This window comes from Variovorax paradoxus (assembly GCF_000834655.1).
In the GTDB taxonomy this organism is placed as follows: Bacteria; Pseudomonadota; Gammaproteobacteria; order Burkholderiales; family Burkholderiaceae_C; genus Variovorax; species Variovorax paradoxus_F.
The window spans coordinates 284247-339690 of record NZ_JXQQ01000028.1 but is presented as its reverse complement, the minus strand read 5'-3'; the positions used below and the strand labels follow the sequence as shown (position 1 = coordinate 339690).

The 55444-nt window shown below is 66.7% G+C and carries 53 protein-coding genes and 1 riboswitch (2 of these 54 only partly in view); of the genes, 26 read left to right on the top strand and 27 right to left on the bottom strand.

Annotation, left to right across the window (positions count from 1 at the left end):
• Together RT97_RS14070 and RT97_RS14065 are read left to right on the top strand one after the other, a co-directional pair.
• Positions 1–168 carry the end of an HpcH/HpaI aldolase/citrate lyase family protein gene (locus RT97_RS14070; protein ID WP_042579374.1) on the top strand. 690 nt of this gene lie to the left of the window's left edge, so the window shows 168 of its 858 coding nt (coding positions 691–858); the start codon falls outside the window, past its left edge; the stop codon is at positions 166–168.
• A gap of 108 nt (positions 169–276) precedes the next feature.
• Positions 277–1218: a tripartite tricarboxylate transporter substrate-binding protein gene (locus RT97_RS14065; RefSeq protein WP_437184097.1), complete on the top strand. Its 942-nt coding sequence runs from the start codon at positions 277–279 to the stop codon at positions 1216–1218.
• 12 nt (positions 1219–1230) lie between these two features.
• On the opposite strand, the gene RT97_RS14060 is transcribed toward RT97_RS14065, so the two are convergent.
• Positions 1231–2106 carry a LysR family transcriptional regulator gene (locus RT97_RS14060; protein ID WP_042579373.1) on the bottom strand — a complete coding sequence of 292 codons (876 nt, stop codon included), beginning with the start codon at positions 2104–2106 and terminating at the stop codon, positions 1231–1233.
• A gap of 93 nt (positions 2107–2199) precedes the next feature.
• Here RT97_RS14060 and RT97_RS14055 point away from each other — a divergent pair, with 93 nt between their 5' ends.
• Complete coding sequence (locus RT97_RS14055; RefSeq protein WP_253278232.1) at positions 2200–3081, top strand: DMT family transporter; 882 nt, start codon at positions 2200–2202, stop codon at positions 3079–3081.
• A 19-nt stretch (positions 3082–3100) separates the two neighbouring features.
• Here the strand turns inward: RT97_RS14055 and RT97_RS14050 are convergent, their stop codons facing one another.
• Both RT97_RS14050 and RT97_RS14045 read right to left on the bottom strand, forming a co-directional pair.
• A complete protein-coding gene (locus tag RT97_RS14050) occupies positions 3101–3622 on the bottom strand; it encodes a CinA family protein (protein WP_042579372.1) in 522 nt (173 codons plus the stop codon).
• The gene (locus RT97_RS14045) at positions 3619–4269 is read right to left on the bottom strand and encodes a DJ-1/PfpI family protein (RefSeq protein ID WP_042579371.1); all 651 of its coding nucleotides are present in this window, start codon (positions 4267–4269) and stop codon (positions 3619–3621) included. Before RT97_RS14045 ends, RT97_RS14050 begins: the two co-directional genes overlap by 4 nt.
• 194 nt (positions 4270–4463) lie before the next feature.
• Here RT97_RS14045 and phbB point away from each other — a divergent pair, with 194 nt between their 5' ends.
• The 3 genes from phbB to ybaL all read left to right on the top strand — a co-directional run bounded on the left by phbB (position 4464) and on the right by ybaL (position 8460).
• Entirely contained in the window at positions 4464–5201 is a 738-nt protein-coding gene (gene phbB / locus RT97_RS14040; RefSeq protein ID WP_042579370.1) for an acetoacetyl-CoA reductase, read from the top strand.
• Positions 5202–5329: 128 nt separating this feature from the next.
• Complete coding sequence (locus RT97_RS14035; RefSeq protein ID WP_042579369.1) at positions 5330–6673, top strand: dicarboxylate/amino acid:cation symporter; 1344 nt, start codon at positions 5330–5332, stop codon at positions 6671–6673.
• 77 nt (positions 6674–6750) lie between these two features.
• Complete coding sequence (ybaL, locus tag RT97_RS14030; protein WP_042579368.1) at positions 6751–8460, top strand: YbaL family putative K(+) efflux transporter; 1710 nt, start codon at positions 6751–6753, stop codon at positions 8458–8460.
• Positions 8461–8474: 14 nt separating this feature from the next.
• Here ybaL and RT97_RS14025 read toward each other — a convergent pair whose 3' ends face one another.
• The gene (locus RT97_RS14025; protein ID WP_042579367.1) at positions 8475–8879 is read right to left on the bottom strand and encodes a hypothetical protein; all 405 of its coding nucleotides are present in this window, start codon (positions 8877–8879) and stop codon (positions 8475–8477) included.
• A gap of 161 nt (positions 8880–9040) precedes the next feature.
• Between RT97_RS14025 and RT97_RS14020 the strand changes: the two genes are divergently transcribed.
• The 9 genes from RT97_RS14020 to RT97_RS13980 all read left to right on the top strand — a co-directional run bounded on the left by RT97_RS14020 (position 9041) and on the right by RT97_RS13980 (position 21431).
• A complete protein-coding gene (locus RT97_RS14020; protein ID WP_042579366.1) occupies positions 9041–9310 on the top strand; it encodes a hypothetical protein in 270 nt (89 codons plus the stop codon).
• Between the two features lie 39 nt (positions 9311–9349).
• A riboswitch (cobalamin riboswitch) is annotated at positions 9350–9624 on the top strand.
• A gap of 129 nt (positions 9625–9753) precedes the next feature.
• On the top strand, positions 9754–11946 hold the full coding sequence (locus tag RT97_RS14015) for a TonB-dependent receptor (protein ID WP_042579365.1): 2193 nt from the start codon (positions 9754–9756) through the stop codon (positions 11944–11946).
• Positions 11947–11957: 11 nt separating this feature from the next.
• Entirely contained in the window at positions 11958–13496 is a 1539-nt protein-coding gene (locus RT97_RS14010; protein WP_042579364.1) for a PepSY domain-containing protein, read from the top strand.
• A gap of 72 nt (positions 13497–13568) precedes the next feature.
• Positions 13569–14246: an energy-coupling factor ABC transporter permease gene (locus RT97_RS14005; protein ID WP_042579363.1), complete on the top strand. Its 678-nt coding sequence runs from the start codon at positions 13569–13571 to the stop codon at positions 14244–14246.
• A 111-nt stretch (positions 14247–14357) separates the two neighbouring features.
• A complete protein-coding gene (gene cobW, locus RT97_RS14000) occupies positions 14358–15422 on the top strand; it encodes a cobalamin biosynthesis protein CobW (RefSeq protein ID WP_042579362.1) in 1065 nt (354 codons plus the stop codon).
• 12 nt (positions 15423–15434) lie between these two features.
• Positions 15435–19247, top strand: a complete 3813-nt coding sequence (gene cobN / locus RT97_RS13995; RefSeq protein WP_042579361.1) for a cobaltochelatase subunit CobN — start codon at positions 15435–15437, stop codon at positions 19245–19247.
• Positions 19244–20326, top strand: a complete 1083-nt coding sequence (locus RT97_RS13990) for an ATP-binding protein (protein WP_042579360.1) — start codon at positions 19244–19246, stop codon at positions 20324–20326. The genes cobN and RT97_RS13990 overlap by 4 nt, the downstream gene beginning before the upstream one ends.
• Positions 20327–20442: 116 nt before the next feature.
• Positions 20443–20976: a VWA domain-containing protein gene (locus RT97_RS13985; RefSeq protein ID WP_080898291.1), complete on the top strand. Its 534-nt coding sequence runs from the start codon at positions 20443–20445 to the stop codon at positions 20974–20976.
• Positions 20977–21092: 116 nt separating this feature from the next.
• Positions 21093–21431, top strand: a complete 339-nt coding sequence (locus tag RT97_RS13980) for a DUF1090 family protein (protein WP_042579358.1) — start codon at positions 21093–21095, stop codon at positions 21429–21431.
• Between the two features lie 15 nt (positions 21432–21446).
• Here RT97_RS13980 and RT97_RS13975 read toward each other — a convergent pair whose 3' ends face one another.
• From RT97_RS13975 to RT97_RS13950, 6 genes are read right to left on the bottom strand one after another with little or no spacing between them, the layout of a single operon-like run.
• Positions 21447–21998 carry an SET domain-containing protein gene (locus RT97_RS13975; RefSeq protein ID WP_042579357.1) on the bottom strand — a complete coding sequence of 184 codons (552 nt, stop codon included), beginning with the start codon at positions 21996–21998 and terminating at the stop codon, positions 21447–21449.
• Positions 21995–22837, bottom strand: a complete 843-nt coding sequence (locus tag RT97_RS13970) for a GNAT family N-acetyltransferase (RefSeq protein ID WP_042579356.1) — start codon at positions 22835–22837, stop codon at positions 21995–21997. Before RT97_RS13970 ends, RT97_RS13975 begins: the two co-directional genes overlap by 4 nt.
• Before the next feature lie 40 nt (positions 22838–22877).
• Entirely contained in the window at positions 22878–24101 is a 1224-nt protein-coding gene (locus RT97_RS13965; protein WP_042579355.1) for a GAF domain-containing sensor histidine kinase, read from the bottom strand.
• Positions 24102–24157: 56 nt separating this feature from the next.
• Positions 24158–25102: an ABC transporter substrate-binding protein gene (locus RT97_RS13960; protein WP_080898290.1), complete on the bottom strand. Its 945-nt coding sequence runs from the start codon at positions 25100–25102 to the stop codon at positions 24158–24160.
• A 22-nt stretch (positions 25103–25124) separates the two neighbouring features.
• The gene (locus RT97_RS13955; RefSeq protein WP_042579354.1) at positions 25125–25976 is read right to left on the bottom strand and encodes a PA4780 family RIO1-like protein kinase; all 852 of its coding nucleotides are present in this window, start codon (positions 25974–25976) and stop codon (positions 25125–25127) included.
• Complete coding sequence (locus RT97_RS13950) at positions 25973–27070, bottom strand: GNAT family N-acetyltransferase (RefSeq protein WP_042579353.1); 1098 nt, start codon at positions 27068–27070, stop codon at positions 25973–25975. Before RT97_RS13950 ends, RT97_RS13955 begins: the two co-directional genes overlap by 4 nt.
• Before the next feature lie 369 nt (positions 27071–27439).
• Between RT97_RS13950 and RT97_RS32500 the strand changes: the two genes are divergently transcribed.
• The 3 genes from RT97_RS32500 to RT97_RS13930 all read left to right on the top strand — a co-directional run bounded on the left by RT97_RS32500 (position 27440) and on the right by RT97_RS13930 (position 31345).
• The gene (locus RT97_RS32500; protein ID WP_080898289.1) at positions 27440–29398 is read left to right on the top strand and encodes a DUF6891 domain-containing protein; all 1959 of its coding nucleotides are present in this window, start codon (positions 27440–27442) and stop codon (positions 29396–29398) included.
• Positions 29399–29664: 266 nt separating this feature from the next.
• Positions 29665–29880, top strand: coding sequence for a hypothetical protein (locus tag RT97_RS33440; RefSeq protein WP_042579352.1), 216 nt, complete (start codon positions 29665–29667; stop codon positions 29878–29880).
• Between the two features lie 253 nt (positions 29881–30133).
• A complete protein-coding gene (locus RT97_RS13930) occupies positions 30134–31345 on the top strand; it encodes an acyltransferase family protein (protein ID WP_301280752.1) in 1212 nt (403 codons plus the stop codon).
• Here the strand turns inward: RT97_RS13930 and RT97_RS32120 are convergent.
• The 8 genes from RT97_RS32120 to RT97_RS13890 form a co-directional block, all read right to left on the bottom strand.
• Positions 31342–34896: a glycosyltransferase gene (locus RT97_RS32120; RefSeq protein WP_052810655.1), complete on the bottom strand. Its 3555-nt coding sequence runs from the start codon at positions 34894–34896 to the stop codon at positions 31342–31344. The genes RT97_RS13930 and RT97_RS32120 overlap by 4 nt on opposite strands.
• 2 nt (positions 34897–34898) lie before the next feature.
• Positions 34899–35618, bottom strand: coding sequence for a methyltransferase domain-containing protein (locus tag RT97_RS13920; protein WP_042579350.1), 720 nt, complete (start codon positions 35616–35618; stop codon positions 34899–34901).
• A complete protein-coding gene (locus tag RT97_RS33435) occupies positions 35615–36682 on the bottom strand; it encodes a hypothetical protein (protein ID WP_172672202.1) in 1068 nt (355 codons plus the stop codon). The genes RT97_RS13920 and RT97_RS33435 overlap by 4 nt, the downstream gene beginning before the upstream one ends.
• A 1-nt stretch (position 36683) precedes the next feature.
• Complete coding sequence (locus tag RT97_RS32115) at positions 36684–37421, bottom strand: WbqC family protein (protein WP_155403807.1); 738 nt, start codon at positions 37419–37421, stop codon at positions 36684–36686.
• Positions 37418–38605 carry a DegT/DnrJ/EryC1/StrS aminotransferase family protein gene (locus tag RT97_RS13905; RefSeq protein ID WP_080898287.1) on the bottom strand — a complete coding sequence of 396 codons (1188 nt, stop codon included), beginning with the start codon at positions 38603–38605 and terminating at the stop codon, positions 37418–37420. The genes RT97_RS32115 and RT97_RS13905 overlap by 4 nt, the downstream gene beginning before the upstream one ends.
• The gene (locus RT97_RS13900; protein ID WP_052810652.1) at positions 38595–39698 is read right to left on the bottom strand and encodes a methyltransferase; all 1104 of its coding nucleotides are present in this window, start codon (positions 39696–39698) and stop codon (positions 38595–38597) included. Before RT97_RS13900 ends, RT97_RS13905 begins: the two co-directional genes overlap by 11 nt.
• Positions 39699–39797: 99 nt before the next feature.
• Positions 39798–40754: an NAD-dependent epimerase/dehydratase family protein gene (locus RT97_RS13895; protein WP_042579348.1), complete on the bottom strand. Its 957-nt coding sequence runs from the start codon at positions 40752–40754 to the stop codon at positions 39798–39800.
• A 462-nt stretch (positions 40755–41216) separates the two neighbouring features.
• Complete coding sequence (locus RT97_RS13890; RefSeq protein ID WP_042579347.1) at positions 41217–42659, bottom strand: PLP-dependent aminotransferase family protein; 1443 nt, start codon at positions 42657–42659, stop codon at positions 41217–41219.
• A 91-nt stretch (positions 42660–42750) separates the two neighbouring features.
• Between RT97_RS13890 and RT97_RS13885 the strand changes: the two genes are divergently transcribed.
• Together RT97_RS13885 and RT97_RS13880 are read left to right on the top strand one after the other, a co-directional pair.
• Positions 42751–43494: an NAD-dependent epimerase/dehydratase family protein gene (locus RT97_RS13885; RefSeq protein WP_042579346.1), complete on the top strand. Its 744-nt coding sequence runs from the start codon at positions 42751–42753 to the stop codon at positions 43492–43494.
• Positions 43491–44024: a cupin domain-containing protein gene (locus RT97_RS13880; RefSeq protein ID WP_042579345.1), complete on the top strand. Its 534-nt coding sequence runs from the start codon at positions 43491–43493 to the stop codon at positions 44022–44024. Before RT97_RS13885 ends, RT97_RS13880 begins: the two co-directional genes overlap by 4 nt.
• A gap of 6 nt (positions 44025–44030) precedes the next feature.
• On the opposite strand, the gene RT97_RS13875 is transcribed toward RT97_RS13880, so the two are convergent.
• Positions 44031–44981, bottom strand: a complete 951-nt coding sequence (locus RT97_RS13875; RefSeq protein WP_042579344.1) for a LysR family transcriptional regulator — start codon at positions 44979–44981, stop codon at positions 44031–44033.
• A gap of 104 nt (positions 44982–45085) precedes the next feature.
• Between RT97_RS13875 and pcaD the strand changes: the two genes are divergently transcribed.
• The 4 genes from pcaD to RT97_RS13855 all read left to right on the top strand — a co-directional run bounded on the left by pcaD (position 45086) and on the right by RT97_RS13855 (position 47670).
• Positions 45086–45880, top strand: coding sequence for a 3-oxoadipate enol-lactonase (pcaD, locus tag RT97_RS13870; RefSeq protein ID WP_042579343.1), 795 nt, complete (start codon positions 45086–45088; stop codon positions 45878–45880).
• Between the two features lie 30 nt (positions 45881–45910).
• On the top strand, positions 45911–46246 hold the full coding sequence (locus RT97_RS13865) for an SMR family transporter (protein WP_042579342.1): 336 nt from the start codon (positions 45911–45913) through the stop codon (positions 46244–46246).
• Positions 46247–47053, top strand: coding sequence for an APH(3'') family aminoglycoside O-phosphotransferase (locus RT97_RS13860; protein ID WP_080898286.1), 807 nt, complete (start codon positions 46247–46249; stop codon positions 47051–47053).
• Positions 47054–47289: 236 nt separating this feature from the next.
• A complete protein-coding gene (locus tag RT97_RS13855; protein ID WP_042579341.1) occupies positions 47290–47670 on the top strand; it encodes a hypothetical protein in 381 nt (126 codons plus the stop codon).
• A gap of 96 nt (positions 47671–47766) precedes the next feature.
• Here RT97_RS13855 and RT97_RS13850 read toward each other — a convergent pair whose 3' ends face one another.
• From RT97_RS13850 to RT97_RS13840, 3 genes are all read right to left on the bottom strand, one after another.
• Entirely contained in the window at positions 47767–48156 is a 390-nt protein-coding gene (locus RT97_RS13850; protein WP_042579340.1) for a DUF427 domain-containing protein, read from the bottom strand.
• Positions 48157–48289: 133 nt separating this feature from the next.
• Entirely contained in the window at positions 48290–48928 is a 639-nt protein-coding gene (locus RT97_RS13845; protein ID WP_042579339.1) for an FMN-dependent NADH-azoreductase, read from the bottom strand.
• A 17-nt stretch (positions 48929–48945) separates the two neighbouring features.
• Complete coding sequence (locus tag RT97_RS13840) at positions 48946–49263, bottom strand: DMT family transporter (protein WP_042579338.1); 318 nt, start codon at positions 49261–49263, stop codon at positions 48946–48948.
• An 87-nt stretch (positions 49264–49350) separates the two neighbouring features.
• Here RT97_RS13840 and RT97_RS13835 point away from each other — a divergent pair, with 87 nt between their 5' ends.
• Positions 49351–49764 carry a winged helix-turn-helix transcriptional regulator gene (locus tag RT97_RS13835; RefSeq protein WP_052810651.1) on the top strand — a complete coding sequence of 138 codons (414 nt, stop codon included), beginning with the start codon at positions 49351–49353 and terminating at the stop codon, positions 49762–49764.
• Here RT97_RS13835 and RT97_RS13830 read toward each other — a convergent pair.
• From RT97_RS13830 to RT97_RS13815, 4 genes are all read right to left on the bottom strand, one after another.
• On the bottom strand, positions 49761–50498 hold the full coding sequence (locus RT97_RS13830) for an HD domain-containing protein (protein WP_042579337.1): 738 nt from the start codon (positions 50496–50498) through the stop codon (positions 49761–49763). The two genes, RT97_RS13835 and RT97_RS13830, sit on opposite strands and share 4 nt — an antisense overlap.
• A 154-nt stretch (positions 50499–50652) precedes the next feature.
• Positions 50653–51612 (bottom strand): ABC transporter substrate-binding protein, encoded by a 960-nt coding sequence (locus RT97_RS13825; RefSeq protein WP_042579336.1) that lies wholly within the window; start codon positions 51610–51612, stop codon positions 50653–50655.
• Between the two features lie 43 nt (positions 51613–51655).
• Entirely contained in the window at positions 51656–52732 is a 1077-nt protein-coding gene (locus RT97_RS13820) for a sugar phosphate isomerase/epimerase family protein (RefSeq protein WP_042579335.1), read from the bottom strand.
• A gap of 53 nt (positions 52733–52785) precedes the next feature.
• Complete coding sequence (locus tag RT97_RS13815; protein WP_042579334.1) at positions 52786–53853, bottom strand: LacI family DNA-binding transcriptional regulator; 1068 nt, start codon at positions 53851–53853, stop codon at positions 52786–52788.
• A gap of 253 nt (positions 53854–54106) precedes the next feature.
• On the opposite strand from RT97_RS13815, the gene RT97_RS13810 reads away from it, so the two are divergent.
• A complete protein-coding gene (locus RT97_RS13810; protein WP_042579333.1) occupies positions 54107–54772 on the top strand; it encodes an FABP family protein in 666 nt (221 codons plus the stop codon).
• Positions 54773–54858: 86 nt separating this feature from the next.
• Here RT97_RS13810 and RT97_RS13805 read toward each other — a convergent pair whose 3' ends face one another.
• A protein-coding gene (locus RT97_RS13805) for a LysR family transcriptional regulator (RefSeq protein WP_042579332.1) crosses the window boundary here: on the bottom strand, positions 54859–55444 show its 3' portion. It continues 326 nt past the right edge of the window; the window shows 586 of its 912 coding nt (coding positions 327–912); its start codon lies beyond the right edge, outside the window — the gene reads right to left on this strand; the stop codon is at positions 54859–54861.

The following is a 55444-nucleotide window of genomic DNA, read 5'->3' as shown; positions in this document are numbered from 1 at the left end:
GCCGCACTCGGCCCGAGCGCCGAAGAGCTCGCCTGGGCACGTCGCGTGGTCGATGCGGTCCGGTCCGCGGGCGGCGGCGTGGTCAGCCTCGACGGTCGCATGGTCGATGCGCCGGTGCTGCGGCTGGCCGAGCGCCTGCTCGCGCTCGATGCGCAGCCGCCTTCCTGATTCCGAACGAAGAAGACAGATCCAACAACCCTAGGAGACAAAGAAGTGAACCTGAAGCAGAACTGGAAAGCACGCACCCTGATCGCCGCCTCGCTGGGCGCATGCCTCATGGCCGCGCAATCGCCGGCCGCCGCGCAGGCGCAGTGGCCCGACAAGCCCGTCACGATGGTCGTGCCGTACTCGGCCGGCGGCCCCACCGACGTGGTGGCGCGCATGCTCGCCATTCCCATGGGCAAGTCGCTCGGCCAGACGGTGATCGTGGAGAACACCGTGGGCGCGGGCGGCACCATCGCGCCGGCGCGCGTGGCCAAGGCTGCGCCCAACGGCTACACCATCCTCATCCACCACATGGGCATGGCCACGGCGCCCGCGCTCTACAAGAAGCTCAACTACGACCCGCTCAAGGACTTCGAGTACATCGGCCAGGTGCTCGACGTGCCGATGACGCTGCTCTCGCGCAAGGACTTTCCCGCCAGCACGTACCCCGAACTGCTGGCCTACGTGAAGGCCAACAAGGACAAGGTCACGCTGGCGAATGCGGGCGTGGGCGCGGTGTCGCAGCTGTGCGGGCTGCTGTTCATGAACCAGATCGGCGTGCAGCTGACGACGGTGCCCTACAAGGGCGCGGGCCCGGCGCTCAACGACCTGATGGGCGGGCAGGTCGACCTCCTGTGCGACCAGACCACGCAGACCGCGCCGGTCATCAAGGACGGCAACCGCGTGAAGGTGTTCGGCGTCACCACGCCCAAGCGGCTCTCGAGCATGCCCAGCATCCCGACGCTCGACGAGCAGGGCCTCAAGGGCTTCGACGTGCGGGTGTGGCACGGCGTGTACGCGCCCAAGGGCACGCCGCCGGCCGTGGTCGAGAAGTTGAACGTGGCGCTGCGCGCCGCGCTGCAGGACGACATGGTCAAGCACCGCCTGGCCGAACTCAGTTCGGAGATCGTGCCGCTGGACAAGCAGACCCCCGAGAGCCTGCGCACGCACCTGGCGGCGGAGGTGGAGAAGTGGGGCAAGGTGATCCGCGCTGCGGGCGTGCAGGCGGACTGAGGACCCGACGCGTCAGCGCGCGCCCGGTGAGCCGGCGTCGCCGCGGATCGCGGCGACCAGGTGCGCCGCGAGCAGTGTGCCGGCTTCGGTGAGCGCCGGTGCGCGGTGCAGGCGGATGTCCGCCTTGGGAAGCCGGGGCATGCCGTCTTCCTTCGAAAGCACGCGAAGCCCCTTCGGAAAGGTCCCTGCCTTGAACACGCTCACGGCCAGCCCCTGCGCCACCACGGCCTCGACGGCCGCGCTGCTGTGGCTGATGAACGCGAGCCGCCACGGCCGGTGCGCCTTGTCCAGCGTCGCCATCGCCCATTCGCGGAAGAGGCACCCCGAGGGGTAGAGCGCCACGGGCAGCGGGCCCGGCCCATCGACGACAAGATCGGGCGAAGCCGCCCACACCGCCTGCTCGTGCCGCAGGAAATCGCCGTCGCCCTGGCCCTTGGGATGCATGGCGATCACGAGGTCGAAATCTTCGCCGAGGCGCTCGGTCATCTTCGAGGTGAGGCCGGTTTCCATGCTCACATGGATGCGCGGATAGCGCTGGCCGAAGCTGGCGAGCAGCGCGGGGACGACGCTGGTGCCGTAGTCGTCCATGATCCCGAGCCGCACTTGGCCTTCGTCCTGGTGCTGGCGGATACGGCCGAGCGCCTCGTCGTTGAGCGCAAGGATGCGATGCGCATAGCCCAGCAGCGCTTCGCCGCTGGGCGTCAGCGCCACCTGCGAGGTGGTCCGTGCGAACAACGCGGTGCCGAGCAACGCCTCGAGCCGCTTGACCTGCATGCTCACGGCAGACTGCGTGCGGTTCAGTTGCGCGGCCGTGCGGGTGAACGAACGCTGCCCGGCAACGGTGACGAAGGTCTTCAGCAGGTCGGGATCGAGCATCAGGTTGTTCATCGCGAAAGATGATGAAGTTGATCATCTTTATTCGATTGTGTAATCAATAACCGGTATTTAGCATCGTCCTTCAACAAGACACAAGGGACGCCGGTGAGTGCACTTCTTTCGGGCCTGCTCGCCGCCGTGCTGTCGAGCGCCATGGGCGGCGCTGCCGTCGGTGCGACGCGTTTCGTCGCGGGCGCGATCGATCCGGTGGCGCTGGGGTCGCTGCGTTTCGGCATCGGCTTCGCGCTGCTGTTGCCGCTTGCGCTGTTCCGGCGGCAAGACCTGCCGCGGCGGCAGATGCTGCCGAGGGTCGTCGGGCTCGGGCTGCTGTTCTTCGGTGTGTTTCCGGCGCTGTTCAACCTGTCGCTTCATTTCACGACGGCCGCGCGCGGTGCGCTCGCGCTGTCGACCTTGCCGCTGCTCACCATGGCGATCGCGGCGCTGCTCGGGGTGGAGCGGCTCACGGCGCGCAAGTCGGTGGGCGTTTTCATGGCGATGGGCGGCGTGGGCATGGCGTTGATCTCGGGCCTCTCGGCAGCGCCGCCCGGCGCATGGCGCGGCGACCTCGTCATGCTCGGCGCCGCACTGTGCATGGCGTTCTACAGCGTGTGGTCGCGGCCCGTGATCCGGGAGACCGGGCCCATGCCGTTCACGGTGGTGGCAATGGGCAGCGGCGCCTTGTGCCTCGTTGCGATCAGCGCCTGGCGCGGCGGCTACGCGCCGATGGCGCAGTTCGGCAATGTCCAGTGGATGTCGATCGCCTACCTCGGGGTGTTCGGCGGTGCGGTCTGCTTCTTCCTGTGGTCTTATGCGCTCGCGAAGACCACGCCGACGCTCGTGGCGCTGTCCGTCACCGTCAACCCGATCGCTGCGGCTTTCTCCGGATGGGCGCTCATGGACGAGCCGGTGCGCTGGAGCCTGGTCGTCGGGCTGCTGATGGTGTTTGCCGGTATTGCGATTTCAAGCACGTCGCGACGGGCGTCATAGCTGCGGCGCGCCGACGGGATCAGGCAGCAGCGTCTTGCGCCCGCAGCGTCTCGTCGAAAAGCAGGAGCAGTTGCCGCGCGAACACTTCCATGTTGGCCGGGCGGTCTGTGTTGCCGGTCTCGATGGTCCGGCTCGCGGTGGCGGCGCCTGCGACCGCCACGCACAGGTGGCCCGGCGCATCGCCGTACGGACTGCCCGAAGGCCCGGCCGCGCCGCTCTCGCAGATGCCCCACGTTGCGCGATGGCTCTCGCGGATGCGGGCTGCGATGAACCGGGCGTAGGGCTCGGTTTCCCCGCGCATGTCGCCCATGTCTTCGCGCGTGAGCCCCAGCAATGCTTTTCCGGCACGCCGCGAATAGACGACCGCGCCGCCGAGGAAGAAAGCCGAGGCGCCGGGAATGGCGAGCAGGGCCGCCGAGACGAGGCCGCCGGCCGACGATTCGGCGACCGCCACCGTCTGGCGCCGCTCGCGCAGCGTCGCGCCGACGCGGGCGGCGAGCACCGCGAGGGGTTCCAGTCCGGATGAAGGGACAGCGCTCACGGCGTCTTGCGCAGCGTGCCGCCCGGCTTGCGCACGTAAGCCGGTGCGCGCTCGTGGCTCGCCGTGTTGCCGTAGACCGTGTCCGCCGGGTAGTACTCGGCCTGCAGCTGCACCTTGGCCGCCGCTTCCTCGCCGGCCGTGTGGGCGATGAAGGCAAGCATCAGGTCGGTTCCCGCCGAGACGCCGGCTGAGGTCCACACATCTCCGTCCTGCACGAAGCGCTGCTCGACCACGTTCACGTCGCCGAGCGCGCGCAGGCGATCGAGCGAGCCCCAGTGCGTGGTCGCGGTCTTGCCCGAGAGCAGTCCGGCCGCGTGCAGCACGAAGGCGCCGGTACACACCGAGAGCAGCGCCTTGCATCGTGGTGCCTGCGCGGCCAGGAACTGCACCATCGCGGGGTTGTCGACCTCGCGCCGCGTGCCCATGCCGCCGGGCACGAGCAGGTAGTCGAGCGGCGGGCAGTCGGCAAAGGAAACGTGCGGATTGATCGAAAGACCCTTCGCGCAGATCACCGGCTCGCGCTTCTCGGCGACGATGAGGCACTGCTGCGGCCCCGCTGCGAGCTTGCTCCACATGGTGAGCATTTCCCAGGGCCCGACGAAATCGAGTTCCTCGACGTCGGGGAATACGATGATCCCGAAATTCATACTTTCGAACTCCTTGGCTGCCTTGCCGCTGCAAGAGCGTACAGGGCGCAGCATATAGGTTGCACCCGCGCACCGCGCCGTGACAGCTGGTTGCAAGCTTGGCTCAGTGTTTTCCTCAGAGGTCGATGGCGTGAAAATGGCTAGAGTGAAGGCGGCCGTTCAGGCTTTTGCTAAGCACACATCAAGGAAATTTCATGAGCAAGAAAGTTGCATATGTCACCGGAGGCATGGGTGGCATCGGAACAGCCATCTGCCAACGTCTGCACAAGGACGGATTCACCGTGGTCGCCGGTTGCGGCCCTACGCGCGACCATGCCAAGTGGCTCGCCGAACAGAAAGCCGAAGGCTTCGAGTTCCACGCCTCCGTCGGCAATGTCGGCGACTGGCAATCCACCGTCGAGGCCTTCTCCGCCGCCAAGGCAGCCCATGGCCCCATCGACGTGCTGGTCAACAACGCAGGCATCACGCGCGACCGCATGTTCCTCAAGATGACGCCCGAGGACTGGAGCGCGGTCATCGAGACCAACCTCAACAGCATGTTCAACGTCACCAAGCAGGTGGTGGGCGACATGGTCGAGAAGGGCTGGGGCCGCATCATCAACATCAGCTCGGTCAACGGCGCCAAGGGCCAGGCGGGGCAGACCAACTATTCGGCGGCCAAGGCCGGCATGCACGGCTTCACGATGGCGCTGGCGCAGGAGCTGGCCAACAAGGGCGTGACGGTCAATACCGTGAGCCCGGGCTACATCGGCACCGACATGGTCAAGGCCATCCGCCAGGAAGTGCTCGACAAGATCGTGGCCACCATTCCGGTCAAGCGCCTGGGCGAGCCCAGCGAGATCGCCTCGATCATCTCGTGGCTGGCAACGGACGAAGGCGGCTACTCCACGGGGGCCGACTTCTCGGTCAACGGCGGCCTGCACATGCACTGAGATGCTGACCACCACCTGATCCACAAAACCCGCTACGGCGGGTTTTTTCATTTGCAGGATGTGGCTTCTACGAATGGAAAACCCCTGATCCGGAACCTACAGTTCTCAACCCTTCCCGGAGGCAAGTCATGGAACACACAACAAACACACCCGCCAAGAAGCTCCCGCTCTACCGCTCCCTCTACGTGCAGGTGATCACCGCGGTGATCATCGGCGTGCTGCTGGGGTACTTCTATCCCAGCGTGGGCGAAAGCATGAAGCCCCTGGGCGACGGCTTCATCAAGCTCATCAAGATGATCATCGCGCCGATCATCTTCTGCACGGTGGTGGTCGGTATCGCCGGCATGGAAGACATGAAGAAGGTCGGCAAGACCGGGGGCCTCGCGCTCCTGTACTTCGAGGTCGTGAGCTCCATCGCGCTGGTGGTCGGCCTCGTGCTGGTCAACGTGCTCAAGCCCGGCGTGGGCATGAACATCGATCCGACCACGCTGGACACCAAGTCCATCGCCGCGTACACCGGCCCGGGCAAGATGACCGGCACGGTCGACTTCATCCTCAACATCATTCCCAACACCATCGTGGATGCCTTCGCCAAGGGCGAGATCCTGCAGGTGCTCTTGATCGCGGTGCTGTTCGGCTTTGCGCTGCACCGTTTCGGCGGCCGCGGCACGCTGGTGTTCGACGTGATCGAGAAGGGCTCGCACGTGCTCTTCGGCATCGTCAACTACATCATGAAGCTCGCGCCCATCGGCGCCTTCGGCGCGATGGCGTTCACCATCGGCAAGTACGGCGTGGGCAGCCTGTTCTCGCTGGGCAAGCTGATGGGGACGTTCTATCTCACGTGCCTCCTGTTCATCTTCGTGGTGCTCGGGCTCATTGCGCGCTTCCACGGGTTCAGCATCTGGAAGTTCATCAAGTACATCAAGGAAGAGCTCCTGATCGTGCTGGGCACGTCCTCCAGCGAATCGGTGCTGCCGCGCATGATGGAGAAGATGGAGAACCTGGGCGCCAACAAGACCTGCGTGGGCCTGGTGATCCCCACCGGCTACTCGTTCAACCTGGACGGCACCTCGATCTACCTCACGATGGCGGCGGTGTTCATCGCGCAGGCCACCAACACGCCGATGACGCTGGTGCAGGAGATCACCTTGCTCGCGGTGCTGCTGCTCACCTCCAAGGGCGCGGCGGGTGTTACCGGCAGCGGCTTCATCGTGCTGGCGGCGACGCTCTCTGCGGTGGGCCACGTGCCGGTGGCGGGGCTTGCGCTCATCCTGGGCATCGACCGTTTCATGTCGGAAGCGCGCGCGCTGACCAACCTGATCGGCAACGGCGTGGCGACCATCGTCGTTGCCAAGTGGACCAACGAACTCGACACCGAGCGCCTGCAGGCGGGCCTGAACAACGAGAGCTGGGTCGAGGCGCAAGAGCCCGAAGTGCTTGAGGGCGCCCGCGACAGCAAGATGGCGGGGTGAATTCCCCCCGTTGAACGGCGTTCCCCGGAAGGCCGTGTGAAATAAAAGGGTAGGCATCGTTCCTGCAAAATGCAGCGATGCCGCACAGCGTTTCCCTCATCAACACCATCGCCGCCGGCCTTGGCCTGGCGCTGGTGTTCGGCTTCCTGGCGGCCAAGCTGCGGCTGCCGGCGCTCGTGGGCTACCTCCTGGCGGGCGTGATCATCGGCCCGTTCACCCCCGGCTTCGTGGCTGATGCAGGCATCGCCGCGCAGCTCGCCGAAATCGGCGTCATGTTGCTGATGTTCGGCGTCGGCCTCCACTTTTCCCTCGACGACCTCCTGGCCGTGCGCAAGATCGCGTTGCCCGGCGCGCTGGCGCAGATCGCCGTGGCCACGCTGCTCGGGGGCGGCCTTGCGATGTGGTGGGGCTGGAGCCCTGGCGCCGCGCTCGTGTTCGGCTTGGCGCTCTCGGTGGCCAGCACGGTCGTGCTGCTGCGTGCGCTCGAGAGCCTGGGCATCCTCGATTCATTCACCGGCCGCATCGCCATCGGCTGGCTCGTCGTCGAAGACCTGGCCATGGTGCTCGTGCTGGTGCTCATGCCGCCGCTGGCCGGCGCGCTCGGCGGCACCCCCGACAACGGGGGCGGCCCCCCGGACCCGCTCTGGCAGACCCTCGGCCTCACGCTGCTGCAGGTCGGCGGCTTCGTCGCGCTGATGCTGGTGGTGGGCCGTCGCGTGTTCCCCTGGATCCTCTGGCAGGTCACGCGCACCGGCTCGCGCGAGCTGTTCACGCTGTGCGTGGTGGCGGCCGCCGTGAGCATCGCCTTCGCCTCGGCGGCGCTCTTCGGCGTGTCGTTCGCGCTCGGCGCCTTCTTCGCGGGCATGGTCATGCGCGAGTCGCAGTTCAGCCACCGGGCGGCGCAGGAATCGCTGCCGCTGCGCGATGCCTTCGCCGTGCTGTTCTTCGTGTCGGTGGGCATGCTGTTCGACCCCTCGGTGCTGATCGACCGCCCGCTGCAGGTGCTCGCGGTGGTGCTGGTGATCGTGCTGGGCAAGTCACTCGCGGCCTGCGCGCTGGTGCTGGTGTTCCGCTACCCGCTGGGCACGGCGCTTACGGTGAGCGCGAGCCTGGCGCAGATCGGCGAGTTCTCGTTCATCCTGGCCGGCCTCGGCGTATCGCTCGGGCTGCTGCCGGTCGAGGGGCAGAGCCTAGTGCTCGCGGGCGCGCTGATTTCCATTGCCACCAACCCGCTGTGGTTCAGCCTCATCGCGCCGATGCAGAAGTGGCTGCATGCCCATTCGTCCTTCGCCCGCGGACTCGAATCGCGCGACGACCCGCTGGCCGAATTGCCGATGACGACCGAGGCGAAGTACCTCTCCAAGCAGGTGGTGCTGGTCGGCTACGGGCGCGTGGGGCGCCGCATCGCCGCCGAGCTGGAGGCGAACGACATTCCCTACGTGGTGGCCGAGCAGAACCGCGAACTGGTCGAGAAGCTGCGCGAGGGCGGCATCGCGGCCGTGTGGGGCGATGCCGCGGACCCCGCGGTGCTGATCCAGGCGCACGTTGCGCGCGCCCGCGTGCTGGTGGTGGCCACGCCCGACACCCTGAACGTGCGCCAGATGATCGAGACCGCCCGCACGCTCAATCCCGCGATACAGACCGTGATCCGCAGCCACAACGAACAGGAGGCGCGCCTGCTCACGCAGGAGACGGCCGTAACCGTCTTCCTCGGCGAGCACGAACTGGCCCAGGCCATGGCGCGCGACGTGGTGCAGCGCGCGGTGTCGATGGCCGTGCCGGCTTGAGCGCCGGCGCCGCTTCAGAGGTCTTCGATGACCAGCGTGCGATAGCGCTGCGCGATGGAATACGGAACGGTGCGCACCACTTCCATCAGGCGGTCGGCGGCCTCTTCGTTCTTCGTCTTGACCAGGAGGGCCGCGTGGCCTTCGCGCGCGAGCTTGGTATAGGCGCGTACCGTGGCGCCCTCGGTGCCGGCCGAGGGCAGTGGGTTGTCGGCGTCGCTCGCCGTGGGCGTGATCTCCGCCAGCACCGTCGCGGCGGGAAGCAGGTAGACCTCGTCGCCGCTCACGCCGCTCTCGATCAGTTGGCGCCCGACCCGGTCGGCGTCGTCGGCGTTCGGGAACATCACCATCGAATAACCGGTCGGATAGAACGCACCGCCGATATTCGCTCGCATGTTCGATTCAAGGGTGAAGTGCTTCATGGGGCCTCCGGGTTCTGGTTGGTCTGGTTGAAGGTTTCTTACAACCACATTAGTTCTCGCTTTGCCAACCCTCTGTAGGAGAAGCCCGGAAGCTGTCAACCGCCCGAGCCGCCAATTCATTCAAAGGAAACCGCCTGTCCTCCGCACATTTCTCTCATCCCATGCCATCGCCCAGAAACATCGCGCTCACCGTCCACGAGCTGGAGGTGGGCGAGTTCTATTGGGTGTTGATGGAAGAGGCGGCAGACGCCGGCCGGGCCGATGGCGAACGCCACGTCTACGAGCCGCTGGAAGCCGCCCATGAGCCGTATGCCACCTATTCGAACGCGCTGGTCGCGGGTGTCGCGGTGATGCGGCGGCTGTTCGGCGCCGACGGCAAGCCGGTGCACGACGGCCGCTTCACCGCGCTGTCCACAGGCCGCTCCCTATAATTCCGGCCGTTGGGTTTTGTAAGCTTTTCTTAACAACAAGACCCACACGGTTCGAAGGTGCCCCGCATGCCATTCAGTGGCCTGGGGGTTAAACGGGAAGCAGGTGCGCTGCGTCTTCATGGACGCGTCCATTCCTGCGCTGCCCCCGCAACGGTCAGCGGATCTGGAAAACCTCACGCCAATGCCCTCTTGTCGGCATTGGCAGCCACTGCGCTTCGACGTGGGAAGGCGAGGATTTCGGCTCCGGTGCGCACGCACAGTGCCCATCGGAGCGCTCCGCAAGCCCGGATACCGGCCTTCGCAACCGCCTTCGGACGCTGCGGGAGTGCGGGTCCGGGCCAGCCGCCCCGCCCTCGCGCGACCGGCCCGCCCGCTTGCCGCCTCCCTCGACGTCCTCATTCGGTCAGGAGCCTGCGGGGACGCAGGTCGCGAGGAGAAGTCACATGGGTCAAGCATCGCCGGCGCGCGATCGCACGGGCGCGCCGCTGCAGTGGGCACGCCTTTCAGGTCTTTCGCTGGGGTTGAGCCTGGCCTTCGGGCCCGGCGGCGCCTTGGCGCAATCGGGTGAAGCAGCGGGCAATGCGAGCAGCGGCAGCACCGGCCTCGCGCCGGTCCAGGTCGAGGCCGGCCGCCGCTCGCCGCTGGCCATCGACGAGCCCTCGCACACCGGCAGCCGCCTGGGCCTCACGCCGCTGGAAACCCCCGCGAGCATCGAGGTGCTGACCGGCGACGCCATCCGCGCGCGCGGCGATGTTTCCGTGGTCGATGCGGTCACCCGCGCCACAGGCATCACCGGCTCGCCCGGCCCCGGCAACGGCGGCACGGCGCTGGCGGCGCGCGGCTTCACCGGCCACGGCTCGGTGATGCAGCTTTTCGACGGCACGCGCCTCTACGCGGGCGCGGGCACGGTCACCTTTCCTTTCGATACCTGGTCGGTCGACCGCATCGAGGTGCTGCGCGGCGCCGCGTCGGTGATGTTCGGCGAAGGCGCCATCGGCGGCGCGATCAACGTGGTGCCCAAGAAGCCCACGCGCGGCCCGATCCAGAACGAGGCGCTCGTGACGGCCGGCTCCGACGCCACCCGGCAGGTCGCCTTCGGCAGCGGCGGCGCGATCAACGACATGCTTTCCTACCGCTTCGACATCAGCCACCGCAAGACCGACGGCTTCATGGTGCGCGGCGATGCCGAGAGCCTGGCCGTGGGCGGCGCGGTGCGGCTCGACGTGTCGCCGCAGCTGCAGTTCACGCTCTCGCACGACGAGGGCCGCCAGTCGCCGCAGCGCTACTACGGCGTGCCGCTCATCAACGGGCGGGTGAGCAGCCTCTCCCGCGAGCAGAACTACAACCCCGACGACGCCGAGATCAAGTACCGCGACCGCTGGACCCGCCTCGATGCGCAGTGGACGCCCAGCGACGCCGTCACCGTGCGCAACCAGCTCTACCGCCTGGACAGCAAGCGCCACTGGCGCAACAGCGAGACCTACACCTACAACGCCGCCACGCGCCGCGTGACGCGCGGCGACTACCTGGAAATCGGCCACGACCAGGAGCAGGTCGGCAACCGCACCGACGCCACCTTCAGGCACTCGCTGTTCGGCATGAAGAACCAGGTGCTGGTGGGCTTCGACGCGAACCGCATCGACTTCCTGCACACCAACGACTCGCCCTACGGCGGCCGCTCGGTGGTCGATCCCTTCGTCTTCAACCCCGGCGTCTACACCTCGCCCGTGGCCTACACGCCGCGCTACAAGACCAGGACCAGCGCCTTCGCCTTCTTCGCCGAAGACAAGCTGGCCTTCAACGGGCAATGGTCGGTGGTGGGCAGCCTGCGCTGGGACCACGCGAAGATCGCGCGCACCGACCTGCAGAACGCGGCCAGCAGCTTCCAGAAGACCTTCGTGTACGGCACAGGCCGGCTGGGCGTGGTGTACGCGCCCGATGCCTCGCAGTCGTTCTACGCCCAAGTGGCGCGTGCGGCCGACCCGCTGGGCTCGCTGGTCACCACCTCGGTCTCGCAGGCGAGCTTCGACCTGAGCACCGGCAAGCAGGTCGAGATCGGCTATAAGCGCCAGTTGGCCGACGGCCGCGGCGCGTGGACCGTCGCCGCCTACCGCATCGAGAAGAACAAGCTGCTCTCGCGCGACGCAAACGACCCCACCGTCACGCAGCAGGTCGGCAAGCAGTCGTCCGAAGGCATCGAGGCCACGCTCGACCTGGCGCTGACCTCCACGCTCCGGCTCGAAGCCAACGTCGCGAAGCTGCGCGCGCGCTACGACGACTTCAACGAAGTCGTGGGCGGCCGGCTGATCTCGCGTGCCGGCAACACGCCGTTCGGCGTGCCGGAGGAGGCCGCCAATCTGGGGCTCGCCTGGCGCTTCCTGCCCCAGTGGGAGGCCGACTTCGGCGTGCGCTACGTCGGCCCGCGCCAGGTCGATGCGGCCAACTCGCGCAAGATCGGCTCCTACACCGTGGCCGACGCGGGCGTGAGCTGGCAGGCCAACCCGTCGCTCAAGCTCGCGTTCAGGGCCTACAACCTGGCCAACCGCACCTATCCCGTGTCGTTCTCGAACAGCGGCAACCAGTGGCTGCTGGGCCGGCCGCGCTCGTTCGAGCTGTCGGCGCTGGTGAACTTCTGACCGGCATCACCATGACCACCGCATGGCGCCGCGCCTGGCCCCGCATCCGCCACTGGCTCTACTGGACGCACCGGTGGCTGGGCATCGGCGGGTGCCTGCTGTTCGTGATGTGGTTCGCCTCTGGCGTGGTGATGATGTACGTGGGGTATCCCAACCTCACGGACGAAGAGCGGCTGGCGGCCCTTCGCCCGGTGCGCTTCGACGAGGCGCTGGTCGCGCCCTCGGCCGCGCTCGGCACCTTGCCCGAGGCGCTGCGCGCGCAGCCTCCGCGGCGCATGGCGCTGGAGACGCAGGGCGGTTCCGATCCGCAGCCCGTGTGGCGCATCGTCGATTTGCGCGGCGGCCGGCACGCTGTATCGGCGCGCGACGGCCGCGTGCTCGGGCCGGTCGATGCGGCGCAGGCCGAAGCCATCGCCCGCGACTTCTCGGGCCAGCCCGGCGCGCGCTGGGCCGAGATGCTGGAGCGCGACCAGTGGACCGTGCCGCAGGGCCTCGACCCGCTGCGCCCGTTGCACCGCATCCAAGTCGGCGACGCGGCGGGCACCGAGCTCTACGTGTCCTCGCGCACCGGCGAGGTGGCGCGCGACACCCACCGCGCCGAGCGCTTCTGGAACTGGCTGGGCTCGGTACCGCACTGGATCTACTTCACGCCGCTGCGCGCCGACCCGCCGCTGTGGCACGACGTGGTGGTGTGGCTCTCGGCCGCCTGCATCGTCTCGGCGGTGACGGGCATCGTCATCGGCATCCTGCGGATCCGGCTGCGCCGGCGGTTTCGCAACGGCGCGGTCACGCCGTACACCGGCTGGATGGCCTGGCACCACATTGCCGGCCTCGTCGGCGGCTTCTTCGTGCTGACCTGGATCGTGAGCGGCTGGCTGTCGATGAACCCGAACAAATGGTTCGAGCGCAACCGTAGCGATGCCGCTGCGATGGCCAGCTACACCGGCGCCGGGTCGTCGCCATTCCCCTGGCCGCCGGCCCAGCCACCGGCAGGCGAGGGCGCAGCCGCGCCGCGCGAGGCATTGCCGATGTGGTTCGACGGCAAGCCGCTGCTGCAGCTGCGCGATGCAGGGGGCCGCGTGCGCGTTGTCGATGCCGCCACCGGCGCACCCGCATCGATAAGCCGCGACGAGATCGTGCGCGCCGCCGCGCGCCTGCGCCCCAATGCCCGCGTGACGCAGGCCACGCTGCAGACGCGCGAGGACTTCCACTGGTACGGCCACCACCGCGAGCGCACGGTGCCGATCTGGCGCCTCGAATTCGACGATGCCGCGCGCAGCTGGATCTACATCGATCCGTCCAGCGGGCAGGTCGCCGGCAGCAACGACAGCAATTCGCGCCTGCGCCGCTGGCTCTTCAACGCCGCGCACAGCCTCGATTTTCCGTGGCTCATCCAGTACCGACCCGCTTGGGACATCGTCGTGTGGCTGCTGTCGATCGTCGGCACGGTCGCCTCGGCCAGCGGCGTGGTGATCGGCTGGCGGCGATTGCGGCGAAAACCCAAGGCATCGGCCGCGCCGGCAGCGCCGCGCGCGCTCCAGCGTTCATGACTGCGCTTGCGTGATCCATCCCATCCACCAACAATCAACTTTCGCACTGCGGTGCACTACAGGAGGTGCTCGATGCACATCGAACCAGGTCTCGTCGACGGATCCAAGATATTCCTCAGCTACGCAACGGCAGCCGCCGCGCTGGCCTACACAGGCAAGGTGGCCTTCGATACCCTCGTGAAGGACGGCCCCGCGGCCCTGGCGCTGCGCTCGGCCATCGCCGTGGCGCTGGTGTTCTGCTTCTTCGAAGTGCTGCCGCACCATCCCGTGGGCGTGTCGGAGGTGCACCTGATCCTGGGCACGACGCTCCTGCTGGTGTTCGGGCTGGCGCCCGCGGCCATCGGCCTGGCGGGCGGGTTGCTCATCCAGAGCCTGTTCTTCGAACCGCAGGACTTGCCTCAGTTCGGCATGAACGTCACCACCTTGCTGGTGCCCCTGTTCGCGACGGCCGCGCTGGCGCGGCGGATCATTCCCGACAACGTGGCCTACGTGGACCTGAGCTACCAGCAGGCCTTCAAGCTGTCGGTCGCCTATCAGGGCGGCATCGTGGTCTGGGTCGGCTTCTGGGCGCTCTACGGGCGCGGCACGGGCCTCGAAAACCTGAGCCAGATCGCCAGCTTCGGCGCCGCCTACATGACCGTCGTGCTGGTCGAGCCGCTGGTCGACCTGGGCGTGCTGGCCGCCGCCAAGGGCTGGCGCCGCCTGCAGGGCACGGTCTTCGTCGCGCGCCGCCTGTACGTCGGCACTTGAGCGGCGGCATCCGAACCGAAACCATCGCAACGCGCGCCGCAGTGCCCCCGCGGCGCGCTGCGGCATGCCGCCATCCATCCTCGCGCCCTGGCGCTTGAAAGCATCCATTCCATGACACAGAGCAACGCCAAGATCCCCGTCACCATCGTCACCGGCTTCCTCGGCAGCGGCAAGACCACGCTGCTGCGCCACATCCTGGGCAACGCCGAAGGCCGCCGCATCGCGGTGATCGTCAACGAGTTCGGCGAGCTCGGCATCGATGGCGAGATCCTGCGCGGTTGCGGCATCGGCTGCGACGATGAAGGCAACGAGCGCGAAGGCGCGCTCTACGAGCTGGCCAACGGCTGCGTCTGCTGCACCGTGCAGGAAGAGTTTCTGCCCGTGATGCTGCAGCTGGCCGAGCGCCGCGGCGACATCGACGCGGTGATCATTGAAACCTCGGGCCTGGCGCTCCCCAAGCCGCTGGTGCAGGCCTTCCAGTGGCCGGACATCGCGAACATCTTCACCGTCGATTCGGTCGTCACCGTGGTCGACGGCCCGGCCGCCGCATCGGGCCAGTTCGCCGAGAACCCCGAGGCGGTCGACGAAGCGCGCCGCGCCGACCCCAACCTCGACCACGAATCGCCGCTGCACGAGCTGTTCGAAGACCAGCTCTCTGCCGCCGACCTCGTGGTGCTCAACAAGACCGACCTGATGGACGACGCCATGCGCGCGCAGGTCGAGGCGCTGGTGCGAGAAGAGCTGCCGCCCGAAGTGAAGATTGTCGCCGCCACCGAAGGCAAGCTGCCGCTCGCGCTGCTGCTCGGCCAGGGCCGCGCGGCCGAGTCCACGATCCACCTGCGCGAGAGCCACCACGACCACGAGGAAGACCACGACCACGACGAGTTCGACTCGCTCGTGATCGACCTGCCGCCGGTGGAGCGCGACGGCCTCCTGGCCGCGCTCGCCACGCTGGTCGAGCAGCACACCATCTACCGCGTGAAGGGCTTCGTCGCGATCCCGGGCAAGCCGATGCGTTTGCTGGTGCAGGGCGTGGGCCGCCGCTTCGACCACCACTTCGACCGCCGCTGGCGCGACGACGAGGCGCAGCGCACGCGCCTCGTGTTCATCGGCGAAGACCTGGACGAAGCCGCGCTGCGCAAGGCGCTCGAAGGCCTGGCCGCCGTGCCCGCCTGATGGCCTGACCGCATGCACCTGCTGAGCACCCAGCCCGGACGCTTCGTCGAGGACGACAGCGTCGTCACCCGGCTCGACCAGACGCCGGGCGACATCGTGGTGCTCAGTTCGGCCGACACCACGCTCGCGCTGCTCGCCGCCGCGCGCACCGCGCTGGCGGCCACCGACCCCGGCTACCCGTCGCTGCGGCTGGCCAACCTCATGTACCTGCGCCAGCCAGCCTCGCTCGACCTGTATGTGGACGAGGTGCTGCAGCATGCGCGCGTGGTGGTGGTCGATCACCTGGGCGCCGAATCGGCCTGGGCCTACGGGCTGCAGCAACTGGAGAAGCTCGCCAGGCGCAAGGGCCAGCAGCTCGCGATGTTCTCGGGCGACCTGCAGGAAGACGAAGACCTGCTCGCGCGCAGCACCGTGCCGCGCGCGGTGAGCCGCCGGCTCTGGCAATACACGCGCGCGGGCGGGGCGGGCAACGCGATGCAGTTCCTGCGCGCGGTGGCCTTCCATGGCCTGGGCCATGGCGAGGCGCCGTTGCCGCCGCGCAGCCTGCCGCAGGTCGCGCTGCATGTGCCGCGCGGCATGAACGCCGCGCACACCGTGGCCGGCATCGACGACCTGCGCGCCGGATGGCATGCGGATGCGCCGGTGGTGGCGCTGGTGTTCTATCGCTCGCACCTGCTGTCGGGCAACACGGTGGCTTTCGATGCGCTCGCAGCCGCGCTGCATGCCGAGGGACTGAACCCGCTGCCGGTCGCGCTCGATTCGCTGAAAGATCCGCTGTGCCTGTCGGCGTTCCGCGGCCTGTGCAGCGAACATGACGTGCAGCTCGTGCTCAACACCACCGCCTTCGCCGCGCTGGGGCAGGGCGCGCAGGACGACGCCGGCGAGGCCCTCGCGCTGGCTGGCGATGCGCCGGTGCTGCAGGTGATCGTTAGCGGCGGCAACCGGGAAGACTGGCTCGCCGACAGCCAGGGCCTGCGCCCGCGCGACATCGCGATGCAGATCGCGCTGCCCGAAATGGACGGCCGCATCATCACGCGCGCCGTGAGCTTCAAGGGCCTGTCGCACCGCTGCGAACTCACGCAGACCGAGGTGGTGAGCTACCAGCCCGAGCCCGACCGCATCGCCTTCGTGGCCGAGCTCGCGCGGCGCTGGTGTCGCCTGCGCAGCCTGCCGGTGGCCGACAAGCGCGTGGCGCTGATCCTCGCGAACTACCCCGGCAGCGAAGGCCGCATCGGCAGCGGCGTGGGGCTCGACACGCCGGCCTCGGTCATTGCCATCCTGCGCACGATGCAGTCCGAGGGCTATGCGCTCGGCGACGCGATTCCGGCCGATGGCGATGCGCTCATGCAGACGCTGCAGGAAGGCATCGCGAACGATCCGGTCCAATGGTCCGCGCGCCCCGCCTGGCAGAGCTACGCGCTCGCCGACTACCGCGCACGGCTCGCGGCCCTGCCCGAAGGCATGGCTGCCGCCATCGACGCGCGCTGGGGCACGCCCGAGCAAGACCCGATGCTGCGCCAGGGCCGCTTCATGATCGCGGGCCTCCGATTGGGGCATGTGTTCGTCGGCATCCAGCCCGCACGCGCGCTCGGCACGCTGGGCGCGGCCGACTATGCGAGCTACCACGACGCCGAACTGGTGCCGCCGCACAGCTACCTCGCGTTCTATTTCTGGCTGCGCGATGCGTTCGCCATCGACGCGGTCGTGCATGTGGGCAAGCACGGCAACCTCGAGTGGCTGCCGGGCAAGAGCATCGCGCTCTCGCAGACCTGCTGGCCCGATGCGATCCTCGGGCCGCTGCCGAACGTCTATCCCTTCATCGTCAACGACCCGGGCGAGGGCGCGCAGGCCAAGCGCCGCACGCAGGCGGTGATCGTCGATCACCTCATGCCGCCGCTCACGCGCGCCGAGAACCACGGCCCGCTGCAGGACCTGGAGCGCCAGGTGGACGAGTACTACGACGCGCTGCTGGTCGATGCGCGGCGCGCGAAGGTGCTGCGCGCGCAGATTCTCACGGCCGTGCGCGCGCAGCACCTGGTCGAGGAACTGGACATGCCGGGGGCGGAAGACGACGCGGTGCTCGCGCGCGTCGATGCCTACCTGTGCGAGCTCAAGGAAACGCAGATCCGCGACGGGCTGCACGTGTTCGGCGCCTCGCCGGAGGCGCGGCTGCGGCGCGACACGCTGCTCGCGCTCGCGCGCTATCCGGCTGCGGACGGCGTGGGTGCGAATGCCGGGCTGCTCGGTGCGCTGGCGCAGGACCTGCTGCCCGGCGACGCCTTCGAACCGCTCGACATCGACGCGGCCAGGCCGTGGCAGGGCGCACGGCCGGCGCTGCTGCAATCGGTGAGCGCCGATGCGTGGCGGCACCACGGAGACACGCGCGAGCGGCTGGAACTGCTCGCACAACGCCTGCTGGAGGACGAAGCCTGTCCGCCCGGCATGCCGCAGACCGCCGCCGTGATGGGCCGCATCGAACGAAGCCTCGCACCCGCGCTCGATGCCTGCGGTCCGCACGAGCTGCATCAGCTTTCGCGCGCGCTGCAGGGCCGCTTCGTGCCGCCCGGCCCGAGCGGCTCGCCCTCGCGCGGGCGGCCCGACGTGCTGCCGACGGGGCGCAACTTCTACGCAGTCGACACCCGCGCCATCCCCACGCCCACCGCGTGGATGCTCGGCCTCAAGTCCGCCGCGCAGCTGGTGGAACGCCACCTGCAGGAGCACGGCGACTACCCCGTGGCGCTGGGCCTGTCGGTGTGGGGCACGGCCACGATGCGCACCGGCGGCGACGATCTGGCACAGGCCTTCGCCCTCATCGGCGTGCGGCCCAAGTGGGCGCCGGGCAGCCAGCGCGTGGTCGATTTCGAGGTGCTGCCCACGGTCGGGCTCGGGCGTCCGCGCATCGACGTGACGCTGCGCATCTCGGGGTTCTTTCGCGATGCGTTTCCCAATGCCGTGCAGATGTTCGACGCCGCGGTGCAGGCCGTCGCGTCGCAGGAAGACGAAGACGCCGAGCGCAACCCGATCCGCGCGCGCATCCTGCGCGAGGCGGCCGCGCTCGAGGCAGAAGGCGTGACCGCCGACGCCGCCCGCACCCAGGCCGGCTGGCGCGTGTTCGGCTCCGCACCCGGCAGCTACGGCTCGGGCCTGCAGCCGCTGTTCGACCATGGCGACTGGCAGACCGACGGCGACCTTTCCAGCGCCTACGTCGGCGGCAGCGCGCACGCCTACGGGCAGGGCAGCGACGGCGTGCCGGCGGCCGATGCGCTGGTGCGGCGCCTGCGCACGATGAACGTCGTCATGCAGAACCAGGACAGCCGCGAGCACGACCTGCTCGACTCCAACGACTACTACCAGTTCCAGGGCGGCATGGCCGCCGCCGTGCGCCACCTGAGCGGCCGGCAGCCGGCGATGTACCACGGCGACCACGGCAACCCGCAGGCGCCGCGCGTACGCACGCTGAAGGAAGAAATCAGCCGCGTGATCCGCGCGCGCGTGGTCAACCCCAAGTGGATCGACGGCGTGAAGCGCCACGGGTACAAGGGCGCCTTCGAGATGGCCGCGACGGTGGACTACCTCTTCGGATTCGATGCCACCGCGCGCGTGGTGGGCGACCACCAGTACGCGATGGTGGCCGACGCCTACGTGCTCGATGCTGACACCCGCAACTTCGTCAACGAACACAATCCGCGTGCGCTGCACGACATGCTGAGCCGCCTGCTCGAAGCCATGCAGCGCGGCCTGTGGCAGTCGCCCGGCGACTACCAGGCCCAGCTGGAAAACCTGCTGCTCGACCAGGAGCAGCAGATGGAAGGAACCCGCTCATGACCACAGCCGCACCCATGCCGGTGCCTTTCCCTTTTGCCGCGATCGCGGGCCAGCCGAAGCTGCGCCAGGCGCTGCTGCTGGCCGCAGTCGACCCGGGCCTGGGCGGTGTGTTGATCGAAGGCCCGCGCGGCACGGCCAAGACCACGGCGGCGCGTGCGCTGGCCGAACTGCTCCCGGGTGCGCCCTTCGTCACGCTGCCGCTGGGCGCGAGCCTCGAAAGCCTCGTGGGCACGCTCGATCTCGGGCAGGCCCTTGCGGGGCACGAGCTCAAGTTCGCGCCCGGCCTGCTCGCACGCGCGAACGGGGGCGTGCTGTATGTAGACGAAATCAACCTGCTGCCCGATGCGCTGATCGATTCGCTGCTCGACGCGGCCGCCAGCGGCGTCAACGTGGTCGAGCGCGACGGCATCTCGCACCGGCATGCGGCGCGCTTCGTGCTGGTCGGCACGATGAATCCGGAGGAGGGCACGCTGCGCCCGCAGCTGCTCGACCGCTTCGGCCTGTGCGTGCAGCTGCGCAACATCGAGGACGCGGCCGAGCGGCAGGCCATCGTGCGCGCACGGCTGGCCTTCGATGCCGATCCGCAGGGTTTTCGCGCGAAGCACGCAGGGGCAGAGGCCGAGCTGGCGGCCGCGTTGGTCTCGGCCCGCGCTGTCGTGGCGGATTCGTCGGCGTTGCCGTATGGCGATGAAGTGCACGAAGCGGTGAGTGCGCTGTGCATCGCATCGCAAGTCGATGGATTGCGTGCCGACCTCGTGATGCTGCGCTCGGCGCGCGCGCTCGCGGCTTGGGAGGGCGCGGCGGACATCACGCCCGACCACGTGCAGCGCGTGGCCGAAGCCGTGCTGCTGCATCGGCGTAAACCGGAGCTCGAAGGTGCCGCACCGGCATCGCTACCGCCACGGATGGCGCGGAGTGCGCCGCGCCCGGCCGAGGCAAACGGCGCAGGCCAGAGCAACGCGGGCGATCAGGACTGGGGCGCCATGCCGCCCGAGCCCGTCGGCATCGAGCGCGTGAAACCGCTGCGACCGCTGATCCCTTCGCAGTCCGCCCGGCAGGCCACCCCAAAAAAAGCCTGAGCCTCCGGGACGCCGCACCCGCTGGCGCGCGCCAGGGCGACTGGAGGCAAGGCAAGCAGCGGGACGCTTGGCACGGCGCCGCATCGCCGGGTGCCGCGTTCGACTGGCCGCGCACGCTGGCGGCCCGCGGCGCCGGCACGCTGCGTGCGGAGCACCTGCGCCGCCGTCCGCTGCAGGCTCGCAGCGGTGCGCTGCATTGCTTCCTGCTCGACTGCTCGGCCTCGATGCGAAACGACGGCAACCTCGCGCGCGCCAAGGGGCTGCTGCTGTCCTTGATGGAAGAGGCCTACCAGCGGCGCGACCACGTGGCGCTGCTGTGCTTTGCCGGCGATGTGGTCGAGTTGCGCCTGCCGCCGCGCCGTGCCAGTGCGTGGAACGACGATTGGGTCGCCCCCATTGCAGCGGGCGGCGGCACGCCGTTGGCGCTCGGCGTGCAGCGTGCCGACCAGCTGCTCGCGCACAGCGTGGCACGCCAGCGCTGGCTGTGGCTGCTGACCGATGGCCGCAGCAGCGAGAGCCCCGCACGGCCCGAGGCGGCGGACTTCGCCTGCGTGGTCGATTTCGAAGCAGCGCGCGTGCCGCTGCATCGGGCGCACCGGCTCGCCGAACAGTGGCAGGCGCGTTACCTGGTTGCCGAGCGGTCCGCGTAGCCCGAAGGATTCGACGGCATGCCGAGCGGCGCGTCGATCGATCGGGATCGCGCGCAAGGCCCGCACGGCATAGGGCCGGGCGCCCCGGCGCGGGGTGTTTCGGGTACCTTCGCGGCATGCGCATCAAACCCTGCTTCCTGCCCCTTGCCTGGGCCCTGGCCATGCGTGCGTTCGCACAGACGGCGCCGCCCGTGCCGGTGGACGCGGCCGATTGCAAGGCGCAGGAAGCGGTGCTCGAGCGCGACATGGCGCTCGCCCGCTCCCGCGGCCAGATGCTTCGCCGGCGCGAACTTGGCGAGGAACTGGCCGCGCTCCAGGCGCGCTGTGCGGCGCTCGTGCCCGTGCAGGGCCGCGCGGCGCGCATCGAGAAGCTGGAGCAGGAAATCCGCACGCTCCGCGCGGAGCTCGATCGCGCCGAGGAGCAGCTTCGCAGCCTGAAGAGCGAGTCGCCCTGAGCGCGCTTTTTCAGCTCACCACGGCAGGTCGTTGAGCGTCGGGGCCGCTCCCTTGGCGGCCACCGGGCCGTCCGCCTCGGTGGTGGTTTCCTCCGGCTCCGCAGGCGCCAGCATCGTCCCGCGGCAGTTCGGCGAGCCGCAATGGCAGGGGTACTTCGACGGCGGCGAGCCGTCGTCTGCCGTCAGCGAATAGTCGATGAACAGCTCGTCGCCCGCATCCACGGCCACCAGCGTCTGGAACTTCAGTACCAGTTCGCCGCCTTCGTCGTATTCCTCGACCGCCTCGCAGTTCGGCTCGCAGGCGTGGTTCAGGTGGCGGGTGCCGTTGCCGCCCTTGGCGCCGTCGATGGTCTCGTGGTTCGACAGCGTGAACAGGTAGGTGAGCTGGTCGTTCCAGACCTTGGTGGCGATTTCCTGCTTCGAATAGCGCCGCCCTTCGTAGAGACCGAGGAAAGCCTGCGCCGGAAGGTCGCGGGTCGCGAAGGCGCCCAGGCCGTGCACGCCGCTGGGGCCGACGCGGATGAACGGAGTTGACGAGGTGGCGGGCTGCTTGTGGCGGGATTTCATGGGGAGGGATGGACGTCGACCGGCTGGATTGTCAACGCCATGTCGATCTGGCGGATGACAGCCGCCGCACCGCGCGCGGTGGCTGCGTCGAAGAGCGGGCTGCCGGTCGGCTCGTCGACCAGTCGCCAGCGGGTGCCGGGGCGGACGGCCGCGAGGGCGTCGAGCAGGTCGTGGGCGGCGGCTTCGTCGATGGCTCCCGCGTCGGGCAGCACGTTGCCGGCAGGCGGAGCGACGGCATACGCGACGATCGCCGTGCCGCGCGTCACGCCGAGCGCGACGGCACCTTCTCTGTCGATGGCGTCCAGCACGGTCGGCAGTTCGCGGCGCCACGTGGGGCGGGAGACCGCCGCGCAGGCCGTGTGCACGGCCGCGAGGTCGGCGTGGTCCAGCGGTTGTGCGGCGACGGCGCTGCGTGCCTCGAAGCTGCCTTCCAGCACGTCGAGCGTGCGCAGTTCCTCGAAACCCGCCTGGCCGTAGAGCGCGCGGGCCGGGTTCTGCGCGATTACTTCGAGAAAGACCCGATGCAGTCCCGCCTTCGACCAGGCCTGGGCCTGCGCCTCGACGAGCTGCCGGGCCAGCCCCCGGCGACGGTGCGTCTGCGCGATGCCGAAGCCGGCAAGGTAGCCGCGCAGCCCGCGCCGGCCGGCGAGCGAGATGCCGCAAGCGAGGCCGTCGACCGCGATCACCCGCGACAGCGCGAGGTCGACCACCGCCCGCCGCAGGTGCCGCGCGAAAAGCTGCTCGTCGAAGTGGATGGGTACGAAGTAGCCCTCGTAGGCCCGGTTCCAGAGGGCAGTGAGCTCGCCGTGCGTGAAGTCCGTGGCGGGGACGACCGCCATGCCGATCCTGTGCATTGCCTGTTGTTCGCGAAAGATGGAGTCAGCCGATGGGAAGGGTCGCCACGAACCGGGTGCCCTCCGCCGCGGACGAGGTCACTTCGAGCGTGCCGCCGTGGGCGGCGACGATTTCCGAGCAGATGTACAGCCCCAGCCCCAGTCCGCCGCCGGGCTTGCTGTTGGCGGGCCGCCAGTAGGGCTGGAAGATCCGCGGAAGGTCGTCCGGGGGAATGGGTTCGCCGCCGTTGCTCACCGACAGCACCAGCCGGTCGTCTTCGAGCGTGGCGCGAACCACGACGGGGTCGTTCGGACCGCCGTGCGTGACCGCGTTGCCGATCAGGTTCGACAGCAGCTGCTGGATGCGCGGCTGGTCGCAGCGCACCACACGGTTGATCGAGAGTTCGTCGCGGATGTCCAGCTGCGGATTGGAGGCGCGCGCTTCGTCGACCACCTCCTTCAGCGCCGAGGTGAGGAAATCGGCTTCGCGGATCGCCAGGCCCATGCCCGAGCCGAGCCGCGCACGTGCGAAATCGAGCACGTCGTCGATGAGGCCGGACATGCGGCGCGTGCTTGATTTCAGCCGCGTGCCGAGCTTCACCAGGTCCGGCTCGGCCTGGCGGCGGATCAGCAGCTCGGCCGTCGCACCGACCGCCGACAGGGGATTGCGCAGGTCGTGGCCCAGCACGGCGATGAACTGCTCGCGCAGCTCGGCCGTGGCGCGCTCGGACTGCAGCGCGACCTCCGCGCGCTCCTGGCGGTCTTCGTTCTCCAGCTGGCGCGCGATCAGGTCGGCGAAGGCGGTGAACATCGCCACGGTCCGCGGGTCGGACACGTTCGCCGGCCGGGGGTCGATGGCGCACAGGTTGCCGAAGTAGTCGCCGTTGGTATAGATGATCGGCACCGAGATGTAGCTCTGGATGTTGTAGAGCTGGGGCGTGTGGTGGTCGCGGTAGACCGGGTCGGTGCCTGCGTGGTCGATGACCACCGGCAGCCGTGCGGCACGCGATTCCTTGCACAGCGTGGTCTCCACCTTGAGCTGGCCCCCGGGCTGCAGGCCGAACTGGATGGTGTCCTCGACCGCGCAGGCGGTCCAGGTGCCGTCGGTCACACGGGCAATGGCCGCAAAGCCCATGCCGGTGTTCTGGCAGATGATTTTCAGCAGCGAGGGCACCGCGCTGATGCGGCCGACGGCGGACACGTCCCGCGCGATGGCCTCTGCGCTGTCTGCGGGGGAGGCGGGGGTGGCAGGGTTCGGGGCGGGGGTCACGGTGTCCGGATGTTACGTCAGCGCTTCTAGGGCGCACAGCGGCGCCGGCGGGGTTTTCAGCGTCGCGGGTCGCCCAGCGAGGCAAGGCAGCCCACGATGGCATCGGCCGCCTCGTCCAGCCGGGGGCCGGGGCGCATCATCAGGTCGAAGCGCGCCGAGGCGAAGCTGCAGACGCGCCCGCGCTGGATCGCCGACATGGCCGACCAGCCCGGCCGCGCGGCCATGGCGGAGATTTCGCCCAGCGCCGAGACCATCAAAACGTCCGGGTCGGCGCGTACCACGAATTCGGGGCTCATCTTGGGAAAAGGCCCAAGCGTGCCCGGCACCGCATTGCCCAGGCCCAGCCGTCCAAGCGTCTCGCCGATGAAGGAGCTTTCGCTGGCCGCCGCCACGCCGCCATGCACCTCGAAATACACGCGCCGCCCCTGCCAGCCCGCCGGCACGCGGGCGCGCGCGGCATCGAGCCCGGCATCCAGCCGGCGCCAGAAGGCCTCGCCCGCGCCGGGCTTGCCGGTGGCGCGGGCCACCGTTTCCATCACCCGCCGCATGTCGGCATGGGTCTTGGCATCGAGCGCCAGCACCTTGATGCCCAGCCGCTCCAGCGGCTCGGCGACGCGGCTGCGCGGGCGCAGCAGCACCAGGTCGGGCTTGAGCGCGACGATGCGCTCGATGTTCGCGTCGTCCATGCCTCCGACCTGCGGCAGGCCTTTGACCTGCGCGGGCCAGTTGGCGTGGCGGTCGACGCCCACCAGCCGGTCGCAGGCGTCCAGCGCGCAGACCGTCTCGGTGAGCGAGGGCATCAGCGAGACGATGCGTTTGGCGGGGGCCTGCAGCTCCAGCGTGGTGCCGCGGTCGTCTTCCAGGCGGATGCCGGCGGCATGGGCCGCGGAGCCGAAGCCCAGCGCCACGAAGGCCGCGGCCCTGGCGATGTGGCGGACGGCGGTGGCGGCGGTCGCGGCGGTCGAAGAGGGCTGGCGCTGGGGCAGGGCGTGGGAAGTCATCGGAGCGGGCGTTGTCGGCCCGCTATTGTCGCGGCGTCTGCATGCGCAGCAGCCGCGCCGCCTCTTCGGCACGCGCGTCGTCCACCTCGCGCAGCACGTTGCTCAGGTCCACCGGGCCGGTCTCGCGCACGAAGGTGCCCGCGAGCTCCGTCTCGGGCCTGAGCAGTCCGCGCTCGTAGAGCTGCCAGATCTCTTCGCCGTAGTGCGTCTTCAGCAGCGCGGGCTCGAACTGGCCGAAGAAGTTGCGCAGGTTCTCCACGTCGCGCAGCAGCATGCGCTTGGCGTGGTTGTTGCCCGCGGCATCCACCGCCTGGGGGAGGTCGATGATGACCGGGCCGTCTTCTGCCAGCAGCACGTTGAATTCCGAGAGGTCGCCGTGCACCACGCCCGCGCAGAGCATGCGCATCACTTCGCGCAGCAGGCTCGCATGGTGCCGCAGCGCGTCTTCGGGCGAGAAGGCCACGTCGTTCAGGCGCGGGGCGGCGTCGCCGTTGGCGTCGGTCACCAGGTCCATCAGCAGCACGCCTTCGAGGAAGTTGTGCGGCGTGGGCACCCGCACGCCGGCCGCGGCCAGGCGGTAGAGCGCATCGACCTCGGCGCTCTGCCAGATCGCCTCGGTCACCTTGCGGCCGAACTTGGTGCCCTTGGCCATGGCGCGGGCCTCCCGCGTGTTCTTCACGCGCCGGTTCTCGGTGTAGTCCACGGCCTGGCGGAAGCTGCGCTTGTCGGCTTCCTTGTAGACCTTGGCGCAGCGCGTTTCCTCGCCGCAGCGCACGACGTACACCATGGCCTCCTTGCCGCTCATCAACTGGCGCACGACCGAGTCGACGAGGCCCTCGTCCACCAGGGTCTGCAGTCTCTGGGGTGTCTTCATGCGCGTGCCTCCTGCGAAGCCAGGGGGCGGGTCGAGAGGAAGGCCCTCAGGCTTTCCGTGCCGATCTGGTAGGCCCCATCATGCCTGTGCGCGGCAAAGCCGAGCCGGCGGTTGATGGCGAGCATGGGCGCGTTGACCTCCGCGTTCTGCGTGATGGCCATCTGCACCCCGGGCTGGCGCTCGCGCACCAGCTGCAGCATCACCGCCTTCACGCCCTTGGCCAGGCCCTTGCCGCGCCAGCGCTGGGCCACGGCGGTCAGGCGCTGGAACATGCGGTCGGGGTAGAGCCGGTTCCAGCTCGCATCGCACACGGCGGCCACTTCGTCGCCGTCGAGCAGGAGCACCAGGAAGTGCTCGCCGCCGCGGCGGTCCATCACGGCATACCAGGCGTGGAAGCCTTCGAGCTCGAAGCGCATGGGTGCGCGTGCGAGGCCGGTCGTGGGCGCGTCTTCGAGCAGCGCCGAGAGCGGTGCCATCAGCGTGGCGAGCCGCTCGAAGGGCACGCGGCCCGCGTGGACCTCCAGGCGCAGCCCGTGCGCCGGCGCGAGCGCTTCGGCGCGCCAGCGGGCGAGCGCGCCGTCGTCCAGGCCCGCGAAGGCCATGCGGTTCTCCATGCTGCGGTGCTTTTCGGTGGCGCCGATGGCGGCAAGGAAGGCGTGGCTCTCGGGCAGGTGGACGCTGAAGGTGGCCGTGGTCTTGCCTTGCGTGTCCATCAACGCCAGCAGTTCCCGCAACAGGAGGCTGCCGACGCCTTGCCGCCGATGCGATTGCCGCACGCCGCCCCAGACATTGACGAATGGCGCGAAGGCTTCGCAGTCGGGCGTTCCTTCGCGGCGAACGCTCATGTTGAGCGAACCCGCGAGCGTGCCCTGCGCATCCCGGGCGAACACGCGGTGCGCGACGTGCAGCGGCGTGTGCTGGCGCACGTTGAACTCGGTGTGGGCGTCGTCCGGAAGCGGTTCGCCCGGAAGATCTTCCTCATTGCGCAGGCGCCAGTAGGCGAGGGCCTGCGCCCATTCTTCAGCGGACGCCCGCTGCGGATCGAAATGGAACATCGCGAACGGCCGCGCATCGGCGGCACGGGATTCAAGCATGGGCAAGCCTTGATTTGAAAAAGGGAACGGATCGCGCGGCACGCGAGCGCGCCGGCGGTGGCGTTTGAATCGGGGCGATGTGTCGCGGCGGAGGGCCGCGATGATCGAACTGGCTATGCCTTCAGGGGCATGTGCCGCGCCAGGGGCGCGTCAGCGGCAGTTCTTGCACGACCCGACAACAAACAGTCGAGGGGTGGGGGAATGAATAGCAGGCTCTTTCATCGCACACCTCCAGTCTGTGTTGTGGATCGAGGCGTCGAATGTAGCGAGCTTCGCGTGGGCTGTGAAGTGCCATCGCGCGCCGATGCCGTGCCGATGTCGCGCCGTGTGCCTGCGGCAGAATCCAAAAACCAACAGACGGGGAGTGCCATGGATCCGAAGAAGATTTTCGAAGCGGCGCGCGAAGCCGATGTCGAAACGGTGCGCGCGTGCATCGCCGCCGAGGCCGACATGGCCGCGGTGAACAAGCAGGGCTTCACCGCACTGCAGTGCGCCGCGATGGGCTCGAACCAGACCGAGGTCGCGCCGAACATCGCCGTGCTTCGCCTCCTGCTCGATGCGGGAAGCCCGCTCGAATACGCCGGCACCGATGGCCGCACCGCGCTCTACCTCGCTGCCGAGTTCGCGCCCACGACCGATGCGGTGCAACTGCTCCTGGATGCCGGCGCCAAGGCCGACATCAGCGACGGGCACGGCAACCACATCACGGTGAACGCGATGATGGAAGAGGTGGTCGCGCTCCTCGCGCGCGTCACGGGCAAACCCATTCCGGAACCACCACCGCCCGAGCCCGATCCGGTGAAGATGACGACCGCGCAATGGCGTGCCGCCAAGACGAAGATCGATGCCGTCTTCGAGGCGTTGACGAAGGCTGGCCTCGTCGCGCTGCAAGACGCGGGGCAAACGCAGTCCGATGGTTTCTCCGACTGCTCCGAGGCATTCCACGAGCGAGGCGGCGAGTCGGCCGGCGTGCATGGCTTCTGTTTCTACACACGGCAGGACCTGAACCGCGCGAAGAGCACCAGCCAGCTGTCGCTCGCGTACTGGGGCGCGCCGGAGGGCGCCGATGCCGACATGCTGCGCGTCGGCGAACTCATCGTCGAACACTTCCGAAAGGCGGGCCTCGAGGTGCGGTGGAACGGAGCCGCGTCGATGCGGCCGGAGGTCGATTTGCGTGAAGCGAGCCCGCCTGCGAAGCCTCCGGGCAACCCGACGCCTTCGGCCGTGCCCGTCGCGCAAGCGGCTGGCGGACAGGGATCGCAATCGAGTTTTCTCTATTTCACGGGCCAGGGCTCCGACAAGGTCTACCAGGTCCACCTGCGCCCCAAGGACGATGGCTGGGTGGTCGACTACGGCAATGGGCGCCGCGGCGGCACGCTCGCCACCGGCACCAAGACCAGCAGCCCGATCGCCTTCGAGGCCGCGCTGAAGATCTACGAGAAGGTCGTGAAGGAGAAGACCTCCAAGGGCTACACGCCCGACCAGTCGGGCGCGCTCTACACCTCGACCGACCTCGCCGGCCGCATCAGCGGCGAGCTGCCGCAACTGCCCACGCTGATTCTCGAAGCGCAGGTGGCGCGCTACTTCGACGACGCGGGCTGGGGCCTGCAGGAAAAGGCCGATGGCGAGAACCGCATCCTGCTGATCGAGGGAGAAACGGTACGCGGCACGAACCGCCGCGGGCTCTTCGTCGACATTCCGCAGGCCTGGACCGGCGGTTCTGTTGCATCGGCGGGCCGCACCGTCATCGCGGGCGAGCATGTCGGCGATGGCTTCAAGGCCTTCGACTTGCTGGAGCTCGATGGCCAGGATCTGCGTGGCGCGCCTTTCATCGAACGCTTCGGCCATCTGCACAAGACCGTTGCGCACCTGCCGTGGATGGTGGTGCTCGACCTGGAGACCACCGCCGAAGGCAAGCGCCGCCGCGCGGCTGAACTACTGGCCGCGCATGGCGAAGGCTATGTGCTCAAGGCGCTCGCCGCGCCGTTCGCTGCGGGTCGCAGCACCGCGAGCCTGAAGTTCAAGTTCAACCAGAGCGCGACGTGCGAGGTGATCCGCGTGAACGCGCAGCGCTCGGTGGCCGTGGGGCTGCGCGACGAGACGGGCGCGATGGTCGACATGGGCAACGTGACCGTGCCGCCCAACGAGGCGCTGCCCGCGGCGGGCACGCTGGTGGAGGTGCGCTATCTCTATCGCTACGCGGGCGGCAAGTTCGAGCAACCGGTCTACAAGGGGCCGCGGCCGGACATGACGTCGGAGGATGCGGTGCTGTCGCAGGTCACGCGGATCAAGGACCGTGGCGCGGCGGTGGACCAAGAGGCTGATTGAACCGTTGGCTGTGCAATCGGTTTACTGGCACGGCAAGAGAGTATGTGGGCTAACAGTCCGCGCAAAGTTGGAATGATGAAGCCAGTAGCACCGATGCCAGAAGCTCACATGGGCCTGACATTAACCAGCTGTTGGTGGTTGCCATCTCGTGAGGTCAAACGCGATCTGAGCTCCCCGTCTCATCCCCGAAAAAAAGTTGGAGGCGTACGAGGTGTACTGGCAAGATCGGCACCACCAATCGCAAGTTCTCACCGGGGCCATCTGCATTGACCACTTTCCTCCTGCATCTGGGGTTTGATATAGAGCTTGCAGAACTGACGGATCTTTTGGAACGCATTGGCGCCACTGAGAGCGATTGCGTGGCGTTCAGGTTGTGCTGGCCCGATGGTGCATTCTGGGACGGGTGCGTGGGAGGAACCAAGGACGAGATGCGCGCTGCGCTTGCCGCACTCAAAGTTGAAAAGCCGCTCAACATGCACTGAGAAGGTGCGTGCTCGGTGCAATTGGAGGTCGCGTACGCCCCCGTATTTTCCCTGATGGGCTGAAGAACACGGTGCTGACGGCGCCGCGATGTTGCTTAGGGAGTGCGCCAGCTTCGCTGGTAGGATCGAAACGCAGGTTTCATGGCGAATGGGACCGGCCCCGGATGGCTTGCGCGAAAGGTTGGAGAGGGCGAACTGCAAAAAGCAGGGCGGACTGCGCGTCAAGGCGATCGGTTTGCGATCCCGTTGAAGGGTGGCTCGCTCTATCTTCAGTGACGTTTCTCGGATCTCGAAAGCAGAAAGCGCTTTGAACCCACACCCAAAGTCCCAAAATCTCCCGGCACTCACCACGCTGAGATTCATCGCGGCAATGATGATCGTCACTCAGCATTCGTCCCAGATGTTCAAGTGGCCCTGGTCGCTGGGAAATCTTCCGCTGGTGCACGGTGTCAGCTTCTTTTTCGTGCTTTCGGGTTTCATCCTCGCTCACGTTTATAGCGGCCGTCCTCAGCTGTCATACGGAGTTTTCATGCGAGCGCGCTTTGCGCGGCTGTGGCCTGTCCACGTGTTCTCGATCCTGGTGCTTTGTTTGGCGATTCCCCCTGCATGGGTCACCTTCGAAGGCACAGGGCTTTTCAACAAGTGGATCGCGCTCGCATTCAATCTGAGCCTTGTGCACTCGGCGCTCCCGTTCGCCGCATATGTTTATTCGTGGAATTCGGTGTCCTGGAGCATCTCGACCGAGATGTTTTTCTATCTGGCCTTTCCCTTGCTGCTCGTGAAGATCGAGCGCACTTGGCATTGGAAGCTTCTAGGCTCGGCCTTGCTGGCTGTTTTGGTGATCGCCGCCCTGGTGCTCTTGAAGGTCCCCGCCAATGGCGGCATCCAGGATCTGACCTCGGTTTATGCGACGTACCCAAACCCTCTTGTGCGAGGCTTCGAGTTCTGCCTCGGAATGGCGACCTGGTGCCTGTGGAAAAAATACATTGCCGATCTGAAGCTCTCGGTGAATGCGTGGACTTTGATCGAGTTGCTGGCGGCCTCGCTCTGCGCGACTTGGCTGTTCCATGTTTTTTCTCTTATCTATGGACTGAGCACCGATCCTGTCCGCATGTTCTTGATGCCAGCTGGCTCATGTTGGGTGTTCGCGATCCTGATCGCCGTATTCGCCATGGGCCGGGGGCGCGTGGGCCGAGTGCTGGCACTGCGCCCGCTGGTCTACCTGGGGGAGATCAGCTTCTCGATCTACATGCTTCATCAGATCCTGATGAAGTTTTTCATCGCAACTCTCGAGTGGCCGCAGGTGCCAGAGGCGGTCTATTTCAGCCTGCTCTTCGTCCTTGCTTCCTTCAGCTACCTGCTGGTCGAGAAGCCCGCGCAAAGCCTCCTCACTCGAAGCTGGACACGTTCTGCCTTGCCGCCCCAGGATGCCCTGAGCTCGCGTGCGCGTACCTCGGGACCCTAGGCGGACACCATCGTACGTTCATCGATCTGCCGGCGTTGAATGCCGCTTGGCGAGTGCGCACTGCCAATGCGATCGAGCCGCTGCACATACCGCTCCATGTTGAAAGCTGCCTCGGCCAGGCGGCGTGTCGCTTCGCTCAGTCGAGCACGGGCAGGATCATCTGTCGCCAGCTGCAAGATGACCTCCGCGGCCGCGCGAGTATCCATGTAAGGTACAACGCCAATGGACGTGTCGGGGTCAGCAAGCAATAGATCGGCCATCCCGCTGGCCTCCTTGAAACAGATGGTCGGTATTCCGCGCTGTGCCGCGTCGATCGATACGTTTGGCAGGGGATCGAGGCGCGATGCCAGCATGAAGAAATCGCTCATCGCGTAGATAGGCTCAAGGTCCTGGACTTCGTCGATGAAGGTGATGAAGTCCTCGACATCGGAACGCGCCATCTGTTCTTTCAGGTAGACCGAGTAGCCCATATCGTCGTTCGGACGGTAGCCACCGCCCACCCACAGAAAGTGGATCGGCTGGGCTCCGCCGATGCGCTTGACGTCGGCGGCCACGCCGATGAATGCATCCACTCCCTTGCGGATGTTCACAGAGCCGGCGCCGGTAACGATCATCGCCCCGCCCGCTCGAATCTGCATCAGAGCACGAATGCGTTCGTCCTGATTCTGTCGGACAGTCTCATTGCGGCTGGAGGGCAGCAGAGACATGCCCTGCGCCTCTATATGCATGCTGCGACTGCGCAGCGGCGGGTGCGTTTGCATCGATGACCTTGCGACGGATGCGGCTGGAAAGACCACCTCCGTGGCCATGTCGAGTGCCTTGCCCAGCGCCGACGCCGGCCAGACATAGGAGCCGTATTCATGCACGAGCAGCACTGTCGGGACGGAATGCTTGGCACAGACCTCGACCGTTACGCGCGATTCAACGCTGTTGACTATCGCGTACTTGAACGCACGGCCAGCAAACAACGGCGCGAGCCCAAATTCGGCTTCTAGCGGCGCTGTGTGCACGCCGTCCAGCGGTCCGACGGTCTCGCAGCTGATGGCCTCGAAGTCGGGCGTCAGCGCACCGTCTCCCAGAAGCACGCTGAAAACGTTGTACTTCTTTGCGAGGATCACGGCGATGTTCCAGCCGAGGATGGGGGCTCCGGTCCGTGAGGTCTCGTGAACCACCAGAACCACATTTTCCTTTTGCGGATCGATCGGTGTGGCGCCCGTCCTGTGCGCAATCAGCGGCATGGTAGCGCGGCGACCTTCGCGCTGCCCGCCGATGATGTAGTGAAAGAGGCAGTTCATGCCGGCTTCCGTCACATCCGGATATTTCTTGCCGTAGTAGCTCGGATCGAATGCCTGAGAGGGATAAATACCGAGCGGCTCGCCCACGAGAAGATAGTGCCAGACGGCGTCGGTGTCGCTCATCTCGAGGAGGAGTTGGGCGCGGTAGAAATCGGGATCGAAGAGCGGGCTGTCCCGCAGATAAGCTGCAAAGTCGCCCACTCGCGAGTACGACTTGAAGCTCGCAGCCAACGATGCGAACTCTTCCGATTTTTCGGGCAATTGCGTTGCCGGCGCTTCGAGCAAATCTATCCACGCGTTCGCAGTCGTCGTGGAGAGTTCGAGGCAATTGAAGTAGCGAAGCAGGAGCGCATGCGACAGCGCGGGGCGGTCGCTGCTTGCAAGACAGGTCTTCGCCGCCTGCAGCCATTCCGAGAGCTGGGCCTTCTCGAACGACAGCGCATCTGCGCAGTGCTCGGGCACTTGACTCACGTCGTCCACGAAGACTGGTGCCGTCACCGGCGTATCTGGGACCGGTTGCACGACCTCGACTGTGGCGGGCAGGCGCGCTGCTTGCCGCCGCGCTCGCCATTCACGCGACTTTTGCAAGAGTTGGAACCTGGCGGTCCACCAGACCAGCTTTGCCGCGCGACGGATTGTTTGCGCGGTGCGCGGCTTGTCGACCAGCAAGCGTCGCAGGGGAGCTGTAGCGCGCCAGCTTGAGCTGGACTCCAACGCAGCAAGGCGCACCGCAATGGCCTCCCGCTGATTCTCGATGTTCAGCGCTCGCTCCCGCTGTTGAGTTGCTTCACGCTCGGCGGCGTCGGCCCTCGCGCTGTGCGCTTGAGCCTTCGCCAACGACGCGTGGGCCCTGGCGCCTTCTGCTTCGGCTGCCGCTCTTGCCGAATCGGCTCTGGCGCTCTGCGCTTGCGCCTCCGAGCGCGCCGCATCGGCCCTGGCGCTCTGCGCTTCCGCCTCTTGACGCGCAGCATCGGCTCTCTTGCGCTCCGTTTCGACAAGGTCTTCGGCCTCGGCAGCCTTCTGGTCTGTCTTCAACTTCGCAAGGCGCAGGTCTTCAAGCTCTCTCTCTGAATCCGCCAGGGCTTGGGCGTGCCGCGCCTGAACGATCTTCGCTGCCTCGATGTATTCATCTTGCAGGCGTTGCATGTTGCGCGCGTACTCGCTCGTCGCATCCTTCAGCATGATGTCGCGTTGGGAGAGCACACCCTGCAAGGTCGCGTATTCGGACAGCACGCCGCTGACTTTGGCCTCGTAATCGGCAACCGTCTGGTCGAGCTGCTTGCTGGATTCCAGCAGGTAGCTATCGAGCGAAGCGGACAGCTTTACAAAGCTCAGATCGGTGAATGCATAGAGCTCGGCGAGCTGATCTCTTTGCGCCTTGTCATTCAGCAGCTCGAACATCCAGTCAAGCCCAAGGGGCCAGGCGCTGCGATTCGGCGATCGCACGCATGCCATGGCCAGCAGGAATTTGACGTTGAAACCGGCCTCACGGCGAAAGGGTTCGAGATCGGGAAACACGCGGACGATCTCGTCGAAGTCGCGCAATGCGAGAAGGTTCTCGCGCAAGAAATTCCATTCGTGTGCGCTGCGCACCGCCACCTCGGGACGGTCTCCACTGACATTCGACTTGTCGGTGAAGATCCTGTGCATCGTCAGCTTTTCCTGGAGCACGTGAATCGGATGCCGCACCAGGATCCGGCTCCAGAAGTCGGCGTCGTCTGTTTGCGCAAGTCCGTAGCGATAGCCTCCGACTTCGTCGTAGCAGCGCTTTCGAATAAGAGCGCTGGGGTGGTTGAGCGTGTTCTTCTGATTGAACAGCTCATTCAGCCATGCCCAACGCGGTTGGTTGTGCCGATCGAACCAGTCGTTGTCGACTCGGGCGCCTGTCTCGTCGATGACTTGTACCCAAGTAAAGACCGCGCCGATCTCCGGGTGCGCGTCGAGGTAAGCCACCTGGCGTTGAAGCTTTTCCGGCTTCCACACATCATCCGAATGCTGGAGTGCGATGTATTCGCTGTTCGTGCGCGAGAAAGCATCGTTCGTTCGGTGCACGACCTCGCCGGGAGCCCGGCTCGAGAACGCTCGAAGACGCGGGTCGGTGTATTCGGAGATCAACTTCCAGGAATGGTCTCGAGACGCGTCGTCCAGGACGACCAGTTCGAAGTCCGAGAAAGTCTGGCCCAGCACACTGTCGATGGATTCGCCCAGATGCGCCGCGTGGTTGAAGGATGTGAGGACAACCAGAACTCTAGGCATGGTCACGCTCCGGAATCGGGCTGAGAGGCGGGGCGAGCCCTCTCGATGACGCAGTCGAAGCGGTAGTACGCGCTCGCGAGCTCCCGGTGTTGCGCGTAGAAAGAGACTTGCAATCCGGCTGCTTCGATCAGTTTCCTAATCTCCTCTTCGGTCCACCATGTGCCGATATGCGGCTTGCCCATGGCCTCTCTTTGGCGATAGAAAGCCATCTTTTCGTCGTCGTCGTAGTAGACGGCGAGCTTGTCGGCATCGGGCACACCGGCGATGTAGAGCTTTTCGAAATGCGCCGCGCCACCGATCAGTCGAAAGAGCCTGGAGAGCCCTTCGGAGTTCAGGCATGAGACGGAGTCGCGCATGTAGACCTTGTTGGCTTCGCCGAAGAAGTCGCTGGGAAGCTTGGATACATCCGAGACCACGTACTCGATATTCGGCGCGCTATTGGACTGCCGCGCGAACTCCACCAGCTTTTCGGAAAAATCGACGCCGACTATTTTCTCGACCTGGCGAGCGATGGCCTCGGTGATGAGGCCGTTGCCGCAGCACAGGTCCACAAGACGATCACCACGCTGCAGATCCAACGCCTGAACTACGGCGTCGATGGTCAGGTCGAGCTGCGCCTGGCTCATTTCCTCCCCATTGATGGTTCTGTCGACCTGCTTCAGGGGCGAGTCCGCAAACTTCTCGGCATTGGCGTCGTAGTGATTTTTCCAGTAGTCGCTCATTGCGTTGCAATCGGTGAAATGGTGGAAGAGCTTCTGCGGCTGGGACCGGCGTTCAAGACGCGGCGCACACAGGCAATCAGGCGATCGATGACCGCCGGTGTATATCGTTGATCGCAGGGGAGCGCCAGGCATTTGTCCAGCATGGTGTGCTCGACGCCGCCGTCCTCGATCCGGCGCCGGGCCTCTTCCCAATAGGCGGCAATGTAGATGTCGCTGTCATCTGCCAGTGCCTTGCGAATGCCCCGGACGTCTTCGCCGATCACCAGCGGGTAGCACATCGGCACAGATGAGGTCCCGAGTATCCATCGGCGCGTGTTGGTGGTGTCGAAGGCTGCGGCGAGGCGTTCGAAATTGCTGCGTCGCTGGCTTTTCATGGCGTGCATGTCAATGCTTCGCAGCAGCCGGTCCGTCAGGCGCGACATTCGCAGCGGTCGTGTGTTGTCCAGCGAATGCCCGGAGGCCAGGAAGCTCGCATAGCCCTCGCGTGCGGTTGCTGCCATGCGCACGAGCAAATGCTCCATCCGCGCCAGCGAAGCGTTGTCCTGTTCTGCCGGCATGACGATCGCAGTGTTCTCGCTAACGAGCAACCCTCCGTCCGGGAGTCCAGAGAACTTGCGGGGCGAGTAGATCGTCGCCCATGCTCCAGCGGGTGCGGAGAACAACGCCTGCGTGTTGTCGACGATCAACTGAGCCGGGGAGACCCTGTCCCGCATTTGTGCGATGACGTCATCGCACAGGCCGAAATAGTTGACGCAGAGCATCGCGGTATCAACCGAAATGGCCGCGGGGACAAGCGGTGCGAGACGGTTGTCGAGTCGATAGAACTCGGGCACCAGGCCGGCATCCGATACGGCCTGGACCACGGAGTCGCAAATGTAGGCTGGCAGCAGGACTCGCCTGAAGCGACTGTTTTCCAATGCGCTTCGCAAGGCCGACCGCGCCGACTGGAACTTGAGAAAGTGGCTCGGAAATGGCTCGCCGAAATCGGGCAATGCCAGCTCGAAGAAGCCCCCGATCTCCATTTCTCCGGGGCTGCAAGGCGGGTCGCTCGACCGGTCGGTCATGTCAGTGCTGCGCCGACTCGACACGGCAGACGATCCGTCGCTTGGCTAGCAGTTCTTTCGTGCCGGCAATGCCGTTGTGCATCAGCACGTCGATGATGGACAGCGATGGTTCGAATGGCGCCGCGGACTGCGAATAGGTGGTGGCAGGCGTCTCGAGGGACGACAGGCCGATGCCGCGTGCCTTGAATTTCTCCGCATCCAGCAGATCGAACCCACCGATGGGGTTGATGAGTTCGGTTGCGCCGAGTTGGGCTGCATGGGCGAGTGCCCAATCGCCGGTTTCCTTCACTTCCGAGTAATCGAATCCGTGGTCGGAGGAAACCACAAGTTCGGTGTCGATCGACAAGAGCGCGCAGATCTCCCGGATGAGGCGGGAGTTGAGGGTGCCGATGCTTTGCGCGCTGGCTCGAACAAGGGCTGCTTCGATCGCACCGAACGTGTCTTCGTAAAACGGCGCCCTGCTGCCGTATTGCGCGAGCTGGTTCAGGATCCGCGATTGCCATTTGGCGTTGGCCGCGATCTGTACCTCCCGAATCGACGCGGACATCGGATGCTTCGCAACGGGGACCTGGATATACTGCCAGCCGCCGCCCACCTTCAGGATGCGGTTGCGATTGACCCAGCCCTGCTTGATGTACTGGGCTTCGTCGAACAGGACAAAGCAGTCGACCGCGTCGATCAACTGCCAATAGCCGATGTACGGGAAGAAGTAGGGCTGCATGCCCGCTATCTTTTTCACGGTGCGCCAGCCTCCTGAAGGATGGCGATGATGCGGTCGACGTCCTCGTTGGAGAGTGCTGGATAGATCGGAAGGCAGATCACCTGCTCGGCCGCCCGGTGTGCCACTGGCAGCCCCTCGGGGTCGGAGGATGGCAGGTCGCGATACATCTCGAAGCTGCTGACGAGCGGGTAGAAGTAGCGCCGCGTGTGAATGTCGTGCGCGTGCAGCAGTTTATAGAGTTGATCGCGCGAGAGTGGGTACTCAGGCCGCACGAGGATAGGGAAGTAGGCGTGGTTGGCAACGCGCTCGCCAGCATCGCCGACGCAGTGGATTCCTCTGGTCGCGCGAAGCCCCTGGCGGTATCTCTTGTCGATCTCGCGTCGCCTGGCGATCGCCTGGTCCACGCCGCCCAACTGAAGCAAGCCGAGCGCGGCATTGAACTCGCTCATCTTGCCGTTGATGCCCGGCGTGACCACCGTCACGTCATCGACAAAGCCGAAGTTCTTCAGCTGGTCGATGTAGTTCTTGGTCTGCGCATCGGGCGAAACGATGGCCCCGCCCTCGAAGGTGTTGAAAACCTTCGTCGCGTGAAAGCTCAGCACCGAAAGGTCGCCGTGCTTCAGGAGGCTGCTGCCGTGCAGTTGCACGCCGAAGGCGTGAGCCGCGTCGTAGATGACTTTCAGCCCATGCGAGCGGGCGATCTTCTCGATGGCCGCGACATCGCACGGATGTCCATAGCAGTGCACCGGCATGATGGCCGTCGTAGCCGGGGTGATTGCCGCTTCGATTCGCGCAGGATCTAGATTGAGCGTATGAGGATCGATGTCGACGAACACCGGCTTGATGCGGTTCCATAAGAGGGAATGCGCTGTAGCGGTGAAGGAATAGGGCGTGGTGATCACCTCGCCCGACACGCGCAGCGCCTGCAAGGCGGTGACCAGGCCGATCGTGCAATTGGTGAACAGCGAGATGTGTTCGACCCCGAGGTATTCGCACAACGCTGCTTCGAGCCGGTCGTGAAAGGGCCCACCGTTTGTGAGCACCTTGCTCTCCCAGATTTCGCGCAATGAAGGCAGGAAATCCTCAAGAGGTGGCAGCACTGGCTGGGTAACATAGACGGGGGGGCGTCGAGTCAAGGTCCCGTCCTCGTCGCTGCGTTCGGAAGGGGCGAGGTCGCGAAGATCGAACGGACTATCTTGCATGGCATTCGAGCAAGGCCCAGTTGCCCTTGCGCCTGTCGTCGCACGTCTCAATGGCAAACGGTGTCACCGTTGCGAGCGTGAGTCCCGAACGCTCGAGCAGCGCGCCGTACTGGGCCTCGGTGCGCTCCTGTCCACCGGTCAGGAGCAGCATCGAGTAGTCGTTCGCGATGGTGGCCGGCGAATCTGCAGCCTGCTCGGGCATGAGCTCTTCGATCAGAACCAGCGTGGCGCCCCGAGGCATGGCGGACACGCAGTGGCGCAGGATCGTTGCGGCCTGCGCGTCGTTCCAGTCATGGATGATGTTGGAGAGCAGGTAGAGGTCCGCGCCTTGCGGATAGTCGCCGTGAAAGAGGTCTCCCTCGATCAGGTCGATGCGCCCGCCCGCCGCGGTGCCCTCGAGGCGCTCGCGCGCCTCTGCGATCACTGCGGCGGTGTCGAATATGGCGCCGCGCGACTGCGACGCTTGGGTCAGGATCGCCGACAGGAGCGCGCCGTTGCCCCCTCCGATGTCGACGATGTGGTTCGCGCGCGAAAAGTCGCGCGCTTGCACGATGCCTGCAACCCGACCGTCTACACCGCGCTTCATCAGCTCGTTGAAGAAGCCGCCCAGTTCCGGTTGCTCGGCGAGGTGGTCGAAGAACGGCTTGCCGAACACGTGATCGAACGCGGGCTGACCCGTTCGCACCGCGTGCAGCGCGGCGCTCGCCGCCGGATAGTTGATGGCGCCGATGTACAAGATGCGATTGCGCATCGACAAGGGATGATCGGCGCGCAGAAGCTGACCGGTCGCAGAGAGCCTGAAGTCGGTGGCGTTCTCCTGCTCCAGCAGTCCCAACACGACCATCATGCGCAGGAAGCGTTCGAGGGCGTGCGGGTGCAGTTCCAGCACGCTGGCCAATTCGGCCGCGCCTTGAGCGTCGTCGCCCAGCGCGTCGGCGATGCCTGCTCGTGCGGCAGCATGCAGCACCTGGGTCATCGCGAAGCCGCCCGCCATGCGACGTATCGCCTGGGCCGGCGATTCATCGGTGGCCGGGCTTTCGAGGGCGGCTGCCAGCGAATGAAAGGCGCCGGCATTTTCTGCATCGGGGAGCATCTGGGGCCTAAGACGGTAAGTTGGCAACTTATGCTGTGTTCAAAAGACGACAGCACCTGCATCGCAGGCGTGCCGTCGACGCGGGCGACCTTGCGGAGTTCACGACAGTGCCGGCGCCCGCGCGCTGTTAAGGAGCAAATGCCAGTAGCGGGCGCAACCCTCCTCAAGCGAGTATCTGGGTTGCCAGCCCAGTTCGACGCGAGCGCGTTCGATGTCGAGATACGTGCGCTGAACATCAAAGCGGCGGTGGGGCAGGTATCGGACCTCGCCATCGAGCCCCGTCTGTTCACGGATGAGCCTGAGCACCTCGTTGATGCTGTGCCCCATGCCGCTGCCGATGTTGAACACGCCCGATTGCGAACGCTGTCCGGCAAGGACAAGTGCGCGGGCGACATCGGTGGCGTAAACATAGTCGCGCACAACCGAGCCGTCGCCCCAGATCTCAATGGGCTCGTTGTTCATAAGCTTGCGCACGAACGTCGCAATCACGCCCTGGGCACCGATTCGGTTCTGGTGCATCCCGTACGGATTGGAAATGCGCAAGATGTTCGCGGTGAGTCCGTTCAGTTCGGACTGAAGGTGCAGATAGTTCTCGACCGCGACCTTGACGACGCCGTATGAGCTGATCGGTTGAAGAGGGTGCGCTTCGGGCACCGGCAGCGATCGCGGATTGCCGTAGACCGTGCCGCCCGAGGACGCGTAGACGATTCTCTTGACTCCCGAGTAACGCATCATGTCCAAGAGCCGAAGCGTCCCGATCAGGTTGCTGCTGACGTCTTCGATCGGGTTTGCGTTCGAGCCGCTTGGAACAGTGCTGCTTACAAGGTGATAAACAAGGTCCACGCCGTCGAGCGCCTGGGAGAGTCCGTGGCCCTCTACAAAATCACCTTGGATGACCTCCAAGTGCTTGCAGGCACTTTCCTGGTCGGCCGGATGGCTTCTTGCGCGATCGAATATTCGAACCGAAGCACCTTCGGCCAGAAGCAGCTCGCTCAAGTGCCGACCGAGGAAGCCTTTTCCACCAAGCACCAAAACTTTCGAGCCAGCAATGTTCATTGAGTTGTTCCGCAAGCGATCGCCTGTCGCGCGAAGCACGCGACACAGAACAGTCGTGAGCGCCGGACCTGGATGCGGCTGTCATCGACATGTCGCCTGGCGCAGGTACGCTCAGAGTTTGTAGCTATATGTAGTTACAAGTTAACTATTCGTGCAGACTGTAAACACAATGTCTCTGGTTGACCTCCCATAAATCGGTGAATTGAAAACTTAGGTCCTATTCGTGAACAGGTTGCGATTGAGGGCATCAACCATGTCAAAGTTATGGTTTATTTTGTGATAGTTAATTGCGCTTTTTTCTATGGGGTGTTGCAGAGCTTTTAGGCAACGAGCCTGATCCACCTTTTTGAACCAAGCAACAGGCTGCTGAGAGCCACAGCCCCGTCAAGACCACGCTCATACCACGAGGCCGCAAGCAACCTCTCGCCGCGCCGAATGCAGGTTGGCGTGAAATTCAAGATATCAGCGGAGGCCCAGCGCCTTGCGCAGCTTCACAGCCAACTGCTGCGCCTGCGCGGACGAGGCCACGTTGGTGAAACCCATCAGCAACCCTTCATCGCGAAAACCCGCTGAGCCTCGCTCCGAAAGCGGCTGGCAATTCAACCCGGCGAGCTGCGCGCGGCGGGCCAGTTCGGTGTCGCGCTCGGTGCGCTCGTCGAAGCGTGCGATCAGGTGCATGCCGCCGCTCTTCAAGTCGATGCGCACCTCGTCGCCGAACGTCTTGAGCAAAGCGGCCACAAGTATCCCGCGCCGACGCGCGTAGAGCAGCCGCATCTTTTTCAGGTGGCGCGGGAAATAGCCGCCCCGCATGAAATCGGCGACCACGGCCTGCGTGATCTGCGGGCTGCCGTTGGAGCCGGTCTGCGCGGCCGTGGCGAAAGCGGCGCAAAGCGATTCCGGTGCCACGACGTAGCCCAGCGCGAGGCCCGGATACAGCACCTTCGAGAAGCTGCCGGCGTACAGCACGCGGTCGTTGCCATCGAGGCTCTTGAGCGCGGGCAGCGGCGGGCCGGCGTAGCGGTATTCGCCGTCGTAGTCGTCTTCCACGATCCACGCCTTCGAGCGCGAAGCCCATTCGAGCAACTGCAGCCGCCGCGCGAGCGACATCGACACGCCGAGCGGCGCCTGGTGCGAGGGCGTGACGACGGCCATGCGTGCCCCGGCCGCCTTGCGCACGCCGCGCGCGACCACCATGCCTTCGTCGTCCACCGGCACGGGCACCGCGCGCAGGCCTCCGCTGCGCAGCACCTCCTGCGTGGGCGGATAGCCCGGGTCCTCGACCCACACGGCATCGCCCTTGTCGAGCAGCGTGTGCGCGATGAGCGCGAGCGATGCGCGGTACCCGCCCGTCACGAAGACCTGCGAAGGGTGGCACGACACGCCGCGCGACACCGCCAGATACGCCGCGATGGCTGCGCGCAGCGGCGCGTAGCCGGAAGGGTCGCCGTAGAACATGTCCGCTGGGGTTGCCGCCCTGGCGCGCCGGGCGGTCAGGCGTGCCCACAACTTGCGCGGGAAGGCGTCGAGCGCCGGAATGCCCAGCTGCAAAGGCGGTGGCGGCCGGGCATCGGCAAGCGCCTGGCGGTCGGTGGGCGCATCGGCACGCCGGCGCTCCCGCCGCGCCGACCGCTGCGCGGGCAGCGAAGGGGAGACCACGGTGCCCGCCTGTCCCTGCGACGAGAAATAGCCCTCGCCCATGAGCAGGTTGTAGGCCGTCTCGATGGTTCCCCGCGAGACGCCCAGTTCGCTGGCAAGGTCGCGTGCCGAGGCGACGCGGTCGCCCGGATGGAGCACGCCTTGCTCGATGGCCGCCCTGAAGCGCGCATAGATCTGCCGGTACAGCGGCGTGGACGTGGCGCGGTCGATCGCCAGAAGGGCGGTGGCGGACTTTTTCTCTTGGATCATGGCCTTGTCGTTCCGGTCAATCTTGCCACTTTTCGGCAGGACATCGAAAACCTAGCATGACCCCATCGAACAGCAGCAGGAAGGACATGCGATGCGCGAGAAGATTTTCGTGGCGGGTGCGGCCGGTGCCATCGGCGCCGCGCTGGTGCCGCTGTTGACGGAGGCGGGCTACGACGTGTACGGCAGTACGCGCCGCGCCGACCGCGCGCATGCGCTGCAGACCCGGGGCGTGGCGCCGGTCGTCGTCGATGTGTTCGACGCAGAGGCGCTTCGCGCGGCGCTGCTTCGCATCCGGCCCGAGGTCGTGGTGCACCAGCTCACCGACCTGCCGGCCGACCTCGATCCCAAGCTCATGGCCGAAGCGGCCCATCGCAATGCCCGCGTGCGCACCGAAGGCACCCGCAACCTCGTGGCCGCGGCACTGGCGGCGGGCAGCCGCCGGCTGGTTGCCCAGAGCATCGCCTGGGCCTACGCGCCGGGGCGCACGCCCCACGTCGAAGACGATCCGCTCGATCTGCAAGCCGAGGGCATCCGACGTGTGAGCGTGGGTGGCGTGGCGGCGCTGGAGCGCAGCGTGCTGGGTGCCGTCGGCATCAAGGCCACGGTGCTGCGCTACGGGCAGATCTACGGGCCAGGCACGTCGACGGCCGTGCCCAAGGGAGCGAGCCCGGTCCACGTGGAGGCCGCGGCCTGGGCCGCGGTGATGGCGTTGCGGCATGCGCAGGGCGGCGTCTTCAACATCGCCGAGGACAATGCCGAAGTCAGCAGCGAGAAGGCCAGGCGCGAGCTGGGCTGGTACGCGTCGCTGCGGCTGCCGCGAGGCTCGGCATCGTGAAGGCGATTCGGCTTCATCGCAGCCAAGTGGGGGCCGGCGTAGCGACGCTGTCGCTCGTGCTTGCGGCCGGCTGGGCGCTGATGCCGCATGGCGGCAAGCAGGAGGCCGCGCAATGGCTCGACGACGTATGCAGCGCCGTGAGTCGGCCGATGTTTTCTTCCGCGCCGGCGCCCGCGGGGTCGGGCGAGGCCGCACGGCCCGCAACGTTGTCAAAGGTGATCTCGTGCGAGCCGCTGCCGCATGTGCCAGGCAAGTCGGTGACCACGGTCATCGTCGACTTTCCGCCGCTCGCCTATTCGCCGGCGCACCGGCACCCGGGCTCGGTGACCGCGATTATTCTCGAAGGCACGATCCGTTCGCAGCTGGGCGGCGGGCCGGTGGGCACGTACAAGACCGGCGAGACCTTCTTCGAGCCGCCGGGCACGCTGCATCTGTTTGCGGAGAACCCCGATCCTGCGGAGCCCGCCAGGCTGGTGGCGGTGTTCGTGGCCGACGCGAACTGCGGGCCGCTGGTGCTGCCGCCCGACTGAGCCGGCTCAGCGGCGCTTGCGCGGCCTTGCAGGCGGCGCAGTCTTCCGGGGACCGAGCGCGCGACGCAGCGCCGGCACCTCGTGCTGGATGTGGTCCCACAGGCGATTCGCGACCGGCCCCTGCGGCCGGTCTCGGCGCCGCGCCGCCACCAGCTCTTCGACGCGGCCGGGCAGGTGGCGCCCGGCGATGGATTGCAGCAGGCCACTCTGCAGCTCGTCCTCGATCAGGAAGCGCGGCATGTGGCCCCAGCCGAGTCCCTGCAGGATGATTTCCTTCTTCATCGACTGGTCGGCCACCGTGCACTGCGGCGCGCCCTCGACCATGAAGTAGTCCTGCTGCGGTGAATGGCGCGCGGTGTCGCGCATCACGCATTGCGTGAACTCGCGCATCCGCTCCGGCGTGATGGCGCGCGGCATCGGCTCCGGCAGCAGGCCCGGCGCCACCACGGGAATGAACGGCACCTTGCACAGGTCCACCCATTCCACGCGCGCGTCGCTCTTGTCGATGCGGTGCAGGATCACATCGGCCTCGCCATCGAAGAGCCGTTCCCGGGGCCCTTCGACCGCCTCGAAATGCAGGTGCAGCCGCGTGCCCGCGCATTGCGAGAAGAACCGGCCGAGCATGCCCAGCACCTGCGGGCGCGGGCACAGGTCGCCGATGACCACGTGCAGCTCGCTCTCCTCGCCCATCGCGAGCTGCGCGGCATGCGTGCGCAGGCCCTCCAGTTCGCGCAGCAGCGACTGCGCCCGGCGATGGAACGAGAGCCCCGCCTCGGTGGCACGCACGCGGTAGCCGCTGCGATCGAGCAGCACCAGATCGAGTTGCCGCTCCAGCTTGGCCACGGCGGCGAACACGGCGGGGTGCGAGCGATGCAGCGCCGTAGCGGCGGCCTGGAAGCCGCCTGCGCGGATCATCGCATCGAAGCATTGCAGGTCGTGCAGGGTAAATTCGGTCATGTCAGTATTGGCTACAGAGATTGACCGATCTTTGTAATATCTTTGAGGAAGAGCCGCAACTACGATTTGCTTCATCGACCCATCGAACTGAAAGCGAGCTCTCCATGACCGACCCACTGAATTTCGTGAACGCCGGCGACGGCGCACGCATCGCGTACCGGATCGACGGCGAAGCCGGCAAGCCTGTGCTGGTGCTGTCCAACTCCATCGGCACCACGCTGCGGATGTGGGACGCGCAGATCGAAGAACTCTCGAAGCACTTCCGCGTGCTGCGCTACGACCTGCGCGGCCATGGCGCTTCGGGCGTCCCCGTCGGTGCCTATTCGCTCGACAGGCTCGGGCGCGATGCGATCGAGCTGCTCGATGCACTGGGCATCGAGCGCGCGCACTTCCTCGGCCTCTCGCTGGGCGGTTTCGTCGGGCAGTGGCTCGGCGTGCATGCGCCCGAGCGGATCGACCGGCTGATCCTGAGCAACACGTCGCCCTACCTCGGGCCTGGAAAGCAATGGGACGAGCGCATCGCCGCCGTGCTGCAGGCGCCGGACCTGTCGGAGACGGCCGAGGTGTTCCTTGCCAACTGGTTCCCCGCACGCATGCTCGCGGCCAGGGAGCCCGTGGTCGATACGTTCCGCGCGATGCTGCTTGCCACCGACCAGCAGGGCCTGGCCGGCGCCTGGGCGGCGGTTCGCGATGCGGACCTGCGCCGCACCATCGCGCTGATCGAGCGGCCCACGCTGGTGATCGCCGGCCAGCACGACACCGTGACGGCCGCGAGCCATGGCGAGCAGATCGCCGCGACCGTGCCAGGCGCCAGGCTGGTGGTGCTGCCCGCGGTGCACCTGTCGAACATCGAGTACCCGGTGGAGTTCATGCAGGCGGTGCTGGGGTTTCTGCGCTGAGGTCGTGCGATGGGCGTTTAGAGTCCTTCGATGGCTCTTACCTACGTCTATCTCGCGGTCGCGATCGTGGTCGAAGTGCTCGCGACCAGCTTCCTCAAGGCCTCCGACAGTTTCACCCGCCTGTGGCCCAGCGTGGCCACGGTGGTGGGCTATGCGGTGTCGTTCTACTTTCTTTCGCTCGCACTGCGCGTACTGCCCACCGGCATCGCGTATGCGATCTGGTCGGGCGTGGGCATCGTGCTCATCTCGGTGGTGAGCTGGCTGTGGTTCGGCCAGTCGCTGGACGGGCCGGCGATCGCCGGGCTGGGGCTGATCATCGCGGGCGTCGTGGTGGTCAACGTGTTCTCGAAATCGGTGGGCCACTGAATGGACGCCGCGAAGCTGTTGCCCGGGCTCCCGCTTGGAAAGACCTGGGTCCGCGCCAGCGAAGGCGAGTCCGGCGATGCGGTGTACCGGCGCAGCGATGGTGCCGCGTTCGCGAAGGTTTCGCTCGGCAAGGGTGCTGCGAAACTCGACGAGGAGCGCCTTCGCACCGAGTGGCTCGCGCCGTTCGGCCTGGGGTCGGCGGCCGTGCTGGACTGGCATGCGTCGAGCGACGGTGCATGCCTCGTCACGCGCGCCGCGCCGGGTGTGCCGGCCAGCGATCTCACGGCGGTCGAGCTGCTGGCGGCATGGCCATCGATCGCCGAGCGGGTAAGGGCGCTGCACGCCATTCCGGCGAGCGATTGCCCGTTCGCGCGCCGCCTCTCGGCGATGTTCGATCGCGCCACCGATGTCGTCGCACGCAATGCGGTGAACCCGGATTTCCTCGACCCCGAGGACCAGGCCATTGCGCCACAGGTGCTGCTCGACCGTCTGCGCGCGGAGTTGCCTGCACGGCTCGCGCAGGAAACACGCGACCTCGTGGTCTGCCACGGCGATGCGTGCCTGCCGAACTTCATGGTCGATCCGCAGACGCTGCGCTGCACCGGCCTTGTCGACCTGGGACGGCTAGGTGCGGCGGACCGGTACGTCGACCTGTCGCTGCTGCTCGCCAATGCGCGAGAGACGTGGACCGACGCCGGGCAGCCGATCTCGGCGCGCGAGTCGCTCTTCGAGGCCCACGGCATTGCCGCCCCCGACGACGAGCGCCTCGCCTTCTACCTGCGCCTGGATCCGCTGACCTGGGGATGAGCGTCGTGGTGGCCGCAGCGGCCACGATTGTTTCCTAACGGTGAACACCGCGGTTCCTTTTGCCAAGGGTTTTTACTTAGATCGCGGCGCACAATTCATCTCACGGACCAGCACTCAACTGATCCGAGTGAACAGGGCCCCGAGCGAGGTGGCCGCCCCCGGAGGGACGGTGACCCACCCAAGACCGGTTCGTAATCAACCAAGCAAGAACTTGAACTGAACTGAAGGAAATCCAAATGACCGCCTCGAAGATCCTCTCCGCCGTCGCTGTTGCCCTGATGGCCGTTGCCGGTGCCGCCCATGCTGAAACCTACGAAGGCGTGCAGCAAGTGAACTCCACCGTGAGCCGCGCCGACGTCGCAGGCCAGGCCGTGGTTGCCGCACGCACCGCCAACCCGTATGCCACCGGCGCCAATGCAGGCCCTGCGCAAGTGTTCGTCTCCTCGACCAGCCGCTCTGCCGTTCGCGCTGAAGCCGCAGTTGCCGCACGCAGCGAGAACCCGTATGCCGAAGGCGCCACCTCGCGTGTCGCACCGGTGCTGGCCAGCGGTGTAGACCGCGCCACGGTGCGTGCCGCAGCCCGCGCCGCCGCTCGTGGCGATGCACTGCCGCTGTAATCGGGTCCACCTCGCCTTCGCTGGCGAGCAGACGTAAAAAAGCCGGGCCCCGCGAAAGCGGGGCCCGGCTTTTTTTGTGTCGATGTGCAAGCGCGGCTAGACGATCCGCTCTTCGATCGGCCCCACGCGGTCCGGATAGAAGGCCACGTGGTCCTTGATCTGCGCGACCGAGTCGTAGGGCGCCTCGTAGGTCCACACCGCATTCACCGAACGCTCGCCGCCGGCCGGAATGCTGTAGTAGTTGGCTTCGCCCTTGTAGGGGCAGTAGGTGGCGTGCTGCGTGCGCTCGAGCAGCGACATCTTCACGTCCTTGCGCGGGATGTAGTGCACCGTGCCGAAGTGCGACTCGCGCAGCGTGAGCGCCTCGCGTGTGTCGGCGACGACGCAACCATCGACCGATACCACCACGCGGTGCGGATTGCGCGCGATGGTGATGGCATGGTCGGGGCCGGGGATCTTGATGGTTCGTTCTGCAGTGGCGAACATGAGCAGGCTCCTTCGGTCAGATCGGGATGAAGGCAAGAAATCGGCGGATGCGCATCTTGCCCCCATGTCATGACGGTTTGAAGCCCCCCGTCAATCGACCCATTCCCAGAATGGTTAAAGGTCGGCGATATGGCTAGAAGCTCAATGACAGGCGCTCGGCTTCCACCCGCGCCCGCGCCAGCGCGGCGGCCACGGTCTCGGGCGGCGCGAGCGTGGGAGCGGCGGCAATCTCCACCACGTCGTCGATGCCCAGAAACCGCAGCCATGTGCGCATGTACGGCTTCTGGAAGTCCTTCTCGTGCGAGGGCAGGCCCACCGGATAGTCGCCGGCGCTCGAATACACGAGCGCGGCGCGCTTGCCGTGCAGCAGACCCGCATAGCCCGCCTGCGGCGACCACGTCCAGTTCTCGCCGGGCAGCGTGACGATGTCGATGTAGTGCTTCAGTTGATAAGGAATACCGAAGTTCCACATCGGCAGGTTGAAGACGTATTTGTCGGCCGCATTGAAGGCGCGCGCGAGATGCACCGCGCCTTGCCAGCGGCGCTGCTGCTCGGCGGTGGCGGTCTGCGAACGCAGCACCGCGAACTTGGCGTCGATCATCGTGGCGTCGAAGGCGGGAAGGTCGGTCTTCCAGAGGTCCAGCGTCTCGATCTCGACTTCGGGGTGGTGCGCCCGGTGCTGCGCGAGAAAGTGAAGTGCCGTGTCCCTGGAGCGCGAACGGGCGCCGGTGGGCGACGCCTCGATGTGCAGGATGCGTGTGGTGGCGGTCATGCGTGGCGGCTCCCGCATCAGGCTTCGGTGAGCCGCAGCCCGACCGAACCGGCGACCACCAGCACGATGCAACCCAGCCGCGCCGCCGAGAGCGCCTCGCCGAACCACAGCACGCCCATCAGCACCACGCCGACCGATCCGATGCCGGTCCAGATCGCGTAGGCCGGGCCGAGCGGAAGGTAGCCGAGCGCCTTGGCCAGGAGGAAGATGCTCACGAGCGCCGTCAGCACGCCGAGCACCGATGGCACGAGCCGCGTCCAGTCCTCCGATTGCTTGAGCGCCGCGGCCATCGCGATCTCGACGAGGCCTGCGGCCAGAAGAAAAACCCATCCCATGAAAGACTCCTTGTTGCGGGGGAAAAGAGCGAGACCCGATACTTCCCGCCGCCGCTCTCTTCAACAAGTACGCACCTTCTGGTAACCATGGGAATCGAAAAGCCGCCGTCCACCACCCCCGCGCCTGTGGCAGGCGAGGCCGATGCACCGGCCGATGTGTGGAGCGCCGGCTGCCCGTCGCGCCGCGTGCTCGAGCTGGTCGCCAACAAGTGGGCACTGCTGGTCATTCCGCTGCTGCGCGGCAAGCCGCAGCGCAACAACGAACTGCTGCGCCGGGTTGGTGGCATCTCGCAGAAGATGCTCACGCAGACCCTGCGCGAGCTGGAGCTCAACGGGCTCGTGCTGCGCGACGACCGCCAGACGGTGCCGCCGCATGTGGAGTACCGGCTCAGCGCGCTCGGCCTGTCGCTGAGCAAGACGCTGCTGGCCGTGGACCGCTGGGCCGAGTCGAACCACGCGGAGATCGACAGGGCGCAGAAGGTGGCGCGCGCCAGGTTCTAGGGGGCGTTCTCCGGGCCCGGAACAGCGGGCGTGGAATGCGCATGGTGCGCATGGTGCGCATGGCGCGCACAGCCCGCAACATCGCACCCGACCCGGCAGTTCCATTGCGACGCCAGGATGATGGTGCACATGTCGATGCGCTTGAAGCCCGGCTCCTTGAACGCCAACACGTCGTCATTGAAGGTGCCGAAGGTGCTGTCGGGCCGGTGCTTCATGCCCTGGTGGAAGGCATCGATGATTCCATGCGCAAAGTCCGCTTCCCGCGGAAAGACGGCCACGACGGCTTCGCGCTGCGCATCGGTGAACTGGTCGTAGCCGCGGCCCGCCACATCCATGCCGGCGCCCGCCTGCACCAGCGCGACCTCCGCGCGCATGAACTGCGGGATGCCGGGCGTCGTGTGCAGCGCGACGGCGTTCCAGACCGTTTCGATGTCGCGCTCGCCGATGCCGTGCCCCTGCAGGAAATCGCGCGCGGCGTTCGCGCCATCGACCTCGAAGCGAAGCTGGCTTGCTTCATAGCGCGGGGTGAGGCCGATGTCGTGGAACATGCAGGCTGCGTACAGCAGCTCGGTATCGAACTTCAAGCCGCTCCGGTTCCCTGTCAAGGCGCTCCAGCAGTAGACGCGCAGGGAGTGGTGAAAGAGCAGGTCGCTTTCGGTGTCGCGAATGAACTGCGTCATCTCGCGCGCGAGCTGGCTGTCGGGAATGCGTATGCCTGGGATGTCCGTGCGCATCGTGAACCTATGGGTTGCCTGGACACGATCATGGGCGAACGCCAAACCGAATGGAATTGATGTCTCTGCAATTCCACAATGCAGGCCGTTCAAGGGGCCGCGCGCCGTGGGCCTCGACCTGCCGTGGTTCGGGCTTGCTCCGGCGCGCGCACTTTCAGAACGGCGAGTCGGGGAAGTAGTATTTCGCCGCGTTCTCCTTGGTGACCAGCACCGATGGAATGATCGTCGTCGCCGGCATCGTGCCGCCTTCCACGCGCGCCTTCGCCGTGAGGTTCATCGCGTCGGCGATCATGCTGGGCGCATAGGTCACGTCGGCCGAGACGATCTTGTCGCCGTCCATCACCTTCTTGATGTAACCCTTGGCGCCGGCGCCGCCCACCACCAGCTTCACGTCGTCGCGCTTGGCCTGCTCGATGGCCTTCTGCACGCCCACGGCCATGTCGTCGTCGGAGGCCCACACCGCATCGATCTGCTTGAAGCGCGTGAGGTAGTCCTGCATGACCTTGAACGCGTCGTCGCGGTTCCAGTTGCCGTGCTTGGCATCGAGCACCTTGATGCCGGGGTTGGCCTTCATCACTTCGTTGAAGGCATCCACGCGCTGGTTGTCGATCACCGTCGGAATGCCGCGCAGGATGACCACGTTGCCCTTGCCGCCCATGGCCTTGGCCATGTACTCGCCCGCCACCTTGCCGAAGCCCGGGTTGTCGCCGGCCACGTAGGCGCTCTGCGCGTTCGGGTCGGTGAGGCCGCGGTCGACCACCGTCACGAACACGCCCTTGGACTTGACCTGCGCCACCGGCTTGGTGAGCGGCGCCGATTCGAAGGGCAGGATGACCAGCGTGTCGATCTTGTTGACCGTCTGCAGGTCCTGCACCTGGTTGGCCTGCTCGGTGGCCGAGCCCGCGGTCTTCACGAAGACCTTCATGCCGGGATATTGCTTCTCCAGTTCGGCCTTGGTGCGGTTGGCCCAGTAGACGACGCCGCCGGTCCAGCCGTGTGTGGCGGCGGGCACCGAGACGCCCATCACCGTCGCCTTGTTCTGGGCCAGCGCGGGCAGGCTCGCGAGCGCGCACACCGCCAGTGCGATGCAGGAAAAGATTCTTCGGTTCGTCATGGTCTCTTGTCTCCTTCGTTGTAGATAAAGCTAGCTCGATGGGTTATTTCGCCGTGGTGCTCGTCTGCAAACCCAGCATCCGGCGAAGTTGCTGGGTATCGGTCTGGGCGCCTGCGAAGTCGTCGAAGGCTTTCTCGGTCGTCCGGATGATGTGGCGGCGGATGAATTCCGCGCCCTCGGCCGCGCCGTCCTCGGGGTGCTTGAGGCAGCACTCCCACTCGAGCACGGCCCAGCTGTCGTAGTTGTATTGCGCCATCTTCGAGAAGATGGCGCCGAAGTCGATCTGCCCGTCCCCGAGCGACCGGAAGCGCCCCGCACGGTTCACCCACGGCTGGAAGCCCGAGTACACGCCCTGGCGGCCCGTGGGGCGGAACTCCGCATCCTTGATGTGCAGCGCCTTGATGCGTGAGTGATAGATGTCGATGAACTCCAGGTAGTCCAGCTGCTGCAGCAGAAAGTGCGACGGGTCGTAGTTGATGCAGCAGCGCGGATGGTTCTTCACGCGCTCCAGGAACATCTCGAAGGTCACGCCGTCGAACAGGTCCTCGCCCGGATGCAGCTCGAAGCAGACGTGGCAGTCGGCGTCTTCGAATGCATCGAAGATCGGGTGCCAGCGCTTGGCGAGTTCGTCGAAAGCGGCCTCGATCAGACCCGCCGGCCGCGGCGGCCACGGATAGAGATACGGCCACGCGAGCGCCCCCGGAAAACTCACAGTGCTCTTCAAGCCCAGGTTGCGCGAGGCCTTCGCGGCGAACAGCATCTGCTCCACCGCCCACGCCTGCCGCGCGACCGGGTTGCGCCGGTAGGCCTCGGGCGCGAAGCCGTCGAAGGCCTCGCCGTAGGCCGGGTGCACCGCCACGAGCTGCCCCTGCAGGTGCGTGCCGAGTTCGGTGATCTCCACGCCGTTCTCGCGCGCCACGCCGGCCACTTCGTCGCAGTAGGTCTTCGATTCGGCGGCCTTCTTCAGGTCGAAGATGCGCGCGTCCCACGAGGGAATCTGCACGCCCTTGAAGCCGAGCCCGCCGGCCCAGCGCGTGATCGCGTCCCACGAATCGAACGGCGCCGTGTCGCTCGCGAATTGCGCGAGGTAGATGCCCGGGCCCTTGATGTTGGTTGCCATGTGCCGACGCTCCTGCAGAAAAGTTCAAAGAAAGAGGGACCGCACCGCCGCATTCACGGCAGGTTGTCCTTGAGGTAGATATCGATGCGGATGCGCTCCTGGTCCGCATGCACCGCTTCGCGCGTGAGGCGCGCGATGGCCAGGCGCAGGGCAGAGCGGATCTCGTGGCCCGCGTCCTGGTTGATGACCGCGGCCATCGTGCCGTCGAGCAGGTCGGCGCGCGCGGCCGGCGTGAGTTCGTGGCCGACGAAGACGATCTTGCCGGCGCGCCCGCTCGCCTTGAGCGTGGCCGAAATGCCGCGGTTGCCCGCGCCCACGCTGTAGAGCGCCACGAGCTTCGGGTGCGCGGCAAGAAGGCGCGCCGAGAGCTCCTTGGTGAGCTCCGGATCGTCCTTGCCCTCCATCGGCGGCAGCACCTTGAGGCCGGGGTACTCGGCGGACATCACCTGGCCGAAGCCCAGGCTGCGCTCCGCATGGTCGCGCAGCGAGAGGCTGCCGACGATCACGCCGACCTCGCCTTTCGCACCCTTCGGGCCTCCCGAGAAGCGGCCGACCAGCGTGCCTGCAGTGCGGCCCGCTGCCACGTTGTCGATGCCCACGAAATGCTGGCGCCGCGATTTAGGCACGTCCGACACCAGCGTGATGACGCCGATGCCGTGTTCGACGAGTTCGTCGATGGCCGCCTGCACCAGCGGGTGGTCGAGCGCCATCACCACGGCCGTGTCGCACTGGCCGCGCAGCGAGAGGACGCGGCGCGCAAGGCGCTGCGGCTCGAACACGTCGACCGCATGCGTCTGCGCGGTCACGCGGTGGTCTTCCATCCAGCCGTCGCTGCCGGCGATCTGCTCGCGCAGCATTTCCACGAAGGTGTTGGTGCCGGCGGGCAGCAGAAAGCTCACGCGGTGCGGGTGCGGCCGCGCGAGGCGGGCGGCCGACGGGTCGGGCCGGTAGTTCAGCCGATTGACCGCCTCTTGCACCTGCGCGATTGAGCGGGCGTGCACGCCGGGGCGCTTGTTGAGCACCCGGTCCACGGTGGCCAGGCTCACATCGGCTTCGCGCGCCACGTCGCTGAGCGTGGCACGGCCGATCTGTCCGGCGTTTCGCTGCGGAGTGGAGGGCATGGGCGGATTCTGAGGTGCGTACCTCATTTTGATGTGGGGGGAAACCCGGGAGGGATTTCGAGGGGTGACGCTTTGCCCCTTCCCCCTCTCGCGGAAGGCTGGGACGGGGGCGGGCAGGGCGTGCCCGGTGGTAGCGCCGCGTGCCCCCACCCCCAACCCTCCCCCAGAGGGGGAGGGAGCAGGAAGTCAGACGGCGGACGGAGCCGACTTTTGGCGATACTTCGGCCCGTCACACCCAGACGCAGGACAAGAAATGGCCGACTACCCCCACGACATCTACTCAGAACCCGAACCCGATCCGCACACGCTCTCCAACCTCGGCCCGCTCACCGGCCTCGCAGGCATCTGGACCAGCGCGGCGGGCCACGACGTCGCACCGAAGGAAGACGGTCCCGAGGCCGAGGCCTACATCGAGCACGCCGAATTCCAGCCCATCGACGCGCAGACCAACGGGCCGCAGATCCTCTACGGGCTGCGCTATCACGTGCGCATCGTCAAGCCCGACGAGGTGGAGAGCTTTCACGACCAGGTCGGCTACTGGCTCTGGGAGGCCGCCACGGGCACAGTGATCCAGACGCTGACGATCCCGCGCGGGCAGGCCGTCATGGCCATGGGGCATGCGGCGCCCGATGCGAAGTCGTTCAAGCTCGAGGCGGTGCGCGGCGCGGCGACCAACGGCATCCTCTCCAACCCGTTCCTGGAGCATGCGTTCAAGACGCTGCGCTACGACGTTTCGGTCACCATCCACGACAACGCCAGCTGGTCGTACGAACAGGTCACGCTGCTCGAGGTGCTCGGCAAGCCCGAGCCTTTCCGCCACACCGACCGCAACACGCTGCACAAGATCGGCGAGCCCACGCCCAACCCGACCGCGCGCGCCGCGCTGGCCCAGTTGGTCGCTGCTTCCACGTCCGCGTGAGACGTCGCCGGGCCTCCCTGCCGGGGCCGAAGTAGAGCGGGGCGGGCCATCGTGGGGCCCGCAGACATCGTTGCGGCGAGCCTGCCTCAGTCGAACTTCAGCGCGCCCAGCCGCGCGACGACCAGGTCATGCAGCGTCTGCGCTGCCACCGACAGGCTCCCCTCGCGCCGCTGCACGAGATACAGCGTCCGCGTGAGCGCCGGCAGCGGCAGCGGCCGCGTCACCAGCGTCTCTCGCCGGAAGTGAAAGAGCGTGAGCGCCGGCACCACGCTGATGCCGAGGCCCGCCTCCACCAGCCCCATCACCGTGGCCAGGTGTTCCACCTCGAACACCGCGTTCAGCCGAAGCGGATGCAGCGCTGCATCGAGCGCCTGCCGCACGCTGCTGTTGCGTGCCATCTGGATGAAGGGCCACGGCGCGATCTTCTTGACCGACAAGCGCGCCTCGTGCGCGAGCGGGTGGTCGGCGCGGCACACCAGGTGAAAGCGATCGGTGCACAGCTTGCGCGCGCGCAGGTCGCTGTCGGCCGCCGCACCTGAAGCCGCGAGCGCGAAGTCGGCCTGGCCGCTGCGCACCAGCGCCACGCAGGCGTCGGAGAGCGCATCGTCCAGGTCGATGCGGATGCCGGGCCAGGCCTGCATGAACTCCGCGAACACCGTGGGCAGCCACCCC

Bases quoted from the DNA above. Each gene is read 5' to 3' on its own strand.
- RT97_RS14065 (WP_437184097.1), top strand. From the start codon at position 277: ATGGCCGCGCAATCGCCGGCCGCCGCGCAGGCGCAGTGGCCCGACAAG.
- RT97_RS14060 (WP_042579373.1), bottom strand. From the start codon at position 2,106: ATGAACAACCTGATGCTCGATCCCGACCTGCTGAAGACCTTCGTCACC.
- RT97_RS14045 (WP_042579371.1), bottom strand. From the start codon at position 4,269: ATGAATTTCGGGATCATCGTATTCCCCGACGTCGAGGAACTCGATTTC.
- phbB (WP_042579370.1), top strand. From the start codon at position 4,464: ATGAGCAAGAAAGTTGCATATGTCACCGGAGGCATGGGTGGCATCGGA.
- RT97_RS14035 (WP_042579369.1), top strand. From the start codon at position 5,330: ATGGAACACACAACAAACACACCCGCCAAGAAGCTCCCGCTCTACCGC.
- ybaL (WP_042579368.1), top strand. From the start codon at position 6,751: ATGCCGCACAGCGTTTCCCTCATCAACACCATCGCCGCCGGCCTTGGC.
- RT97_RS14025 (WP_042579367.1), bottom strand. From the start codon at position 8,879: ATGAAGCACTTCACCCTTGAATCGAACATGCGAGCGAATATCGGCGGT.
- RT97_RS14020 (WP_042579366.1), top strand. From the start codon at position 9,041: ATGCCATCGCCCAGAAACATCGCGCTCACCGTCCACGAGCTGGAGGTG.
- RT97_RS14015 (WP_042579365.1), top strand. From the start codon at position 9,754: ATGGGTCAAGCATCGCCGGCGCGCGATCGCACGGGCGCGCCGCTGCAG.
- RT97_RS14010 (WP_042579364.1), top strand. From the start codon at position 11,958: ATGACCACCGCATGGCGCCGCGCCTGGCCCCGCATCCGCCACTGGCTC.
- RT97_RS14005 (WP_042579363.1), top strand. From the start codon at position 13,569: ATGCACATCGAACCAGGTCTCGTCGACGGATCCAAGATATTCCTCAGC.
- cobW (WP_042579362.1), top strand. From the start codon at position 14,358: ATGACACAGAGCAACGCCAAGATCCCCGTCACCATCGTCACCGGCTTC.
- cobN (WP_042579361.1), top strand. From the start codon at position 15,435: ATGCACCTGCTGAGCACCCAGCCCGGACGCTTCGTCGAGGACGACAGC.
- RT97_RS13990 (WP_042579360.1), top strand. From the start codon at position 19,244: ATGACCACAGCCGCACCCATGCCGGTGCCTTTCCCTTTTGCCGCGATC.
- RT97_RS13980 (WP_042579358.1), top strand. From the start codon at position 21,093: ATGCGCATCAAACCCTGCTTCCTGCCCCTTGCCTGGGCCCTGGCCATG.
- RT97_RS13975 (WP_042579357.1), bottom strand. From the start codon at position 21,998: ATGAAATCCCGCCACAAGCAGCCCGCCACCTCGTCAACTCCGTTCATC.
- RT97_RS13970 (WP_042579356.1), bottom strand. From the start codon at position 22,837: ATGGCGGTCGTCCCCGCCACGGACTTCACGCACGGCGAGCTCACTGCC.
- RT97_RS13960 (WP_080898290.1), bottom strand. From the start codon at position 25,102: ATGACTTCCCACGCCCTGCCCCAGCGCCAGCCCTCTTCGACCGCCGCG.
- RT97_RS13955 (WP_042579354.1), bottom strand. From the start codon at position 25,976: ATGAAGACACCCCAGAGACTGCAGACCCTGGTGGACGAGGGCCTCGTC.
- RT97_RS13950 (WP_042579353.1), bottom strand. From the start codon at position 27,070: ATGCTTGAATCCCGTGCCGCCGATGCGCGGCCGTTCGCGATGTTCCAT.
- RT97_RS32500 (WP_080898289.1), top strand. From the start codon at position 27,440: ATGGATCCGAAGAAGATTTTCGAAGCGGCGCGCGAAGCCGATGTCGAA.
- RT97_RS32120 (WP_052810655.1), bottom strand. From the start codon at position 34,896: ATGCCTAGAGTTCTGGTTGTCCTCACATCCTTCAACCACGCGGCGCAT.
- RT97_RS13920 (WP_042579350.1), bottom strand. From the start codon at position 35,618: ATGAGCGACTACTGGAAAAATCACTACGACGCCAATGCCGAGAAGTTT.
- RT97_RS33435 (WP_172672202.1), bottom strand. From the start codon at position 36,682: ATGACCGACCGGTCGAGCGACCCGCCTTGCAGCCCCGGAGAAATGGAG.
- RT97_RS13905 (WP_080898287.1), bottom strand. From the start codon at position 38,605: ATGCAAGATAGTCCGTTCGATCTTCGCGACCTCGCCCCTTCCGAACGC.
- RT97_RS13900 (WP_052810652.1), bottom strand. From the start codon at position 39,698: ATGCTCCCCGATGCAGAAAATGCCGGCGCCTTTCATTCGCTGGCAGCC.
- RT97_RS13895 (WP_042579348.1), bottom strand. From the start codon at position 40,754: ATGAACATTGCTGGCTCGAAAGTTTTGGTGCTTGGTGGAAAAGGCTTC.
- RT97_RS13890 (WP_042579347.1), bottom strand. From the start codon at position 42,659: ATGATCCAAGAGAAAAAGTCCGCCACCGCCCTTCTGGCGATCGACCGC.
- RT97_RS13885 (WP_042579346.1), top strand. From the start codon at position 42,751: ATGCGCGAGAAGATTTTCGTGGCGGGTGCGGCCGGTGCCATCGGCGCC.
- RT97_RS13875 (WP_042579344.1), bottom strand. From the start codon at position 44,981: ATGACCGAATTTACCCTGCACGACCTGCAATGCTTCGATGCGATGATC.
- pcaD (WP_042579343.1), top strand. From the start codon at position 45,086: ATGACCGACCCACTGAATTTCGTGAACGCCGGCGACGGCGCACGCATC.
- RT97_RS13865 (WP_042579342.1), top strand. From the start codon at position 45,911: ATGGCTCTTACCTACGTCTATCTCGCGGTCGCGATCGTGGTCGAAGTG.
- RT97_RS13860 (WP_080898286.1), top strand. From the start codon at position 46,247: ATGGACGCCGCGAAGCTGTTGCCCGGGCTCCCGCTTGGAAAGACCTGG.
- RT97_RS13855 (WP_042579341.1), top strand. From the start codon at position 47,290: ATGACCGCCTCGAAGATCCTCTCCGCCGTCGCTGTTGCCCTGATGGCC.
- RT97_RS13850 (WP_042579340.1), bottom strand. From the start codon at position 48,156: ATGTTCGCCACTGCAGAACGAACCATCAAGATCCCCGGCCCCGACCAT.
- RT97_RS13845 (WP_042579339.1), bottom strand. From the start codon at position 48,928: ATGACCGCCACCACACGCATCCTGCACATCGAGGCGTCGCCCACCGGC.
- RT97_RS13840 (WP_042579338.1), bottom strand. From the start codon at position 49,263: ATGGGATGGGTTTTTCTTCTGGCCGCAGGCCTCGTCGAGATCGCGATG.
- RT97_RS13835 (WP_052810651.1), top strand. From the start codon at position 49,351: ATGGGAATCGAAAAGCCGCCGTCCACCACCCCCGCGCCTGTGGCAGGC.
- RT97_RS13830 (WP_042579337.1), bottom strand. From the start codon at position 50,498: ATGCGCACGGACATCCCAGGCATACGCATTCCCGACAGCCAGCTCGCG.
- RT97_RS13825 (WP_042579336.1), bottom strand. From the start codon at position 51,612: ATGACGAACCGAAGAATCTTTTCCTGCATCGCACTGGCGGTGTGCGCG.
- RT97_RS13820 (WP_042579335.1), bottom strand. From the start codon at position 52,732: ATGGCAACCAACATCAAGGGCCCGGGCATCTACCTCGCGCAATTCGCG.
- RT97_RS13815 (WP_042579334.1), bottom strand. From the start codon at position 53,853: ATGCCCTCCACTCCGCAGCGAAACGCCGGACAGATCGGCCGTGCCACG.
- RT97_RS13810 (WP_042579333.1), top strand. From the start codon at position 54,107: ATGGCCGACTACCCCCACGACATCTACTCAGAACCCGAACCCGATCCG.